Raw genomic sequence first — 57671 nt, 5'->3', positions numbered from 1 at the left:
TAGCATTCGAGCGATTCTGTTCAGCCATAGTGGCAATTTCTTGTTTTTGTACTTTATATCCCTGCCACCACCAAATACCTACCATAGCAATACAAATAATGATAATAAGCCAGGTAAATTTCATTAACCAGCCTTCCCGTTTTTTGCGGGTCTTTCCTAGGGAATAACTTTGCATAGGAGAAACTACTGCCGCTTTTGCTGGTGTATGTTTATCCAATAATTCAAGAATTTCTTTTTCTGGAATTTTCACTAATTTTGCATAAGAACGAATGTAGCCACGCAAGAAAGTAGGATCAACACTATGGGAGTTGCTGTCTTCCTCTATCTCACGTACGGTGCATACTTTTAAGCAAAGTCGTTCGGCAACGATTTCTCGGGAAAGACCTAGCGTTTCCCGTGCCTGCAATAAACGTTGGCCAACGGTGATTTCTGTTTTTTCTGTTTTAGGTTTGCTATTCATTCGCGGAACTATTGGTCTTTTCTGAGTTTTAACATCATGAAGGCTTTATAAAAACTTCATCTATCAAGTTAATCAAAAACCTTCATACCGATAATATTTCTTAGCTTATTTTGGAAATATTTTGACAATTAAGCCCTCTACGTTCTTCTTCTTTCCTCAGTTTAATCATCTCCTCAGATATATTTTTAGAGCATAAAAAGTCTAAATAATACGCTCGCATACTTGTATTATTGATTGCGGATGAACGAATTGCCACTTTAAAATATTTTAATGCTAAGCCTGATTGCTTTTGCTGACGCATAATGACCGCCATTCCTAAATTAGCAATCCCATTTTTTGGTTCTGCCAGCAGTATTTTGTCAAAATGATAAGATGCTGCTGGATAATTCCCTGCTGATAGATAAGCAATGCCTAGCTGTGTTCGTGTCACAATCGCAATATCAACGTCTTTATTAATACTAGTACATCCTATTAATAAACCCACTAACAATAGAATATTAATGATAGATATCCTTATCATATCACTCTCATTTATTTATATAGCTGGTAATAAAAGGAATTCTGCTATCTAATTTCCTTCATTTACATAATGAACATTCAGACTGCTTTTACTATAATTGGTTCACCACCCAGGCGTTTTTTCAATGTTCGTTTAGTTCGATCAATAACATCACCCGCTAATTGACCGCAGGCCGCATCAATATCATCACCACGCGTTTTACGCACAATAGTAGTAAAACCATATTTCATCAATACTTTGGCAAAACGATCAATACGGCTATTGGAACTGCGACTGTAAGGTGCTCCAGGAAATGGGTTCCAAGGAATTAAATTAATTTTGCTAGGTGTATGCTTAAGACATTCAGCTAGCTGATGCGCATGCTCAATACTATCATTCACACCATTTAGCATGACATACTCAACAGTAACACGTCCCTGATTAGCATTAGATTTAGTTAGATAGCGCCGAACACTCGCCAGAAAAGTTTCAATGTTGTATTTTTTATTAATAGGTACAATCTCGTCACGAATTTCGTCAGTCGGTGCATGCAAGGAAATGGCTAAAGCAACATCAATCATATCACCTAATTTATCCAGGGCAGGTACAACACCAGAAGTCGATAAAGTCACTCGCCGTTTTGACAAGCCAAAGCCAAAATCATCCATCATAATCTCCATTGCTGGAATAACATTGTTGAGATTTAATAGCGGCTCTCCCATTCCCATCATCACAACATTAGTAATTGGCCGCCGACCACTGGATTTCAAAGAACCAATAACTTTAGCAGCGCGCCACACTTGGCCTATGATTTCTGAAACGCGTAAGTTACGATTAAAACCTTGCTGCGCCGTTGAGCAAAATTTACATTCAAGCGCACAGCCAACTTGAGAAGATACACAAAGTGTCGCGCGATCATCTTCAGGAATATAGACTGTTTCGACTTGTTGCTCACCGACGGTTATTGCCCATTTGATGGTGCCGTCAGTAGAACGCTGCTCTTGCGCAATTTCAGGTGCCCGAATTTCAGCAGCTTGCTTTAATTTATTCCGCAGCACCTTATTGATATCTGTCATCAAATCAAAATCATCATAACAGTGGTGATAAATCCATTTCATTACCTGATCGGCGCGAAATGGTTTTTCCCCCGTATCACTAAAGAACTGCCGCATCTGTTTACGATCCATATCCAGCAAATTGACTTTTGTTGATTTACTGACAGGAGAAAAAGAAGGCACACACTGCGCTGCTGTTTTAGATTGAAACATTTTTATTGCCTCGTTATTACACTTTTCGGCGAAAGCTGTAGGTTTTATAACAATTAACTTTATTTATGGGACTAAATATTATTTTTAATAGCATTATATGCCATAACCTTGCCAATAAATCACTTAACAAGGTATGGCATTTTACAAACTTTATTAATATTTTGCTAATGATATCCTATTTCTGTTTGTTAACAGGGACATATTTCGTCGTCAGTAAAGAAAAAAGCAATTTCTCGTTCTGCGGACGCGACAGAATCAGAACCATGTACTGCATTTGCGGTAAAACTATCTGCATAATCAGCACGTAGTGTTCCTGCCAATGCCTTAGAGGGATCCGTTGCTCCCATTAAATCACGATAACGCTGTATAGCATCTTTGCCCGCTAAGACTTGCAACATAATGGGGCCTGAGATCATAAATTCGACTAATCCAGCAAAAAAAGGCTTATCTTTATGCTCAGCATAAAAACCTTCAGCCTGTTCACGATTTAAATGCACCATTTTAGCTGCAATAATTTCGAATCCAGCTTGCTCAAAACGGTTATAAATCGCACCAATTACATTTTTTTTAACCGCATTTGGCTTAATAATTGAAAACGTACGTTGCATCGTCATTAGAAATCCTCTTAGCTATTATTTTTCATCATGATATTTTTGCCTTGCATCCATACTGCCTGCCAAGAAAAAGATTTATCATCATTTTTATTAAGGCAAAATAGCTGGCTATTATAGATATTGGCAATTCAATTGCCCACTTGACGACAAATTTTGTTAATTTTTTTTATACAATTTTTTTATTTTTTTAGCTTAAATCACATTTTTCTAAAATTTAAAACGATAAATACGATTAAAAAGATAATCAGCCCAATTCTTTTTTTTATGTTGTAGGCTTAGATAAATTTAAATATAAAAATTAGCTAGGTATAAATAAGGGAATAATAATAGGTAGCCAAATTTAACAATTTTTAATAGCAATCATGTTATTACGCAACCAACCACCTATTTTACGTTGATAAAATGGTTGCGTATGATGAATAATAAAATGATCAATACCTGTGCCGTTAGGTTGCAAAAAATAAAAATCAACTGACTGATTATCTTCAAGATAATTAAGTACTAAGTTCCCTAACTGCGGAATTAATTGTTGCCCTTCCTTTTCATAGCCAAGACTAATTTCTAAAGCAATCAGCATAACCGGCACCCCTGCTGTTGTATCATCTTTCGCTTGGAGTAAAAAAGCACGGCGTATGATTTTATATTGTTGGAAAAAATGACACAGCCCACTAATTAATTTTGGCGGTAACGTTTCAAATATGCTCAATTTAATAGTACTATCGCCTGGCACTGTAATTGTTGTCATCAGTGCAGATTGATTAATTTTATCAGCCGCCATTTCAGCTTCCTTCATAATTAATACTCTCTTGCTAACTAATTATTTACCAAAAAAATAAATTTCTTGGTAAATAATCATAAAAAAAGCTATTTTGCCTTTTTCAGTAATAAACTAGCAATAGTTCTGACACCAATGCCGGTTGCGCCTTCCGCCCATAAACTCATGGCAGATTTACGATAAGTCGCTGAACAATCGATATGCAACCATCCCTTATGATAATTTTCAACAAAATGTGATAAGAAAGCCGCGGCGGTGCTGGCGCCAGCAGTATGAGAAGGTGATGCAATATTATTGAGATCGGCAAAAGCAGAAGGTAATTGGCGACGATGAAATTCCGCTAAAGGTAAACGCCAGAAGAGTTCATTTTCCATTTCTGCCGCAGACATCAATTCAGCCACCAATTTGTCATCAAAACTTAATACTGACTGATAATCGTTGCCTACTGCCATTTTGGCTGCACCGGTTAATGTTGCAGCGTCAATAATTAATGCTGGTTTTTCTTTACTTGCATCAATCAATCCATCAGCCAAAACCAGTCTTCCTTCCGCATCAGTATTCATAATTTCAACAGACTGGCCGTTACGGTAGCGAATAATATCACCTAATTTAAAGGCATTACCACTCACCATATTATCAGCAATACAGAGGAAAAGTTTTACTCGTTGTTTTAAACCTCGACTTATTGCTAAGGCTAACGCCCCAGTTAGCATAGCTGCTCCGCCCATATCTGCTTTCATTGAATTCATAGATGAAGAGGGTTTTATGCTATAACCACCAGAATCAAACGTAATACCTTTTCCAACCAAACAAGCAAATACCGGCGTTTTTAAATTGCCAGTTGGATTATAATCCAGCACGAGTAATGCAGGTGGGCGGCTTGAGCCACGACCTACGGTATAAATTCCACTATATTTCTGTTTTGCTAACTCGTCACCCTGAATGATACGGTAGTTAATATTATCCTTTATTGTTTCACATAATAAGTCGGCGCTGCGCTGCGCTAGCTGCGCTGGCGCTAATTCTTCAGCCGGTGTGTTAATAATATCGCGTACCCAATCAATAATTCGTATGCGGTACTGGAGCTCTTTTTTTTCATTTGCTGATAAATTTGGCCATTCAATAGAACGCGCTCCTTTAGGTGCTCTAAAACCTTGCCAAAATGCCCAGCTTTTTTCCAAGTCCCAGTCATTCCCTACTAACATGACGTGATGAATACCTTGGCTATCCAATCTACGACCGGCACTTTGGATCGCACACAATTTTGCTTGTGGCTTCAAATGAATGACTATCCCTTGCTCACTGGAACTAATTAATGCATTCTTTCCCCAACAAGGCGCCGCTGCTTGATAAGATAGCGAGACCTGCATGATCTGCTTTTCCATTCCCTCTTCCCACCTTAGTTTGTCATATGTGTTTATGGAATAATTGATGAATATAGGATATTAATAATAGAGGTTATCATGAGTTAATACATTGCACGATGAATGATAGTAATAAAAAAGCTGGCAATTCCAGCTTTGTAGATAATTGTTAGTTTAATCAGTCATTATTGATACTCATCAAGCCATACTAATAGAATAGCTTCCAGGATCTTTTCATTTGAAGCTTGCGGATTGTCATTAAATCCGTCTAGTTGGCAAATCCACTGATGCATATCGGTAAAACGAACCGTTTGCGGGTCAATATTAGGATATTTATCATAGAGTGCCTCTGCAATTGTACGGCTATCAGTCCACTTTAAACTCACCATCCCCTCCTGCAATTAAATGTAAGGATCAATGTTCTCTGGCATGATTAATCGTATATTTAGGAATTTCTATGACCAGATCTTCATTAGTCACGATGGCCTGACAACTTAACCGGCTCTCAGGCTCTAACCCCCATGCTTTGTCCAACATGTCATCCTCTAGTTCAGAACTTTCTTCCAGTGAATCAAAGCCTTCACGCACAATACAGTGGCAAGTTGTACAGGCACAAGATTTTTCACAAGCATGTTCAATATCAATGCCACTACGTAAAGCAGCATCAAGAATAGATTCACCTTTCTCTACTTCCACAACCGCCCCTTCCGGGCATAACTCTTTATGCGGTAAAAAAATTATCTTTGGCATTATCATATCTCGTCCACAGAATGACCCGATAATGCTTGACGAATAGAGATATCCATACGTCTAGCAGCGAAATCCTGTGTTTGCTTATCCAGTTGTTTAATTGCATTTTCAATTGCCACAGAGGAGCTTCCCTGTGTACAGTTAATTAATTCATTTACAGCCTTATCAATCGCTGCTTTTTCTTCTTTATTCAATAAATGAGCATCTTTTTTCAATGCGATCATTAAACTTTCTATTAGCCGGTTGGCTTCAACTTTCTGCTCGGCAAGACGACGCTCTAGCATATCATCTTGCGCATTAACGATTGAGTCAGTGATCATATTAGCAATTTCTTCGTCAGTTAAACCATATGAAGGTTTAACTTGAATCGAAGCACTGACACCCGTTGATTTTTCTACTGCGCTGACACTCAATAATCCATCGGCATCTATTTGAAAAACGACCCGAATATGCGTGCTTCCGGCAGGTAATGGCGGTATTCCACGTAGGGTAAAACGCGCTAAGGAACGGCAATCATTAACCATTTCACGTTCGCCTTGTACAACATGAAATGTCATGGCTGTTTGCCCATCTTTGAAGGTAGTAAATTCCTGCGCCTTAGCAATAGGCAGTGTCGTATTGCGTGGGATCACTTTTTCAACCAATCCTCCCATGGTTTCTAAGCCAAGTGACAAAGGGGTAACATCGAGTAACAATATTTCACTATCCGGTTTATTACCGACTAAAATATCAGCCTGAATAGCCGCACCAATAGCAACAACTTTATCCGGATCAATTGAAGTTAAGGGGGTGAGGCCAAAAAATTCCTCAACCATAGAAAGTACCAACGGTACCCGCGTCGAACCACCCACCATCACAATCTGCAAAATATCATCAATATCAATTGCGGCATCTTTCAATGCACGACGACTGGTTAATAAAGTGCGTTTGACCAATGGCTGAATTAATGTGTTCAACTGCTCTCTTGATAAGGTTCCTCGCCAACCATTGATTTCAATGTCAGTATAATTAACATCCGTTAATGCTATTTTAGCCTGACTAGCGATATTTAAAATTTGCCGCTGTAAGCAATGGTCTTGGCGATCTGTTATACCCGCTTGTTGATATATCCAATCCACCAGAAGATGATCAAAATCATCTCCGCCGAGCGCTGTGTCTCCGCCCGTTGCTAACACTTCAAATACGCCACGCTGCAACCTAAGAATGGAAATATCAAAAGTCCCACCACCCAAATCATAAACAGCAATTACGCCCTCTTGTTGTGAATCTAAACCATAGGCAATAGCCGCCGCAGTAGGTTCATTCAATAAACGTAAAATCTGTAATCCGGCCAAACGCGCTGCATCTTTAGTTCCTTGACGTTGCGCATCATCAAAATAAGCAGGCACGGTGATCACCACACCTTCTAATCTACCATTCAATGTTTCTTCTGCCCGCTGTACCAACGACTTTAGTATCTCAGAAGAAACTTGAATAGGATCAACTTGCCCTATGGCTGTGTGGATCAGCGGTAAGCCATTTTTACTTGCTGTCAATTGATAAGGTAAATTAGGATAACGTTGCTGGATCTCAGTCAATGAGCGCCCCAATAAGCGCTTAGCTGAAATAATGGTATTAGCCGGATCTTGTTCCACTTTTGCTTTCGCTTGCTTACCGACTGTAATCGCGGTTGGTTGGTAACTGACGATAGAGGGTAGCAATTCACATCCGGCTGAATCAGGTAGTGTTTCTGCTTTTTTGTTGCGAACCGTTGCAATCAAGGAATTTGTTGTACCTAAATCAATACCAGCCGCTAAACGGCGTTGATGCGGCATCGACGACATGCCCGGCTCTCTAATTTGTAATAATGCCATAAAATTTACTCTAAAAACGATTGAATAAACGCTCTTCCAATTGTTCAACTTGTTGCTGCAACTTATCGAGAAATCGAAGTTTGCGAACAGTATCTGCTGCCTTTACCCACTGTTCTTCATTTAGTTGTTTTTCCATTTCCTGTAAGTAACTTTTTATTGTTTTAGCTAAACCAGAGGAAAATAAGGCTAATGCCTCTTCTGCTTGCTCACTGGTTTCGATACACGCCAATTCTTCACGCAGCGCAAGCTGCTCCATTAAAAACGCCGTATCATGCATAGTATATTGCTCATTATTGATATCAATATCATATAAAGTCAGCATATATTCAGCACGTTTCAAAGGGTGTTTTAAGGCTTGATAAGCAGCATTAATTGTCGCAGCCTGTTGAAGTGCACCTAGTTTGTCACTCTCAGGTTGGTTAGCAAAGCGATCAGGATGATATTGACGCTGTAATTCCTGATAACGGTAAGTTAATTGTTCAAGGTCAATAGAATATGAAAATGCCAGACCGAAAAGGGTAAAATAATCCATAAATGCTCTAGATTGAAAATATCAAACAGACGGTAGGAAATTTATGTCACAGCCGTCGTCTATTCAGTTTTAGGCTTATCAAATAATAAACAAACTCTCATACGTTAAAGCTTTCACCGCAGCCACATTCATTTTTGCTATTCGGATTGTTAAACTTAAAACCTTCATTAAGACCTTCTTTAACAAAATCCAATTCTGTCCCATTGAGATAAATCATACTTTTACCATCAATGATAACTTTCACGCCTTTGTCTTCAAATACGGTATCATCTTCATTAATCACATCAACAAATTCAAGCACATAAGCCATACCTGAACAGCCAGAAGTCCTAACGCCCAAACGTAAACCTTCACCTTTTCCTCGGTTATGTAAGAAAGTCAGAATACGCTCTGCCGCATTTTCTGTCAGAGAAATTGACATACAACACCTCACAATCAAAACCAGTACAGGCGGATACGGTAAACAAAAGCAAACCGGTAGTATCACGCCTAAAAGGAATTTTTATATTAATTATTTGCTTTGCTGTTTATTTTTATAGTCCGCAATAGCCGCTTTAATCGCATCTTCTGCCAAAATAGAACAGTGAATTTTAACGGGTGGCAACTCTAATTCTTCTGCAATAGCCGTATTTTTGATAGTCTCTGCTTCATCCAGTGTCTTACCTTTCATCCATTCCGTTACTAATGAACTAGAGGCAATTGCTGAACCACAACCATAAGTTTTAAAACGCGCATCTTCAATAATACCTGCGTCATTAACTTTGATCTGAAGTTTCATGACATCACCACAAGCTGGTGCGCCTACCATCCCACTCCCGACCATTGGGTCATTATTATCAAACGAACCTACGTTACGTGGATTTTCATAATGATCAATCACTTTTTCACTATATGCCATATTGTCAACTCCTGAAACCGTCTATTCGTTTATTAATGATGAGCCCATTCAATGCTATTAAGATCGACACCCTGTTTATACATCTCCCATAGGGGAGAAAGATCACGCAGCCGACCTATCGCATTATGAATTAGCTGGATGGCATAATCGATTTCTTCTTCTGTCGTAAATCGACCAAAGGAGAAACGAATTGAACTGTGTGCTAACTCATCATTCATTCCTAAAGCTCTTAGTACATATGAAGGTTCAAGACTTGCCGATGTACATGCAGAACCTGATGAGACAGCCAAATCTTTAAGCGCCATCATCAATGATTCACCTTCCACATAGTTAAAACTAACATTGAGAATATGAGGAGCTCCGTTGGCCAGATCCCCATTAAGATAAACCTCTTCAATATTCTTAATACCGTTCCATAAGCGTTGGCGTAAGGCGCGTAATCGAAGAGATTCTACTGCCATTTCTGCTTTAGCAATCCGATAAGCTTCGCCCATTCCTACAATCTGGTGTACTGGTAATGTCCCTGAGCGCATCCCTCGTTCATGACCACCGCCATGTTGTTGGGCTTCAAGTCGAATACGGGGTTTACGACGTACATAAAGTGCGCCTATTCCCATCGGTCCATACAGTTTATGTGCTGAGAAAGACATTAAATCAATTTTTAGTTCATTTAAATCAATCGGTAATTTACCTACTGACTGGGTCGCATCAACATGAAAAACAATACCACGATTGCGGCAAAGCTCACCCATAGCGGCAATATCTTGAATAATACCGATCTCATTATTAACATGCATGATAGAAACCAGAATTGTGTCATCACGCATAGCGGCTTCAAGCTCTTGTAAATCAATAAGACCACTACTTTTTGGCGCAAGGTAAGTCACGGCAAAACCTTCACGCTCAAGTTGACGGCATGTATCCAAAACCGCTTTATGCTCGGTTTTGCTGGTAATGATATGTTTACCTTTTTTCTGATAGAAATTGGCAACCCCTTTCACAGCCAGGTTATCTGATTCAGTCGCTCCAGAAGTAAAAACAATCTCACGCGGATCCGCATTGATTAACTCAGCAATCTGATTACGTGCAATATCCACAGCTTCTTCAGCTTGCCAGCCAAAAATATGAGAGCGCGATGACGGATTACCAAAATTGCCATCCATAGTCATACACTGCATCATTTTTTCAGCGACACGAATATCAACCGGTGTGGTCGCCGAGTAGTCTAAATAAATCGGTAGTTTCATTAACTCACTAGCTCCATAAGACGAAAAACGTCTCAAAATTTTATTACTTTGCAATTACTCTATTTTGCAGAACCTTTTAATTTATGCTCGCATATTAATAATGGGTTCGGATTGAGGAGTCACTCTCACATGATGTTTATCGCTATCTTGACGATCAGCAACTTCTTGTACTTCTTGATTATTGACCAATTCTTCTAAGCTAATATTACTAAGAAAACTGGTAATACGGTCACTTAAATCACGCCACAGTGCATGGGTCAAACAACGCTCTCCACCTTGGCATCCTTCTCTTCTTCCGTGACAGCGAGTTGCATCAACAGACTCATCAACAGCCGAAATAACTTGAGCGATAAAAATAGTTTTCGCGTCGCGACCTAATAAATATCCGCCGCCAGGGCCACGGACACTGGCAACCAGTTCGTTTTTGCGAAGTCGAGAAAACAGTTGCTCAAGATAAGAAAGCGAAATTCCTTGGCGTTCCGATATATCAGCCAATGGCACCGGCCCAGTCTTTGAATGCAATGCCACATCCAGCATGGCTGTTACTGCATAGCGTCCTTTAGATGTGAGTCTCATAATATATCCCCATAGTTAAATGTGACAAAAATTGTGTCATTCCTGAGTATTTTAGTCAACTATTTAACCTAGTAATTTACTCAACTATTATTTATGCCATTTTTCAATTGATGTGAGAACACCACGTAAAATATGGAGTTCCTGCACTTCAGGATGCGCTCGAGTAAATAAACGCCGCAATTTATTCATGATTTGTCCAGGGTGACGCTTTCTGATAAATCCAGATGCATTGAGCACTGCTTCAAGGTGGATATAAAAACGTTCTATATCCTCAATTGGCGGATATTGTACCTTATCTTTATTATCTACCGCGGATTTTTTTTCATTTATTGCCAGGTATGCCATACGAATTTCATAACTGATCAATTGAACAGCCATTGCCAAATTGAGTGAACCATATTCAGGATTTGTTGGAATGTGAAGATGATATTGACATTTCTGTAGTTCTTCATTGGTTAAACCAACACGTTCGCGGCCAAAAATAATAGCCACCGGAGAATTTATTGCCTGATGGATGGTTTTTTCGCCACATTCTCGCGGCGTTACTTGTGGCCATGATAAAGTACGAGCACGCACACTGGTTCCAATTACCAAATTGCATCCAAGTAAAGCTTGCTCTAATGTCTCCACGATAGTCGCTTGACCAATAACATCACTGGCGCCAGCAGATAATGCAATGGCTTGTGAATCGGGCAAAATGAGTGGATTAACTAAGTATAAATTAGTCAGTCCCATCGTTTTCATCGCACGGGCAGTTGAACCCATATTTCCGGTATGCGAGGTTTCAACCAAAATAATGCGAATATTTTTTAACATGATTGTCTTTATTTGGCGTTGATCATTAGGCTATTCTACCACAATCATAGTCATGTTGACGAATCTCTGTTATACTGCCGGCTTCGCTTAATCCTTGTTCTTTAACATTCCAGTGGAAATAACCCATGCATCCAATGCTAACTATTGCTATACGAGCAGCTCGCCAAACAGGTAACTTTATTGCTAAAAGCTATGAAAAACCCGATTCTATCGAAATAATGGCAAAAGGCCAAAATGATTTTGTGACCAACATTGATAAAAAAGCAGAACAAATTATTATTGAAGTCATCCAGAAATCTTATCCTACTCATACCATTATTACGGAAGAAAGTGGTCAAATAGTTGGTGAGAAAAATGATATTCAGTGGGTTATTGATCCGTTGGATGGCACAACCAATTTTACTAAACGTTTACCCCATTTTTCCGTTTCTATCGCGGTACGTATTAACGGTCGTACAGAAGTCGCCGTCGTTTATAATCCTATGCTTAATGAGCTATTTACTGCAGTACGTGGGCAAGGAGCACAATTAAACGGTTACCGCCTGCGTCTTAAAAATAGCCATGAATTAGAAGGGGCAATCATTGCCACGGCTTTTCCTTTCAAAGCGAAACAACATTCAGCCGCATATATTAATATTATCGCTAAACTGTTTAAAAAATGCGCCGATTTTCGCCGTACTGGTTCAGCCGCTTTAGACTTAGCTTATGTTGCTGCTGGTCGCGTCGATGCCTTTTTTGAAATTGGCTTAAAACCTTGGGATTTTATGGCTGGAGAACTATTAGTACGTGAAGCAGGTGGGGTTATAACTGACTTTGTTGGCGGTCATAATTATCTATCATCGGGCAATTTGCTGGCAGGCAGTCCACGTATGGTGAAAAAAATGGTACTAGAAATGCAGAGTGAGTTAAGCGATTTATTAAAAAGCTAAAAAATAAGAATAGCTATAGCCAATATTTATATTTAATTAATAATGTCTGGATAGCGTGGTTATATCATTAACTCGTTTGTGGCAGTTCTCAAAATAGTAGGAATTTGCCACAACGTTACTGGTTAGAGAAACTGGCAAATATTTTCCAGATTGGCTGTTATTGTTGATGCCGCCTTACCCCTTGATTGTCTACTTAAACCCCCTATCCCTATTTAGGTATTAAGGGGTATTTAATAAATGTTTTTAGTTAATTTTAATGAGCTGAAAGTTCATCACATCGTTGAGTATGTATTTTCTGATTAGCATCACTAGACGCTTGTAAGTCCTTTCCTATTATCTTGATAGCTAATAGCTTAGCATTATCTTCATTAGCAGCAGTCACAGGCTGATCAAATAAATTCATTTCCTTGTTTGGATAACCGTGCCAGCCGTGACACATATATTGCTTATCTTTTTTATCATTGGCCGCCATTGCCATGGAAGGGAATAAAATTGAAATCATGTAACTAATTGATAATATTAACAATCCATATTTTACTGAATAATTCATTTCAATCTCCTAGGGGTTATTGTGACGCCTAATTAATAGATGATCTTATTCATTACGATTGAGTTTAATAATCTAAATCGCAATATTGCAAATGATAAAACAAATGATAATCATTTTCATAATTTTTTAATACATTTTTGCAATATATATATAAATAATATTAAATAACCTTTTTATTAAGCAACCAAAATCATTTTGAATAAAAAACACTTTTGTAATAGGTTATATCTTTCAATATTGCGCGAAAGATTTAATTAACAATTTCATCATTAAGGTTATAAGCAATGCAGGTAATGAGGGAATATTGTATTGCTGTTTGTTACAAAGACGGATTTTACTGATTGACCAACTTACTTATTTTAATATAAAAATATTTATTGGCATCCTTGGTTAATATTTATCTGTTATTCAAGTTAAATCAACAAGTTTAGCTTACTCGTTCGGCTATAACATCGAATTTAATGATGTGAATTTTCACGCGGTCGAATAAATAGCGCTGGAATGGCAATCAATGACATTAACCAAAATACCCAGTTATGGTGAAAAGGAAAATGTTCATAAACAAAACCTACAACGATTGTCACTATCGCTAACCCGGCTCCTAAGGCCAATGCCGAATAAAATGCCTGTAGACGAATAATTTCATCTTCGTTACGGGCGCTAATAAAACGCATCGCCGCAAGATGACAAACAGTAAAAGTACCACTATGTAAAAGTTGGCTCATTATCAGTATCGGTAAAGCGGTAAAACTGGCCATTAAGCTCCAACGAATCACCGCACAACTCGCTGCTAACAATAATAATCCACTCGCCTGCCAATGACGAAAAAGGACATAACTAAAGGTAAACACAATCACTTCAGCAACAATACTTAAAGACCATAATAGACCGATAATAGCATCGGAATAACCTACTTCTTTCCAATAAATTGAAGAAAAGCCATAATAAGCTGCATGAGAGCTCTGTAATAAGGTAATACAGAGTAAAAAGCGCCAGACTGAGCTATCAAGCAATAATTGTTTCAATGAGATTGTTGTATTGGCGATCTGGCGATAAGTGGCTTTAGGCAGAACAGTAGGTTGTAATAACATCGTCAACAGCATAATGACTATGCTGGCAAGTAATGCATAGATAATTATTTTATGCCCCCAGTTATTGGCTAAATAACCCATCGAAGAAGCGCTAATTATAAATGCAAGCGAACCCCAAGCCCTTACTTTACCATAATCAAATGTTATCTGTTTTTGCCAACTAGCGGCTAAAGCATCGGTTAAAGGTACCATTGGTGAAAAAAAAAGATTGAAAGCCAACATGATAAATAATAACCATAACCAGTTTGAACTGACGATAAATCCTATAGCAAAGATCAACGTTAAACCAGCAAATAGACGCAAAGTGGTAATTAGGTGACGAGATCCTTTTACTATCGGTGCGATCATCAAAGAACCAATAAAACGTGCGCTAAGGCCGGTTGCTAACAAAATACCGATTATATCAGCCTCAAGCCCTTCACCATTTAGCCACATTGCGATAAAAGGCAAAAAAATGCCATAAGCAAAAAAATAAGTGAAATAATCTAACGCAAGCCAACGTGTTGATGGAATAATCATTATTTATTCCCATTTGATTATCATGTAAAAAGCCCGATTCATTTAACAACTAAAACGGGCTAAAACAAATCACTAAATTTTACTTATTTATGCATAGAACAGGAAACTGCTGGCACATCAACAATACTTTTTGTTTTACATTTTGGATCACACTTTCATCATCAATCTTGTCCAAAATATCACATATCCAATTGGCCAATTCAGCTGATTCTTTTTCCTTAAACCCACGACGAGTAATGGCAGGTGACCCTATACGAATACCGGAAGTAACAAATGGGCCCTTAGGATCATTCGGTACACTATTTTTATTGACAGTAATATTAGCACGACCCAGTGCGGCATCTGCCTCTTTACCGGTGATCCCTTTATCCACTAAATCTAATAAAAATAAATGATTTTCAGTTCCACCAGAAACAACCTTGTAGCCACGCTTGATAAAAACTTCAACCATCGTTTTCGCATTTTTAGCCACTTGCTGTTGATAAGTTTTAAATTCAGGCTCCATCGCTTCTTTTAATGCAACCGCTTTACCCGCAATAACATGCATTAATGGACCGCCTTGAGCGCCAGGGAATACAGCAGAATTTAGCTTTTTGTAAAACGCTTCATCACCACCTTTAGCCAAAATCAAACCACCACGAGGGCCGGCCAAAGTCTTATGGGTAGTAGTCGTCACAACATGCGCATGAGGAACAGGATTAGGATAAACACCAGCAGCGATCAAACCCGCGACATGCGCCATATCAACAAATAAATAAGCACCTACACTATCTGCAATTTGACGCATCTTAGCCCAATCTACCACGCCGGAATAAGCAGAAAAACCGCCAATAATCATTTTAGGTTTATATTTTTGTGCCTGAGTAGCTATATCGTCGTAATCAATTTTTCCTTTTTCATCGATACCATAAGGAACGATATTATAAAGTTTACCGGAAAAATTGACGGGTGAGCCGTGGGTTAAATGTCCACCATGTGCCAAATTCATGCCTAACACAGTATCACCGGGTTGCAATAAGGCCATATAAACAGCAGTATTAGCTTGCGAACCTGAGTGTGGCTGAACATTAGCAAAATCCGCATCAAATAAAGTTTTCGCCCGATCAATAGCAAGTTGTTCAACAATATCAACATATTCACAACCACCATAATAGCGCTTACCTGGATAGCCTTCAGCGTATTTATTCGTAAGTTGGGAACCTTGAGCCTGCATGACTCTTGGACTGGTATAATTTTCTGAAGCGATTAACTCAATATGCTCTTCCTGACGCTTAACTTCATTTTCCATTGCTTGCCATAGTTCTTGGTCATAATCTGCAATACTCATTTCACGCTTTAACATTTACTTCTCCTGACTCAGCCACATTTTAAATCGCTATTCAATTAAATGAATAGCACACAGTGTAAACTCTTTTAGCTCACTGAGATAGCCCCAAAATAAAAAATTACGCAAACGATTGCTATGTATGTATTATCAAATATAGACATTTCTCAATAGCGATTTGATCGCCAATTAAAATACGCTAACTCAATCTCATTTTTACAATTAATTATTTACTTTTAACCTGAAACAATTTAAGTTGCATTTAAAATGCAACTTTAAGCCCTCAGTTAACTTTAGGAATTTTATATGATTGATTCTCAAACTATCGCCACCGTTAAATCAACTATTCCTCTTATTGTTTCCACTGGTCCTAAATTAACCGCTCATTTTTATCAACGGATGTTTCAACATAACCCTGAATTAAAAGATATTTTCAATATGAGTCATCAAATTAATGGTGATCAAAGAGAAGCTTTGTTTAATGCCATTTGCGCCTATGCTGCCAATATTGATAATGTTTCGGCCTTACTACCTGCGGTTGAAAAAATTGCCCACAAACATGCTAGCCTAAATATAAAACCTGAACATTATTCGATAGTTGGTCGACATCTATTACATACCATTGATGAGTTATTTCAGCCTGGAAAAGAAATTATTGATGCCTGGGCTAAAGCTTTTGATGTGCTGGCCGATATCTTTATTAACCGTGAAGAACAAATCTATAAAACAAATGAAGAAAATATCGGCGGTTGGCGTGGTTTGCGTCGCTTCAAAGTGGCTAAAAAGATCCCGCGTAGCGAAACGATCACCAGTTTTCAATTTATTCCAGCAGATGGTAATGAGATAGTCGATTTTCTTCCTGGACAATATTTAACCATTTATTTACAGGATCGTGAAAAACTAACCAATCAACAAATTCGGCAATACTCATTAACCAATGCACCTAATGGTGAAAGTTATTGTATCGCGGTAAAGCGTGAAGAAAATGGCAGTGTGTCAAACTATCTGCATAACAATATAAAAGAAGGTGATATCGTCAAATTGGCACCACCTTGCGGAGATTTTTTTTGGCAGTGAATACTGATACACCAGTAACGTTGATTTCAGCCGGTGTCGGCTTAACGCCAATGATAAGCATGTTGGAAAAGCTACATCAACAACAACATAAAGCGCCATTAAATTGGCTACATGCGACAGAGCATGGTGGACATCACGCTTTTGCTAATGAAGTAAAAAATAAATTAACCGATTTTATCCATGGCTTCAGTGCCGTTTGGTATAACAATCCACGTGAGCAAGACAGACAAGCTGAACAGTATCAATACCAAGGACTAATGAATCTGTCAGAAGTAAGACAACAACTTAATATTAACAATATGCATTACTATTTCTGTGGCCCTGTCAACTTTATGCAATTTATTGCCAAGCAGTTGCTCACCATGGGAGTAAATACCAGTCACATCCACTATGAGTGTTTTGGACCACATAAAGTTATTGAGGGAAATGAACAATAACCCTTGAAACTCTCACTAAAACCAAGATAAGTGGTAACAGGTGGAATAGGAGGTTACAGATTCCATATCAACTCCTTTGTAACTTTCAACCATCTGTTACCCTTTAAAATCAAATAGCTGCTTCATCCTGCTCGCCGGTGCGAATCCGGATCACATGAGCAATATCATAAACAAAGATTTTACCATCACCAATTTTTCCCGTCTGAGCCGTTTGCGTTATCGTCTCGACACAACTGTCAACAATATCGTCTGGAACAACAATTTCAATTTTTACTTTAGGCAAAAAATCAACCATATATTCTGCGCCGCGATAAAGCTCTGTATGACCTTTTTGGCGTCCAAACCCTTTTACTTCCGTGACTGTCATTCCGGTTATGCCGACATCTGCTAAAGCTTCTCTTACATCATCTAGCTTGAACGGTTTGATAATTGCATCAATTTTCTTCATCAAATTATCCTATTATCACCAGTTTTTACGACCAAAAGCCGAAGTAATTGGGTAACGCCTATCCTTATTGAAATTTCGAATAGTAATGCGTGGACCTATCGGTGCTTGACGTCGTTTATATTCATTAATATCAACTAGCTTAATCACCTTACGTACTGTTACTTCATCAAATCCAGCCGCAACTAATTCACTGACCGATTTATCCTGTTCAACATAACCTTCAAGGATCGCGTCCAGCACAGGATAAGGTGGTAAACTATCTTGATCGAGTTGCCCTGGTGCCAGCTCAGCAGTAGGCGGCCGCTCGATAACGCGCTGAGGGATGTTTGGTGAAATCGTATTACGATATTTTGCCAACTCAAATACTAACGTCTTTGGTACATCTTTAAGCACCGCAAAACCGCCGGCCATATCACCATAAAGACTAGTATAACCTACCGCCGATTCACTTTTGTTGCTGGTCGTTAATACTAAACGGCCACTCTTATTTGATATTGCCATCAAAATGATAGCCCGACAGCGAGCCTGCAAATTTTCTTCGGTTGTGTCGGGAGCCATGTCTGCAAATAAGGGCGACAAACCAGCCATAAATGCATCATACATAGCTTCAATAGATACTATCGCAAATTCAATACCTAACAATGTAGCCTGTTCTCTGGCATCATGGATGCTTATCTCAGCGGTATATTTAAAAGGCATCATGACTGCCTGAACGTTATCTTTTCCTAAAGCATCCACTGCAATAGCTAAGGTTAAAGCTGAATCAATTCCGCCTGATAATCCCAAAATAACACCTGAGAAGCCATTTTTATTAATATAGTCACGGGTTGCCATGACTAATGCTTCATAAACTTGTGCGGTAGAAGATAAAGTTTTAGCTAAATTAGCTACTGGTAGCGGTTCGCCATCATTAAATTTACACTGGATAACCTGCTCAGCAAACTGCGCTAAATAATGCGTTATCTCACCCTGGCCATTAAATACTTTTGACCCACCATCAAATATAAGTTCATCCTGCCCGCCCACCTGGTTTAAATAGACAATTGGCAAATGCGTTCTTTGACTATGAGATTTTAATAACCTTGTACGGATATGGAGTTTTTCGCGATTATAAGGTGAAGCATTAATGATAATCAGCACATCAGCGCCTAGTGCTTTAATTCTATCAACCGGTTCATCAAACCAAACATCTTCACAAATTAAAAAACCTAGCTTATAACCTTTAAAAGATAAGACACAGCTTTCGTGACCAGCATAAAAATAGCGCTTTTCATCAAAAACACCATAATTAGGCAATTGTTGCTTAAAATAACGCGCCACCATTTGCCCCTGCCAGAAAAATGACAATGCATTATAACATTTTTCATTTTGCTGCCATGGATGACCAACGACAATGGCTATATTTTGACTCGCTTCTTTAAGGCGATCTAGCTGTTTACTACAGCGTTGGTGAAAATCCGACCGAAAAAGTAAATCCTCCGGCGGATAGCCAGTTAAAGACAATTCCGAAAACAGAATAAGATCCGCACCCTGCAACTGTTGAGCCTTAGCTTCCTGCAACATGCGTTCACAGTTGCCTTCAATATCACCTACCAGCCAATTTAATTGTGCTAGTGCAATATTCAGCGTTCGGTTCATAAAATTTCACTCTCCAGACATAATAATAATTATTCTTTAAAATCATTAGCATCCAGTTTATGCCTGGCTAATAATTTATAAAATTCTGTTCGGTTTCGACCTGCCATACGCGCTGCGTGGGTAACATTGCCTTTTGTCATTTGTAACAATTTGCGCAAATAATTAAGCTCAAATTGGTTACGAGCCTCAACAAAAGTAGGTAATGCGGTATTCTCGCCTTGCAGTGCCTGAATGACTAGCGCTTCACTAATAACCGGCGCCGTTGTTAATGCAACACACTGCTCAATAACATTTACTAATTGCCTTACATTGCCCGGCCAACTGGCGGCCATTAAACATTTTATCGCATCCCTCGATAGGCTACGCACAAAAGGTTTATGACGCTTTATTAATTCCCTTAACAAGTGATTAGCTAACAAAGGAATATCTTCTGAACGTTCATTAAGGGCAGGAATTTTAATATTTACCACATTCAAACGGTAATAGAGATCTTCACGAAATTCATTCTTTTCCATCGCCTTTGGTAAATCACGATGAGTCGCTGAAATAATTCGAACATCAATATCTAGATCACGATTACTACCTAAAGGGCGAACTTTACGTTCTTGCAAAACCCGTAATAGTTTCACTTGAAGTGATAAAGGCATATCACCAATTTCATCAAGGAATAATGTTCCACCTTGCGCAGCAAGAAACAACCCCTCACGATGGGTAACCGCACCGGTAAAAGCGCCCTTGGCATGCCCAAACAACTCAGATTCTAAAAGCTGCTCAGGTAAAGCCCCACAGTTAATTGCAATAAATGGCTTTTTAGCTCTAGGGCTAGCACGATGAATTGCTCGAGCCAATACTTCTTTACCGGTACCACTTTGGCCATTGATTAATATACTAACATCAGATTGAGCCACCATACGTGCCTGTTCTAATAAACGAAGCATTATCGGGCTACGAGTGACAATTTCCTCACTCCAATTTTCATCAGAAACCGAAATTGACATGGCCAAAGCTTCACCGATCGCTTTATAAAGAGCATCACGATCAACCGGCTTAGTAAGAAAACTCGATACCCCTCTTTGGGTTGCAGCTACCGCATCAGGGATTGAACCATGCGCCGTTAAAATAATAACCGGCATGCCTGGCTGCTGTTTCTGTATCTCAGCAAAAAGTGCCATGCCATCCATTTCATCCATACGTAAATCACTGATAACCAGATCAATTTTATCTTTTGCTAGAATTTTCAAGGCATCCGCGCCATTTTCTGCGGTAACCACCTTAAATCCTTCGCTGGTCAAGCGCATACCCAATAATTTCAACAGACCGGGATCATCATCTACCAAAAGTAGGTTAGCTGATTTATGCACTGTCATTGCGCATTTTCTCCGCTGTTATCAGCCTGATGCGACTCTTTAGTTACATCGGTTGTTTTCGGCTCGGCACTATTTGATGCTGAATTGGCACTACTTTTATCCATTTTTCCGCTTGAAATAGCTTGTTCCTGTTTACGCGAAGAAAGTTGTCGTTCAATATCTTTCAAATTTTCCAACTTACGCGAGACAATATTTAATTCATAGGTTAGATGAGCATTTTGTTCAGCAAGCCTATCTAGTTTATTATCGCTTTCTTGTTGTAAACGTAAATATTTAGTATTGGCTTCTTCAAGATTAACAATCTGTATTTGCTTTTCACGCCATAATTCTAATAGTGGTCGAATAGATGAAGGGAACTGCAAACTATAAATATTAAAATTATCAATCATCTTACGCCGAACGATGACGGTTGGTTCGGCAACATCGAGTAAAATACTATGACGAAAAACATTCTGCCAATTAATTAACTGGATCGTTTTAGCCATCAAACGCGATTGCTCTTTATTCAACCTATTAGCGCAATCAACTATTCTCAACCAGTAAAGCGGATTATCTGAAGCACTCTCACTCTCTATACTCCATATTTTTTCACAATTTACATAGCGATAATCTGTTATACGTTCTTCTATTGGCATAGATTCATTTATCATATCCAGAGGTAATGGATGGTGAGATTTACTACATGCTGTTAATAAAAATGGTAAAAAAAGTGTGATTAAGTTTACTTTCCATTTAGTGGAAAAAAATCCCTCACAACTTAGCCTCGCTGATACAATATGCCATGTTTTCCGCATTATCCCTGCGGCTATTAGGATGTTGTAATTAGACCAATTTGGCATTATTCATACTCTGTGGTTAGTGGTAGTTCAATACGAAAACAGACATCAGCAAACTGACAGTCAATAAGCAATAATTGACCATTCATTCTCTTAATACAATCTTGGGCAATACTTAATCCTAACCCGCTACCCTTTACTGCCCCTTTACGCAATAAAGATCCCTGAAAAAAAGGCTCATAAATCATATTTTGTTCAGATTCTGGAATGGGAGTTCCTGTATTAGCGATATCTATCTGGAGTTTATCATCAGTTTCATTACTTAGTATCCAAATCTTACCCGATTCAGAACCGTAGTGCACTGCATTAGAATAGAGATTATCGATCACTCTGGCCAAAAAAGTAGGCTCTGCACGACAGTGAGTAATATTCAACTCAATTTCAGTTTGCATATTTTTAGCTCTAGCCGTTAGGTTATGTGAAGAAACGACATTTGCCACCAACTTGGTTAAATCAATTTGCTGAATTTGTGCTGGCCCATCGGCTAACTGACGATTATAGTCTAATAATTGCTCAATGAGTTGTTGCAAATGTTTACTACTATTATCCAAAATAGCGACCACTTCTCGTTGATCTAAAGTTAGAGGCCCTGCTACTTCATCAGCTAACAGTTCAGCCCCTTCACGCATGCTGGCTAAAGGTGTTTTTAATTCATGAGAAATATGACGTAAAAATTCATGACGTTGTGACTCCAGCCAACGAAGCCGCTCACTCAACCAAACAATGCGCTGAGCCAATGAACGTAACTCACTGGGGCCTTTAAAACGCTCAAGTCTGGTAAGAAGTGTTCCTCCAGCCCCAAGATGATTAATCATACGCTCAATAGCTTTAACTGGACCAATAATCATTCTAGTAAATAACACAACTAATAATACACTTAATAAAAAGACAATTAGTGTTTGCCAACCAAAATATTGCCCTTTTTCAGCAATAGCATTCTGCAATTGAGTACCACGTCCAAATACTACATCACGTGTTAATTGTACTAATTGGTTATTGGTAACCGAAAAACGTTCAAGCGCCGTTGCCATTTCCGGAATAGGCGAATTATTTTCGCATTTTAAATCGGAGAGCTCTTCCAGTAGGGTTTGAATAGTCGTGATTTGGTTTTTATCAGGCAAAATAGTTAGTTGACGAGCTAGCATCTCACTATATTCTTGCCGTTTTTTCTTATAAAGCGCAGCAAAAGTTTGATCGTTTAACACACAATATTGGCGATAACTACGCTCCATTTCAAGCGCAGTACTGGTCATAATTTCACTTCGCCTGGCATCAAGCAAGGTAGTGCGATTGATATCAGCTGCTTGATTACTCAACTCATCTAAACTTTGATAAGCCTGATATGCCAATATTAATAACGGCAAAAGAACCAATAAAAAAGCCATCACCACCAGTTGGCGTAGTGAGCGCGGAAAAGAATGCCACTTATTCAAAGAAATCATCTCATTACCTATTCATACTATTATGGTAACAGAACTTTTATGCGATAGTGAATTTGCCTAGCAATTTAATAAAATATCTAATCGATTGTTATGTTAAAAACAGCCTTTTAATCACGAAAATCAAGGGTGAAATGTTAAATAATTAATAAGGAAATAAAGCAAGGAAGGTAAATAATATTGCATCTAAGCAACAATAAATATTTTATCGAATAACCCACTGCCTGCACCCCGCCCATATCGGCGAGGAGAGCAGCGAATTTTTATAGATGGTGCCTCACTCCACGTGTCGCCCGATGTTTGATAAAGCAGATTAATTTAAGCTATATCATGCTGTTGGACGATAGGCACCTTACTTTTGGCATCATTCCTGGCTTATGTGGTATGCATCCATCGCTATAGGATCCGACATAAAAAGTTGAATGAGCAACTACCTAATATGATATGCATTTTATATGCTATCTTTTTCAAATTAATTATAATCAATTGAAATATAATAAAAAATAAATTTTATAAGGCTTTAAAATGGTTTTTGATTAAATTTAATGCCTTAATTTTAGTAAAAATGTCGCCTATTAGCGACATTTCATCAAGTAAATTAGATACTAATAAAAAATCATATAATTAAATGTCTCCATTTAGAGACAATTTATTTTACTTACTTTGCTAATTAGCGACAGTTATGTAATCTAATAGATAATTTTAATAATAATTAATATTAAATTTCAGCTAAATTTAGCTCATAATCAAATTCATTTTTTACTTGTTTTCAATCAAAAGATTAAAGCTACATTTTATCTGCTATTACTAACCAAGTTTTATCACTTTAATTAGCTATAGGAGAAAATATCTAATCAACCCAGCTGCCGACGAGCATTACGGAAAATACGCATCCAGGGGCTATCTTCGCCCCACTCTTGCGGATGCCAGGAATGACTAACCGTACGAAATACGCGCTCCGGATGCGGCATCATGATAGTCGCCCGCCCATCTAAGCTCGTTACCGCAGTAATACCGTTAATCGATCCATTTGGATTTGCTGGATACTGTTGAGTAACCTGACCATAATTATCAACAAAGCGTAGCGCGACTAAATGATTTTTTTCCAACAGGTCAAGATGAGCCATGTTTCGCATCTCGACTTGTCCCTCACCATGAGAAACCGCTATTGGTAGTTGGCAACCGGCCATATCTTGTAAAAATAGCGAAGGACTTTCCATCACTTTTACCAAGCTAAAACGCGCTTCAAAGCGTTCTGAACGATTACGAACAAATCGTGGCCAATGTTCAGCACCTGGAATTAATTGATTGAGATTAGACATCATTTGACAACCATTACATATGCCTAAAGATAAAGTATCTGCGCGAGTAAAAAAGCCAGCGAATTGGTCATGTACTCGTGAATTGAATAAAATTGATTTTGCCCAGCCTTCTCCCGCACCCAATACATCACCATAAGAAAAACCACCACAGGCAACTAATAGCTGAAAATTTGCGAGTGTTACTCTGTCTGCTAACAAATCACTCATATGCACATCGATGGCAGTAAAACCTGCACGGTGAAATGCAGCCGCCATTTCAACATGGGAATTGACCCCCTGTTCACGTAAAACAGCCACTTTCGGTGCGCGGTTTGTCATAATATAGGGCGCCGCAATGTCATCTGCTGGATCAAAGTTTAATTTTACATTTAAACCCGGATCTGTCAGATCTTGTTTAGCCTGATGTTCTTGATCAGCACACTCAGGATTATCACGTAAACGTTGCATTTGCCAGCTGGTCTCAGCCCACCATAAACGCAATTGGCTACGCTTTTCACGATAAATTTCTTTGCCGACACTGTTGATAGCAACAATATCGTCTTTAATTGCCATACCAATATAGTGTACACACTCAGACAAACCATGCTCAGCTAAACAAGCTTCCACCTTTTCCCTATCTGCTTGTTTGATTTGGATAACTGCACCTAATTCTTCACTGAATAAAGCCGCAAGAATATCTTTATCATAATGACCAATATCAATATTCAACCCACAGTGACCGGCAAATGCCATTTCGGTTAATGTCACAAATAGGCCACCATCAGAACGATCATGATAAGCTAATAATTTTTGTTCTTTAATAAGTGCCTGAATCCCATTAAAGAAACCGGTTAATAATTTAGCATCACGGACATCGGGTGGATAATCACCTAATTGCCGGTATACCTGCGCCAATGCTGAACCACCCAACGCATTATGACCCTGCCCGAGATCTATTAATAATAATGCATTATCTTGATCACTTTTCAGCTCAGGTGTAACCGTTAAACGAACATCTTCAACCCGTGAAAAAGCAGTAATCACAACAGAAAGTGGCGCGGTCATTTCACAAACCTGTTCGCCTTCATGCCAGGTGGTTTTCATTGACATAGAATCTTTACCAACCGGGATGGTTAGACCTAATGCTGGACATAGCTCCTCACCAATCGCCTTTACAGCTTGATACAAACCTGCATCTTCACCAGGATGTCCGGCGGCTACCATCCAATTAGCGGAAAGTTTCACCCGTTTTAGATCCTGAACATAAGCAGAAGCGATATTGGTCAATGCTTCTCCAACTGCCATCCGGCTGGATGCTGCATAATTCAATAGTGCTATTGGTGAGCGCTCACCGATAGACATAGCTTCGCCATAATAACTGTCTAAACTCGCTGTCGTGACCGCACAATCAGCAACCGGGATCTGCCAAGGACCAACCATTTGATCTCGCGCTACCATTCCGGTAACACTACGATCGCCAATAGTAATCAGAAAAGTTTTCTCTGCCACTGCGGGTAAATGTAATACCCGTTTAACCGCTTCTGTTAAGGTTATCGTCTTTCGATTAATCGGCTTACCAGCTGCATGTTGAGAACTAACATCACGTCGCATTTTGGGTGTTTTACCTAACAAAACATCCAGTGGCATGCAAATAGGCTGGTTAGTAAAATAACTATCATTAAGTAGCAAATCCCGATTTTCCGTTGCTTCACCAATAACGGCATAGGGTGCGCGTTCTCGACGACAAATAGACTCAAATAAAGGAAGTTGTTCAGGTAACACAGCCAATACATAACGCTCTTGAGATTCATTACACCAAATCTCACGTGGATCCATGCCTGGTTCATCATTCAATATTTGGCGTAGTTCAAATATCCCCCCTCGACCCGCATCATTTACTAGCTCAGGCATGGCATTAGAAAGCCCTCCCGCACCAACATCATGAATAAATAGAATCGGATTATCGTCACCTAACTGCCAACAGCGATCAATAACCTCTTGGCAACGACGCTCCATTTCAGGGTTGTCACGTTGCACTGAGGCGAAATCAAGATCAATATCAGATTGCCCTGAAGTCATCGATGAAACTGCGCCGCCTCCCAGCCCAATATTCATTGACGGGCCACCTAGTACAATTAATTTAGCGCCAACCGGAATATTGCCCTTTTGAATATGTTCTGCCCGAATATTACCTATACCACCTGCTAACATAATTGGTTTGTGATAGCCGCGTAATTCTGCGCCATTATGACTATTCACTTGTTCTTCATAAGTACGAAAATAACCTAACAAAGCGGGTCGGCCAAATTCATTATTAAAAGCCGCGCCTCCTAATGGCCCATCCAGCATAATATCAAGCGCACTAACAATACGCTGCGGTTTACCAAAATCTTGTTCCCAAGGTTGTTTAAAACCTGGAATGCGTAAGTTAGAAACAGCAAATCCGACTAAGCCTGCTTTAGGCTTTGCACCACGTCCTGTGGCGCCTTCATCGCGTATTTCTCCACCCGAGCCAGTTGCAGCGCCTGGCCAAGGAGAAATAGCTGTCGGGTGGTTATGGGTTTCTACTTTCATCAAAATATGGGTATTTTCATGATGATAATCATACTTACCGCTTACCGGATCAGGAAAAAAACGCCCAATATTCGATCCTTCCATCACGGCAGCGTTATCTTTATAAGCAGATAAAATATAATCTGGCGTTTGTTGATAAGTATTTTTTATCATACTAAACAAAGAATTAGGTTGTTTTTTACCATCAATAATCCAACTGGCATTAAATATTTTATGCCGACAATGTTCTGAATTAGCTTGCGCAAACATATAGAGCTCAACATCGGTTGGATTCCGCCCTAATGTTTGGAAGGCATGCATCAAATAATCAATTTCATCTGTGGCTAGCGCTAACCCTAATTCAGTATTTGCCAATTCAAGTGCGCGACGACCATTTTTTAATATTTCTATTGTTACCATCGGCGCTGGCTTATGATGCACAAAGAGTGATTCTACCTGCTCAAAAGAAGTCCAAACCGCTTCAACCATTCGATCATGCAAAATGACAGATAAATCATCCAATTGTGATATATCCAGTGGTGCAGAATAAATAATATAATAAGCAATCCCACGCTCAAGCCGGATCACCTGCTGTAATCCACAGTTATGAGCAATATCCGTTGCCTTTGAAGACCAAGGTGAAATAGTGCCTGGCCGTGGAGTAACCAAGAGTAACTGGCCTGTAGGCTGTTGCTCAGTTAATGAAGGGCCATAATGAAGCAACTTACTCAGTTTTTGTCGGTCATCCTGATTTAATGGCGCACCAAGTTCAGCAAAGTGTACATATTCAGCATAAATGTCAATAACCGGCAGTTGTTGCTGTTGGCATAAAGATAGAAGCTTAGTAATGCGAAATGTCGATAAAGCGGGTGAGCCACGCAGGATTTCCATAGTAATAGTTTCTCTTAACTTATAAAGCTGGCCTGAAGCATAGGTATCAGGAAAACTGGCCGACTATTATAAAGCATCATGAGCCATTACGAAACCGTTTGCGTGAACATTTATCACTCACTAGGGAATGTTAAAGATATGTAAAATAGATTAAATTACGTTGCAAATCATTTTTTTGTTAAGCAAAATATCGGGCTCTTAAAAAATTGGCCATAATTTGGTCATTTTAATTAAGATAATCTGTTTAACTAACGAGATATAACCATTTGATTAATATTAGAATTAATTATCTTGTTATCGTTATTGTCTCTATAATTTCTGTTGGTGTCATTGCACTTAATATTGAGTGGCCCAACCAGCAGCAAGACCAGGTAAAGAGAATTATTTCTCGTGGTGAACTACGTGTAAGTACCATTAATTCACCACTTATGTCCTTTAACGATAAGCAAGAAGCAAGCGGATTTGATTACGAACTGACCAAACGCTTTGCCGATTACCTTGGCGTAAAGCTACGTATCAATGTACGTTCAAATATCAATCAGCTTTTTAATGATCTAGAAAACGGTAATAGTGACTTCATTACTGCAGGACTTCTCTACAATGAGAAGCGCCTCGATAGAGCACAGCCGGGACCTGCCTACTATACCGTTTCACAACAACTGATTTATCGCAAAGGGATAAATCGTCCACGCTCTTTGAATGATATAAAAGGGAAGTTTGTCGTTGCCACAGATTCAGTACACGCTAGTACACTGCAACGGTTGAAGCAAAAATACCCTAATCTCCAGTGGGAAGAAACCAGTCATTATAATGCGACTGAGTTATTACAACTGCTAGCTGAAGGAAAAATTGATTATACCTTAGAAAACTCTATTGTCGTCGCCATGCAGCAACGCATTCATCCAAACATTGCAGTTGCTTTTAATGTTAGCGACGATCATAGCCTTAATTGGTATATGAAACGCTCAAAAGATAATAGTCTAAATGCAGCAATGTTAGACTTCTTCAATAAAAGCAAAGAAGAAGAACTTTTAACCCGCTTAGATGAAAAATATTTTGGCCATGTTGCTAGCTTTGATTATTTTGATACGCTTTCATTTATTACTGCGATTAATAAAACTTTGCCAACCTATAAACATCTGTTCAAAAAATATGCAGAAGATATGGATTGGCGGCTACTCGCAGCAATTTCCTGGCAAGAATCCCACTGGGATCCACTTGCCACATCACCAACGGGTGTTCGTGGTTTAATGATGCTTACCGTACCTACCGCACAAACTATGGGTGTGTCAGATAGGCTGGATCCAGAGGAAAGTATTAAAGGTGGCGCTGCTTATTTACAATATCTGATGTCACGCTTACCAACCACTATTGCGCCTGATGATCGTATTTGGTTTGCATTATCAGCTTATAATATGGGATTGGGTCATATGCTTGATGCCAGGAAACTGACACTCCTACAAGGTGGTGATCCAGACAGTTGGTTAGATGTAAAAGCTAGACTTCCCTTACTCAGTAAGAAAAAATATTTTGCTAAATTAACCTACGGTTATGCACGTGGCTATGAAGCCTATCGTTATGTGGAAAATATTCGCCGTTATCACCAAAGCTTGGTGGGTTACCTACAGAATAAGGAAATGAATCAAAATATGCAGCTTGCCGCCAGGGATCCGCTTTTATTCTCTAGAGCCAGCAGTAAAAAAGAAAGTAGTGATTAATTTTGCCAATCATTACTAAAATAGTATTAGCCTTTACTTCTGCCTAAGTAGCCTCACTAAGCTGCTTAGGCAGATTTAATTTAACAGCGCGGCACTTTGTTGCCCAATTTTTTTTCTGCTCGCCGCTGTTTAAAAAAACGACTTAACATCGCCGAACATTCATCAGACAAAATCCCTCCCAATACCAGAATACGATGATTCATATCAGGATGATTAAAAACATCAATTATTGAGCCCGCAGCACCGGTTTTTTGATCACAGGCACCATAAACTAAGCGACTGATGCGCGCATGGATCATGGCCCCAGCACACATAATACATGGTTCTAAGGTCACATAAAGAGTAGTGTTAAGTAAGCGATAATTTTGTAAATATTGGCCACCTGCCCGCAAAGCTATAATTTCTGCATGAGCACATGGATCATGATCCGAAATAGGCTGATTCCAACCTTCTGCAATCAATTTATCTTCATGAACCAATACCGCACCTACCGGAATTTCACCTTTTGCTTGCGCCTTTTCTGCGAGTAAAATAGCTTTTCGCATCCAATAAACATCTTTTTTGGCTTGTTCCACGAATAAAAAACCTCAAAAAATTAACTTATAGGGTAAAAGTTGTTATAACATAATATCAATCTATGGTTTAATAACACTGGAACAGATAATAGATTACCTTGCTAAATCATCTGTAACATAAGCTATGCTATTACATAAATTTAGTCTATTCGACCCTGCTCATCTTTCATTAAAGATAGTAACCTAATTAACACGTGTATATTAAATGATAAAAAAATTAATAAATAACAATCAGTATTTTTTGCTAAAAATATTGCTACTTACTATATTATTTAGCTTAATTCATTACGCTTTAGGTTATCCACCAAGGCTAAACTATACAGCGGGTATCGTTGCATTACTCATCGTTATCAGTCCATTACGGATAATATATTGTGGATTTATTATCATATTTACAATTATTGCAGCGCTATATTTTCCGGCCAGGTTTCTATATGGTGCGCCCTCACTCACCATAGCAACATCAGTTACTTACACCAATTTACATGAAGCAATAGAATTTATTACTAATATTCCATATTATCTTTATATTGGATCATTATTTATTTTACTGTTCGGTTTTTTCTGTGCAAAATTCAAGCTTAATAGCGCAAAAAAAATAAAGGTTTGGGCTTTTATTACTTTTCTGCTGTTTCTTTTCTATGGCCCAATAAAAGATTATAAAGAAATAGGTGAATTTGATATTTTAAATAGTGGTTATCCAGAAATTAAATTTATCAAAGATACCTATGAGGCGAAAGGCGAGACGGAAAAGCTTTTTAGCTTAATTGCACAAAAAGATGATTTCCAGCCAAACAATGCTGCCACACCCTATGATACCTATGTTATGGTGATTGGTGAAAGCGCTAGACGCGACTTTATGCATGTTTATGGCTTTCCAATTAATGATACCCCATTTATGGATGCTGCTAATGGTATTATATTCAATCATTATATTTCAGCCGCCTCAACAACCGTACCATCATTAACTCATTCGCTAACTCAGCCTCCTAAATTAGCTAATAGCGTTATTGCGCTCACTAAAAAGTGGGGATTTACTACTTATTGGCTGTCAAATCAGGGAGCGGTTGGTATCTATGACACACCGATTGCCTCGCTGGGGAAAAAAGCCGACCAGCCATTTTTCCTTAAAAGAGGAAGTTATAATAATAGCAAAGAGAGCAATGATGATGAATTACTACCGCAAATTGCAGCAGCAATCAAAGCCCCTCAGGCCAAAAAATTGATTATTGTTCATTTAATGGGTAGTCATCCTCGCGCCTGCGCCAGAACTGATAATCATTATGATATTTTTTATAAAAGTAAAGAGATCTCATGTTATATCCAGAGCATAAAAAATACGGATCAGCTACTGGCAACTATTCATCAATATTTAACTGACAGCCACTCAAAATGGAGCATGATATACTTTTCTGATCATGGTTTGGGTTTCGTCAATAAAAACAATCCGAGTGACCTTAAACTCACCCATAATGACCAATATCGTCAAGATTATGAAGTACCACTATTTATTAGCTCTCATAATTCTATCAACCGGCAGTACATCAACGCTGGCAGAAGTGGAATTAACTTTTTAAGTCTATTTTCTGAATGGTCAGGTATTGACGATCCCAGTATTGACCACTCCTGTCATATGATTTCAAACGATATTTGTTCACAACAAAATAGTGTCATTGACTTTAGTAATAAACGCATTGACTATAGAAAATTACCGGCCGATATGGCGCCATAACAGAATGCAAAATACCAAAACAACTAATAGGGTATAATATTATTGTTTTAGTCTGATAATTTATTGTGTACAATATAAAATAAGTTGTGTTTATTTTCGCTACAAAGCTAAAAATAAATGCAGCTTTTTACTAATTTGATGATCTAACTAATATTTTAAATAAAACTTTAAATGTCACTATTAATTACTCCAAATATATTATAGAGTGTGATAAAGAATAAAATAATAAACTTATAGTCTTATATTATCTTTTAGTTTTTGAATTAGCATTAATTGTTAGTAATCTCATTTGATCTTAGTAATACAAAAATACTAAGCATGCATGGAGGCACTAACCTGCTATTGAAGCACATTAAAATATTTTCTACGTAATTAACAGAAAAAATTCTTTTTTTGTTACATAGTTAGCTTAACCATATGAAAAAATACATTAACTATATAATCTTATTATTATTATTTATATTTTCGCTTTTATTAAATATTTTTATTTTTAAAGTTGATGCAAGGTTACCGCATATATCTACTTTTACTATTCTCTTAATAACTCTCTTTTTAATACTGAGTAATAATAATTTACGAAAATTAATAGGGTTAACTTTTCTATTTCTTATCAACATAAAAGTTATATATTCGTTAAATTTTAACGGAAATATAACAATTTCCGTTCTTCATTCCATTCTTGAAACAAACATAAATGAAGCGCTATTTATGTTAGGCAGTTTATTTTTAAAATTAATTTTACCTTCATTGATATTTACTGCTTTTTTATTTTATCTGATAACCATAATTAAGAAAAATTTAGCGAATACGTCTCTATTATTGTACTCAGTACTATCGTTTACAACACTTTCTATTATCTTAGTTATTATAGATATAAAAGATGAAAACAGATTAATTTCTGATATCAAAGAAGATAAAAAACAACTTGGGATTTTTTTTCATGATAAAGTCCCTTTAATATTTGGTGATGCGGTTTATTTATTAATTTCATCATATGATAATAATAAATATGCAAATATAGCAGAGATTGAAAAATTTAATCATGCAATAGTGGCAAAAAAAGACAATGATAACAAAAACATTATATTAATCATGGGTGAAGCTTCACTATACTCACGTTATAGTGCTTATGGTTATCATTTTGATACCACACCCCATATGACAAAACTATTTTCTACCTCAAATAGTTGCATCGTGAATAATGCCCATTCTAGTTCACCGATAACCCGTGATTCCTTGTCAATGACACTAGCTTTCCATACGCCTGAAAATGAAGATAACCTGTTCAACAATAAATCTATTATTGAAATGGCAAAAGCCAATGGATATAAAACATATTGGTTAGGTTCGCAAGAAATACAAGGGCTGCATGGTTCTAAATATGGTTTTATCGCTCAAAAAAGCAATGATTTAAAATTAACCGATTATAATGATAATAAATTAGCTAACCTGTTAGTAAAAGTGTTGTCTGATAATGCCCAAAAGCGATTTATTATTATTCATCTTTATGGTAATCATTTACCCTATAACAACTATGATGAAATAGATAAAAAAGCATTACCAAACGCAGAAAATTATGATCTTACCATTCATCATACTGACCGAATCATTAATGATATTTTTAAAGTCATTAATGAAAAGAAAATAGATTTTAATTTAATTTATACCGCCGATCATGGTGAGATTGTTAATGTGGGTCATGGATTAGAAAAGGGAAGAGAACAATATTTGATCCCCTTTATGTATAAATCAACCAATAATCGTTTCAATTGTGATTTTATTGAATCTTTTCGTAATAAAGACGGATATTTGAGTGGTTTGATGAATAAATATATCTTATCAGAACTTCTTGGCTATGAAATTGATAAAAATATTCTTAGAAACGAAAGGGAATATGATAGAATATTAACAGCCAATGAAAATATTTTACCATTCTCATTAATGGAATAACAATTACCCAGTAAATATATTGCTGGATTTCAATTTGAAATCCAGCCTTAGATTATATTTTTTGCTATTTAGATCGACACGATTTAGCTAAATGTTTAAAATAGGCTTAGCTGCTGCAATAATAGATTTCATGTATGAGTTTATGTAAAGGATTTACACGAAACTTTCAGCGCTCTAAAACATCTCAATATTCATCAGAATCAGTTTTTTGTCTTTGTATTATTCTGACTAGCATTGAATTTGTTTTTAGCACAAAAACAATAAATTTAATGCTCATATCCCTTTACATAGTTAAGATAGTAAAAGCGATATGTTTGGCTACTATTGTATTACTGAATTGTTTTTTTCAAAATAGACTGTACGAAATTATCAATTATAGATAAAATTAACTAATGTTTTTCATACATAACTTACTGATATTTATCCAAATTACTTATAATATATTGATATGTCCTTATTAATAACAAAACGCTGTATCAACTGTGATATGTGTGAACCAGAATGTCCTAATGAAGCAATTTCAATGGGAGAAGCGTTTTACCAGATCAATCCCAATCTTTGTACTGAATGTATTGGCCACTATGATAAGCCAACTTGCCAATCCGTTTGTCCGATCAGCAATACCATTGTCAAAGATCCTGATAATCCTGAAACAGAAGAACAATTATGGGATAAATTTGTCTTATTACATCATGCCGATAAAATTTAACTTTCCATAATCACCGTGGCACAAGCATAATTTTGTTCATCAGATAATGATACATGAATATGTTGCACGCCTAATGAACCAGCCAATATTTTTGCTTGCCCTAACAAATTCAGCCCAGGCTTTCCTAACTCATCATTAAAAACTTCAAATTGATTAAGTGCTAAACCATTTCGGATCCCCGTTCCTAAAGCTTTTGCGGCTGCTTCTTTAACAGCAAAGCGCTTAGCCAAAAAACGGACTGGCTGAGAGTGATTTTGATATTGCCACCATTCTTGAGCGGACAATATACGCTTTGCCAGACGCTCCTCTAGACGCTCAATAATTTGCTCAATCCGTACAATTTCAACCAGGTCTGTACCCAATCCAATAATCGCCATTAACTACGTGCCTCACGAAGAATTTTCTTCATATCACTCACTGCCGCCGCCATGCCACTAAAAAGGGCTCGCCCAATAATTGCATGACCAATATTAAGTTCATAGATATCTGGCAACTGGGCAATAGGTTGAACATTATGGTAAGTTAGCCCATGACCCGCATTGACCTTAAGGTTTTTCGCAGTGGCATGGCTTACGGCTTGCTTAATACGTTTAAACTCTTCTTCCTGCTTTAACTGGCTCTTAGCGTTGGCATAGGCACCGGTATGAATTTCAATAAAGGGCGCTCCAATTTCCACTGCTGCATCAATTTGTTTATCGTTAGGATCAATGAACAACGAAACCGTGATACCTGCTTTAGCTAGTTGTTTTACCGCCGTTGCGACTAACGCTTGTTGCCCAAAAACGTCAAGCCCACCTTCCGTCGTAACTTCTTCACGTCGCTCTGGTACCAGGCAGCAAAATTGAGGTTTTATCAGACAGGCAAAATTGACCATCTCATCCGTTATTGCCATCTCCAGATTCATTCGGGTTTGTAAAGTCTGGCGAAGTAACTGAACATCACGATCAGTAATATGGCGGCGATCTTCGCGCAAATGAACCGTGATCCCATCTGCACCAGCTTGTTCAGCAAGAAATGCAGCATGTACCGGATCCGGATATTGGGTTCCCCGTGCATTGCGCACTGTGGCAACATGATCAATATTAACGCCTAATAATAACTCTGCCATATTAAACTCCTGTTATCCATCTCATAGTTTGAATTTCATTTATCCATGCAATCATAATATCTTCAAATAGGTTTATGTCCCAGCTTCAACGCGTTTTAGGCAATATGAGCTGGTAAAAAAGCTCGCGGCTTTTTAATGGAGTTCCCCCCAAATAAGGTTTCAGCGCAATACGCGTAAAACGCTTGGCTGCTTTTAGTGTATCAACATCAGGAAACTCACGACAGGCAAATGCCTTAAGTTGCTTGCCGGTAAAACTCAAATGATCAATAACCAAACTGGCAATAAAACCTTTCTCTTCCCGATAACGGTAAGTCATGCCATTTATTACCGGTTCACCACTACCGGAACAATGTAAAAAATCAACACCATAACCTAAATGCGATAACAATGATAATTCAAAACGGCGTAATGCATGTTCCGGCGTAGATTCACTGCCAGCTAATATTTGCAAACAGGTAAGGTATTCAAAAAATAGGCTTTGATAGGGAATATTTTGGGCTAAAACTCGTGCAAGCAATTCATTAACATATAGACCGCTGTACAGCACAGTACCGGTAAATGGAAGCGCTAAAGAAATCGGTTCTGCACTACGCAACGTTTTCATTTCTCCCTTGCCTCCCCAACGGATCAGCAAGGGCGTAAAAGGTTGTAAACAGCCTTTTAAATTAGAACGACGGCTACGAGCACCTTTAGCCAATAGTCGAATTCGCCCCTCATTTTCGGTGAAAAAATCTAATAATAAACTCGTTTCACTATAAGGGCGAGTATGAAGTACAAATGCACGTTGCCAACCGTCCACGGAAATCCACCTTAATGAAGATCATCCATGTAGCCTAAACTACGCAGTGCACGTTCATCATCGGCCCATCCAGCTTTAACTTTCACCCAAAGTTCAAGATGAACTTTAGTCGAAAAAAGTTTTTCCATATCCATCCGAGCTTCGATGCCAATTTTCTTAATTTTGCTACCTTTATTGCCAATAACCATTTTTTTCTGGCCATCTCTTTTAACCAAAATCAGGCCATGAATATTATAGCCACCACGTTCATTTACCACGAATTGCTCAATTTCAACTGTGACTGAATAGGGTAGTTCATCGCCAAGAAAACGCATTAACTTTTCACGAATAATTTCAGAAGCCATAAAGCGTTGTGAACGATCGGTAATATAGTCTGCTGGAAAATGATGTGCTGCTTCTGGCATATGTTGACGGACAATTTTAGTAATAATATCGATACCGGTACCTTTTTCCGCACTAATCGGCACAATATCCAGAAAATTCATTTGCTTGCTAAGAAATTCAATATGAGGTAGTAAGTGAGTTTTATTCACCACATTATCAATTTTATTGATCACTAATAATACCGGACAAGGCAAATGACGCAGTTTATTTATCACCATTTCATCATCAGTTGTCCAATGTGTACCTTCAACAACAAAAATAATGAGTTCCACATCACCAATTGAACTACTTGCTGCCCGATTCATTAAACGATTTATTGCGCGCTTTTCTTCTACATGCAATCCGGGTGTATCGACATAAATCGTTTGATAATTATTTTCTGTCTCAATTCCCATGATGCGATGACGGGTTGTCTGTGGTTTACGAGAAGTAATAGAAACCTTTTGCCCGAGTAATTGGTTCAGTAATGTTGATTTACCCACATTTGGACGCCCTACAATAGCGACAAATCCACAATAAGTTTTTGGTTTGCTCATTCAAGCTCCAATATTTTTAATGCCTGCTCAGCGGCTGCTTGTTCAGCCTTACGACGACTTGAACCCACGCCTTCAACAGGTTCCTTTATACCACTAACCTGACAATGAATAGTAAATTCCTGATCGTGCGCTTCACCGCGAACTCGAACTACCAAATAACTAGGTAAAGGTAGATGGCGTCCCTGTAAATACTCTTGTAAACGTGTTTTAGGATCTTTTTGCTTATCACCGGGGCTAATTTCTATTAATCGAGTGTCATACCAAGCCAAAACAATTCGTTCAGTGGTTTGAATATCACTATCTAAAAAAATACTGCCAATTAAAGCTTCGATAGTATCTGCCAATATTGATTCTCGACGAAAACCACCACTTTTTAATTCACCTGGCCCTAAACGCAAACATTCGCCCAAATCAAATTCTCGTGCAAGCTCAGCCAGGGTATTACCTCTGACCAATGTTGCTCGCATACGACTCATATCGCCTTCATCAACTTTAGGAAAACGATGGTAAAGATCATTAGCAATCACAAAACTAAGGATTGAATCGCCTAAAAACTCCAATCTCTCATTGTGACCACTGCTAGCACTACGATGAGTTAATGCTTGCTTCAATAATTCAATTTGTTTAAAAGCATAGCCAAGCTTACGCTGTAGCTGTTTAATTTCTTGCCGCTCTGACCACTCAATTAAAGAAGAATTCATGTGCTACCAATTATTTTATTATCAAATTACAAAAAGCATACGCAACAGATCTGTAAAATTAATTTTTACAAAGCTGTTGCGTTGGCAGGTTTCCTGATATCGTTCAAGAAACCATCATTTTTGGTTATCTCGCTATATTCTATATCGATTGCTATATAAATCAATTTAGCATCAATGATTAGTTTATCTTATTATTTTCTTAATTAATTGCACCAATACGACTTAAACGTACCCCTGTTGGCCATTCACCCTCGTGTTTATCAAGGCTAAACCAGATAATAACGGCACGACCAACTAAATTTTCTTCTGGGACAAAACCCCACATACGGCTATCTGCACTATTATCCCGATTATCTCCCATCATAAAATAGTGTTTAGGCGGAACTATCCATTCATTGTCTGGTAAACCAGGCTGTTGATAACGTGACTGGGTATACACTTGTGGGATCACTAAGATTTCATGGCTAGTTTCATCTAATTTTTCGATTCTTTCCGCTTGACGTAATGCATTAGTTGGAACTGGTTCACCCAACGGAATTTGATAACTCCCTTTTTGGCTTTCTACCATAGAATCAATATTAAAAAATAGCGCCCATTCACTCTCTTTTAATGAAGAATAGATAATTGGTAACGCTCGCGCACAGTTTGAAATTGAACAATTCGGGTATATACGTAACTCTTTTTGTTCTGGATCATAAACAATTTTATCACCAGGTAGACCAATAACACGCTTAACAAAATCTACACTAGGATCTTTAGGATATTTAAATACCGCAATATCACCACGTTTAGGTTTTCCTGTTTCCAATAATGTTGTTTGTGTAACAGGATCTTTTAATCCATAAGCAAACTTTTCTACTAGTATAAAATCACCGACCAACAAAGTAGGCATCATTGAACCTGATGGGATTTGAAACGGCTCATAAATAAATGAGCGTATTACTAATACAATCGCTAATATCGGAAAAATAGATGAACAAGTATCAACCCATGATGGTTTATGTATGCTTTCTGCTAAATGCGACTGCTCTATGCTTCCCTCAATAACCTTTTGCTGCTGCGCCATTTTTTTCTTACGAGCAGGTGCTAATTTAAAACGATCAATAAGCCAGATAATCCCTGTGATTAAAGTCGCCAGCGTTAAAATCAAAGAAAAAGTGTTAGCCATTATGACTCCTTATAACGGTTAGTTATCCTTACCTACATGAAGGATTGCAAGAAATGCTTCCTGCGGTAGTTCAACATTACCAACCTGCTTCATTCGTTTCTTACCTTCTTTCTGTTTCTGTAGTAATTTTTTCTTACGGCTAACATCACCACCATAACATTTAGCTAATACATTTTTACGTAATTGTTTCACCGTTGAACGCGCTATAATATGGGTACCAATAGCAGCCTGAATTGCTATATCAAACTGCTGGCGCGGGATCAGATCTTTCATTTTATCTACCAACTCACGACCACGGTATGGCGCATTCGCACGGTGCGTAATCAATGCTAAGGCATCCACTCTTTCGCCATTAATTAACACATCTACACGCACCATATCTGCCGCTTGGAAACGGACAAAACCATAATCCAATGAAGCATATCCCCGTGAAGTCGATTTCAAACGATCAAAGAAATCTAACACGACCTCAGCCATAGGAATTTCATAGGTTAATGCGACCTGATTACCATGATAGACCATATTCGTCTGCACGCCGCGTTTTTCTACGCATAACGTAATGACATTACCAAGATATTCCTTAGGCATTAACATGTTACATTCTGCAATCGGTTCGCGTAATTCATTTATGTTATTAAGCGCTGGTAACTTAGAAGGACTATCGACATAGATGACATCACCATTTGTTAACTCAACTTCATAAATAACGGTAGGTGCAGTTGTTATAAGATCCAGATCATATTCACGTTCCAAACGCTCCTGAATAATCTCCATATGAAGTAAACCAAGAAAACCACAACGAAATCCAAAACCTAATGCAGTCGAACTCTCTGGTTCATAAAATAACGAAGCATCATTCAAACTTAATTTAGCTAAAGCGTCACGAAATGCTTCATAATCATCAGAACTAATGGGGAATAAACCAGCGTAAACCTGTGGTTTTACTTTTTTAAAGCCAGGCAACGCCTGTTCAGCCGGATGACGAGCACCGGTCAATGTATCGCCAACCGGCGCGCCGTGAATATCTTTTATAGCACAAACCAACCATCCTACTTCGCCACAATTTAGCTGCTGGCGATCAATTCGTTTGGGTGTGAAAATACCTAAGCGATCAACATTGTAGAGCTGACCAGAGCTCATCACTTTAATTTTATCGCCTTTGCTAAGCGTACCATTTTTAATCCGTACCAGCGAAACAACACCTAAGTAATTATCAAACCACGAATCGATAATCAATGCCTGCAAAGGGGCGGCCGGATCACCCTCTGGCGGAGGGATCTCTTTAACCAGACGTTCAATTACTTCCTGTACTCCTAACCCAGTTTTTGCCGAACAACGAACCGCGTCATGGGCATCTATGCCAACAATATCTTCAATTTCTTCAGCTACCCGATCAGGCTCAGCCGCAGGTAAATCGATTTTATTTAGCACAGGAACAACTTCTAAATCCATCTCAATCGCAGTATAACAATTAGCAAGGGTTTGCGCTTCGACACCTTGCCCGGCATCAACAACGAGTAATGCACCTTCGCAAGCAGCTAATGAACGGGATACTTCATAAGAGAAGTCTACATGGCCAGGTGTATCAATAAAATTAAGCTGATAAGTTTCGCCGTCACTGGCTTTATAATCAAGGGTAACACTCTGCGCTTTTATCGTGATCCCTCGTTCCCGCTCCAAATCCATCGAGTCTAATACCTGGGCGGCCATTTCACGATCAGAAAGGCCGCCGCAAATCTGAATAATACGATCTGACAGCGTTGATTTACCATGATCAATATGAGCGATGATGGAAAAATTTCTTATATGTTTGATTTTCAAGGTTATATCTTCTTCTAAATGGCCTTATAAAATCAGTTTTAGCGATAGTTTAGCCTACAAAGCTAAAACTAATAAAAGCTGTTATAACAATCTTGGGAATGCATTTTACATATAAGCGACAAACAACTCAAAGAATCATTAATAATGAAAAGTCGTTTTTATAAATAAGACGTTCATGCGCATAGATTAGTGACAATTTGTTATTACTAACGATAGGCATTCAGACTTACTATGTCATTCAAACTTGCTCTTTTAATTCATCAGGCGGTAAACCGATTTGCAAAATGGTAGGTTGATATAGAGTCTCTTTTTCCCAATAACGCGCAATTTTTTTTGCTAGGAAAAAACCAACACTTGCGCCAATAACAGCACCTAAAAAAATAATAAATTGATTTAAAAAGAGAAATTGCATAACCCCACTGCCGATAAAAAGGCCAACTAGTGGGGTAAGGTAAACAAGCATCGCGGAACGTAATAGACTACCTTCTGGGATCCCTACTTCAACTTTCTGACCAACAACCAGAGGCTGACTGACCTCAAGTTCTAATTGATACTCAGTTTTCGGTCCTATTTTATTGAGAATATAAGATCCGCAGGTTGAACGAGCAGCGCAACTACCACAACCGGAATTAGAACCATAGCGCAAAACAGCACGACCATTATGCCAACGCACTACCGTTGCCCACTCTTTAACCATTAGTTTGCCTCTTTAAAACTAACATTAGCTGCAATCTGGCTAGCAGTTAGCAATGGTAATTGACCAATAACTGTAATTTCGTATTGTCCCTTTATTAGCGTGTAAATGGTTAAACCACCTTTACGAAAGGGCTGTTCAAGAAGTTTATGATCGCCTGCCTTAGTGACATTAATAGAAAAACTAAATAACCCGTCACTAAATATCATGGTCTCTAAAGATTCATTCGTGGCTATCTCTTTACAGCGACGAGATATTTCTTCAAATCCCAACGGAAGTTGGTTTACTTGCCAGTTAAATTGCTTAGTAATTGATTGGGGAATAAGTAATAAAGGAGGCATATTCAACGATGCAATCACATGCATCGATTTCAGCAACGCTTGACTATTAAAAACCACAGAAATAACTCTAAATTGTTCCAATATTTCATTTTTACTATCTAATAGATCAATGCGCATTGGTAACTTGGTTTTTTCATCAATTAATAAGATATAACTAAAGCGTGAACTATCTTTTGGTATAACCCGAATAACTTGACAGCTTATATCACCAATATGCGTTCTGCCGAGCTTAATAAAATTGTAATAGGATAGCAGTTTAGTAAAATTAGCAAAAACGACTGATGGCAAATAATCAACGATATAAGTGCCCTCTAAGCTAAAAGAATCAAAGCCGGGTTCAAAATAGCTAATTTGATTACCTTTTTGAATAATTTCACGACGAGAACTATCCATCTGCATTATTTGAGCGATGGGCTTATTGTTAATAATGACATGACGATATCTAATCGGCGTTATGCCTTGAGGATTGACAATAATAAATGACAATTCGTAAGGTAAAGATTTTACCGCATTACCCATATCAGTTAATAAAATTTCAGCCGATAATCCTTTGGCATAGGAATGTAAAGGCAACAATAAACCGCCCAACAAAAAAATGAGGGCGGATAACCAATGCTTCATTACTGCTATTTTGCTCCTGAGTGAGGTTTTTCTACGATTGCTGAAGACGATGTTACACTTTGATTCAGCGTTGAACGACGCTCAAGCTCATATTGCTGTAACATCAAACCAAGTCGGCGATTACGTTGTTCTAACTGCTCGGTTTGCGGTTGAGCAAACAATTGATCATTAGAAACATTTAAACTCACAGGCGACGCAGCACCCATGATAGGTACTGTATTAAATATGGGTGAGTCAGATTTGCCATCCGTTTCTATATTAGACGTATTATAATTCTGAACACCAGCAATAACAGCTACGGCAACGCTAGCTGCTACACCAACTTGTGTTATCTGATTAGCCCAAGGGCGAAGCTTACGCCAAAAAGGCATTAAACGCCAGGTAGCTGGCTCAGGTTGTGACTCCGGTATTGCATCAGGCGCAATTTGGATAGGCTCACTTGCCAGCGCCTGCTCTACTTTACCTGTAATATCAAGATGGATAACTTCGTTGATATCACCTCTCAGACTGTCGCGGATAAGATGGTAGCTCTCCCATCGTTTCTGTAACGAAACATCTTGTAAAATGGTATGGATCAATTCTGAATCAAAGATCTCTCCATCCATTAAAGCGGAAAGTCTCTCTCTATGCATGCCAAAGTACCCTTCAGTAAAATGTGAACCACCTTTAATTTCGTATTAGTGGTTGCACTTTATTATCAATAGCTTCCCTTGCCCGAAAAATGCGCGAACGAACTGTACCAACAGGGCAATCCATAATAAGCGCTATCTCCTCATAACTCAGTCCATCTAACTCCCTCAGCGTAATTGCCAGGCGTAAATCTTCAGGAAGTGACTCAATGGTCCGGAAAACTACTTTTTTCAATTCTTCTGACAACATTAAATTCTCAGGGTTCGAAATTTCTTTTAATGCATTAGAAGCTTCAAAATTCTCTGCATTAACTACATCTAGATCATTCGATGGCGGTCGACGTCCTTGGGATATAAGATAATTTTTAGCTGTATTTACTGAGATTCGGTAAAGCCAAGTATAAAATGCGCTTTCTCCACGAAATGAACCGATAGCGCGATAAGCTTTAATAAAGGACTCTTGGGCTACATCCGGTACATCTCCCTGCGGTACATAACGAGAAACAAGGCTCACAACTTTATTCTGGTATCGAATAACCAGTAAATTAAAAGCTTTTTTATCCCCTTTTTGTACCCGTTCAACCAGCACCTGGTCTGTCAACTGCTCGCTCATCCGAGATCACTTCTCCCGAAAATAAGCCTCATATTTTCCTTTTTTGAACCCGCCATGTTTTCTCTCATTTGTAAGCAAGCATTTTTTTGAGTGACAAAAACTTGCAAAGTTCCAGTCAATTTAAATTATTTTATATTTAATTTAAGCTAAACCATAAGAAAAGTTCTTTCGAGGTCACCATATTTACTCTAAATAAAAGAATAGGCTAACATGGTAATTTACTCTATTCCCAAACCTTAGTAATAAAATATTATGCCATCAACACAACATTATACGGATATTTTAATCATTGGTAGTGGCATCGCCGGTCTATCGTTAGCGCTTCGATTAGCGGCACAATACCAAATAACCATACTTAGTAAAAACATTTCAACTGAAGGCGCATCTTACTATGCCCAAGGTGGAATTGCAGCGGTTTTTGATCAAACTGATAGTATAGAAGCCCATATTAAAGATACTTTAATTGCCGGTGCCGGGCTATGTGATAAAAAAATCGCTGAATTTGTCACCTGCAATGCTCACCACTGTATCCAGTGGCTGATTGAGCAAGGTGTTTTATTTGATAAAGAGATTAATCAAGCAGGTAATGAACAATATCATCTGACAAAAGAAGGTGGCCATAGCCATCGGCGTATTCTTCATTATGCCGACGCAACAGGTAAACAGGTAGAAACAACCTTGGTTGAAAAAGCCATCCAGCATCCAAATATCACAATTAAGGAGCAACATAATGCTATCGATTTGATCCGTTCAGATAAAGATCCAGCGACAATTATTGGTGCTTACATTTGGGATCTCGACCACCAACAGATTGTTATTTGTCAGGCAAAAGTGACTGTTTTAGCAACCGGGGGAGCCGCAAAAGTATATCAATATACCACTAATCCCGATATTTCATCAGGTGATGGAATTGCAATGGCCTGGCGAGCCGGTTGTCGGGTGGCTAATCTTGAATTTAATCAATTTCATCCGACTTGTCTTTATCATCCACAAGCACGCAATTTTCTACTAACTGAAGCTTTACGAGGTGAAGGTGCCTATCTTAAACGACCTGATGGAAGCCGTTTTATGCCTGATTTTGATAAAAGAGCAGAACTCGCCCCTCGTGATATCGTTGCCCGTGCCATTGATCATGAAATGAAACGCTTAGGTGCAGATTGTATGTTTCTTGATATTAGCCATCAGCCCGAAAGCGCGATAAAACAACATTTCCCAACTATCTATCAGAAATTAGCCACATTAGGTATTGACATGACTAATGAGCCAATTCCAATTGTACCGGCTGCCCATTATACTTGCGGTGGTGTTATGGTGGATCAGTATGGTCAAACCGATCTTCGACATCTCTATGCTATTGGTGAAGTTAGTTATACTGGGTTACATGGCGCCAACCGACTAGCATCAAATTCATTATTAGAGTGTCTCGTCTATGGATGGTCTGCGGCAAAACAGATTAAACAACAAATCGAACAAATTGATAAGCCATCAATATCCACAAAATGGGATGAAAATCAATGTCATAATTTAGATGAACAAGTTGTTATCCAACATAACTGGCATGAATTAAGATTGTTTATGTGGGATTATATGGGCATTGTTAGAACAACTAAACGACTGAAACGCGCATTACGCCGCATCCATTTACTCCAACAAGAAATAGCTGAATACTATTCAAATTTCTGTATATCAAGTAATTTATTGGAACTGCGTAATCTCGTTCAAGTGGCTGAATTGATGATTCTTTGTGCACTTAAGCGTAAAGAGAGTCGTGGTTTGCATTACACATTAGATTATCCGCAACAACAACCGGATGCTAAACCGACTATTTTAACCCCTTTCAATTAAATGACTAAAGAGGGGAATATGATTACCCCTCTTTTATATATACTGGACAAAGCTGCTACCCGATTTGTCATTGATTGTTAATAATTATTTATATCATCACTCAATAAACCATTTTAATAGATGAACAATTTGGGCGTTCTGTTTATAATCCATTGCCTAACCAGAGGTATACAATGACTGCAACCACATTTTCTGAACTTGAGTTAGATCAAAGTCTGCTCAATGCACTGGATGATAAAGGCTATGAGCGCCCGACAGCCATTCAGCTTGCAACTATCCCTGCTGCTATGGAAGGACGCGATATTCTAGGTTCATCGCCTACAGGAACAGGAAAAACCGCCGCTTATTTACTACCGGTGATCCAACATTTACTTGATTTTCCGCGTAAACGTTCTGGACCACCCCGTATTCTAATTCTAACGCCAACCCGTGAACTGGCAATGCAAGTGGCAGAACAGGCAAAAGCGTTAGCCAAATACACTCATCTTGATATCGCAACCATTACCGGCGGAGTGTCCTATGTTAACCACGCTGAAATTTTTAGTGAAAACCAAGATATTGTCGTCGCCACCACAGGGCGCTTATTGCAGTATATTAAAGAAGAAAATTTTGATTGCCGGGCAATCGAAACCTTAATTCTAGATGAAGCCGATCGAATGCTTGATATGGGATTTGCCAACGACATTGAAACCATTGCCGGTGAAACACGCTGGCGCAAACAGACCATGTTATTTTCAGCAACACTCGCAGGTGAAGCCATTCACGATTTTGCTGAGCGGTTACTGAATAATCCTCATGAAATTGATGCTGATCCTTCAAGACGTGAACGAAAAAAGATCCAACAATACTATTATCGCGCGGATAACCTCGAACATAAAACCGCACTACTTTGCCATCTATTAAAACAACCCGATGCCAGCAAATCGATTATCTTTGTCCGTAAACGTGAAAGAGCGCATGAGTTGGTTCAATGGTTACAACAGGCCAATATAAAAACCTGGTTACTTGAAGGGGAAATGGTTCAAGCAAAGCGGACTGAAGCGGTTAAACGTCTAAATAGCGGACAAATTAATGTCTTAGTGGCAACCGATGTAGCCTCACGTGGCCTAGATATTGACGATATTAGTCATGTGTTCAATTTCGACTTACCGCGTACTGCTGATGTCTATTTGCACCGTATTGGTAGAACCGCACGCGCAGGGCGAAAAGGAATCGCAATTAGCTTAGTAGAAGCCCATGATCAGCCACTATTAGGTAAAATCAATCGTTATCTTAATGAACCATTAAAAATACGCGTCATCGATAGCCTACGGCCAACTACAAAAGCACCGTCTGAAAGTTCGCTACGTAAAACCAAACCGTCGAAAAAAATTCGGCTAAAACGACAAGAAAAGAAAAAAATTGACCAGCAACAAAAGAAAAAAACCAAACAGCGCCATCGCGACAGTAAAAATATTGGCAAACGTCGTAAACCCTCAGTAAAGCAAAGTGATAACAGCTAATGACGCTACTCACTACTCTATAATTTTTCTGCTTAACTAACAAAAAATTAACAGCCTGGTACCTTTATCAAGCTGTTAATTATTATTTATCAATTAATTAAGTACTATTTGATTATAAACTTTGCGTAAAAGTACGCGTAATAACATCGCGTTGCTGTTCAGGGGTTAAGGAATTAAAACGCACCGCATAACCTGAAACCCGAATGGTTAATTGTGGATATTTTTCCGGATTTTCAATCGCATCTTCTAAAGTTTCACGAGACAGAACATTAACATTAAGATGTTGTCCTCCTTCTACCGCTATTTGTGGTTTAACTTCAAGGGGGATTTCACGATATTCAAATGAACCTAACATCTCCTTGGCAACAATTTGTCCTTCATTAAAATCAGTTTTAGCGCAAATACAGCGAGCTTCATTTTTTTCGTCATCCAATAACCAAAAAGAATTTAATAATGCTGCATTATCTGCCTGAGTAATCTGAATACCAATAACCATGTCGACCTCCAAATTCGAACAAGATTGAAATAACAATTTGAAATTATTTTCAAATTAGCTATTTGCTATAACCATTATTTCTATAAACTATATAACAATTAAATATCGGTAATTCATTGATATAAATCAATAATTTCGCCGTGTAATTAATAATCAGATCGACAACTTTCTGTTTTAAATCAATTTTTTGTTTAAAAAAAATTTATATTTTTTAGAAAAAATTTTTAATCCGAAAATTATAATGAAAAACAAGCGATTTCCGTTTTAAAATTTACCTCACATAACGTAAATGTTAAGTTAAACCTTATATTAATCAAAATCTAAAGGAATGGTTATGTCCGCTTTGCCCACCTGGCACGATGTCATCGGTTCAGAAAAAGAACAAGATTACTTCTGTCACACTCTGGCTTATGTAGCTAAAGCTCGCCAACAAGGTATAACAATTTACCCTCCGCAAAAAGATGTCTTCAATGCTTTCCGCTATACCGAACTGAGTGAAGTAAAAGTCGTGATACTGGGACAAGATCCTTACCATGGTCCTAATCAAGCACACGGTCTCTCTTTTTCCGTGCGACCAGGGGTTCCCGCACCGCCTTCACTGGTCAATATGTATAAAGAACTTGCAAAAGATATTCCGGATTTTCAATATCCCAATCACGGTTATCTCGTCAGTTGGGCACAGCAAGGAGTATTATTATTAAACACGGTTTTAACAGTTGAACAAGGTAAAGCGCATTCTCACGCGCATCTTGGTTGGGAAACCTTTACCGATAAGGTGATTGCGGCAATTAATCAACATCGTACTGGTGTCGTTTTTTTACTGTGGGGAGCCCATGCGCAGAAAAAAGGCCAATTTATTGATAATCAAAAACATTTTGTCCTTAAAGCGCCTCATCCATCTCCCCTTTCTGCCCATAGAGGTTTTTTCGGTTGCCAACATTTTTCTAAAACGAATGAAATACTCATAAGACAGGGATTAAGCCCCATTGACTGGACGCCGATCATTCCTGAATAATAAACTGAATGCCACCCCATTATATGGGTGGCATTATTTCAGCTTATTTTGCTTTTGATACAATCACCATCGCCGGACGCAATAAACGACCATTTAAGGTATAGCCTTTCTGCATAACATCAATAACTTGGTTAGGTTCATGCTCTTTGGAATCGATCATGGTCATCGCTTGATGCAGTTCTGGATTGAAAGGAACATTCTTCTCCGCTACCACTTTAATACCATATTTGCCAACGGTAGCTAAAAAAGATTTTAACGTTAATTCAAGTCCTTCTAGCATTGGTATCAATTCTGCTTGTTCCTTATCAACAAGTTCGATGGCTCTTTCCAGATTATCAATCACAGGTAGCAATTCATTAGCAAACCGCTCTAGAGCAAACTTATGCGCTTTTTCAACATCTTGCTCAGTACGGCGACGAATATTTTCCACTTCAGCTTTGGCGCGCAACAAAGCTTCACGCTCACGTTTTTGCGCTTCAAGCAACTGCTGCTCTAATTCAGTAATCCGTGGATCAATTAATACTTCTTCCGTAGAACTCACTGGTTGCTCGGTCTCAATTGCTGGCTCTTTTGCCTCACTTTTTAGTGATTTTTTTGATTCTTTTTGTTTAGAGGCTTGCTCATCATGCACTTTATGATCTTTACTACTCATGAGTATCTCCACATTCTTTTTAGCATTAATCCAGATTATTAGCTTATTATGGGGATAAAAGTTTGGGATTCAAGAGAGCACGCCAACTTGTAAGAGGAAATAAACCATGCTGACCGGAAAAGCAGCAAAAAAGGCATTATTTAAATATATTGGCATTGTCGGTCACCCTAGACATCCAGAGGCCTTGGCAACTCATGAACAACTTTATAACTGGCTACGAGCGCAAAAATATAAAGTTATTGTTGAACAACAAATTGCCCAACAGCTTAAGTTAAAAAATGCCACCATCGGTAGATTAACAGACATTGGTAAAACTGCTGATTTAATTATCGTTGTTGGTGGTGACGGTAACATGTTAGGCGCTGCTCGCGTCCTATCCCGCTATGAAAATAAAGTTATTGGCATCAATCGCGGTAATCTTGGTTTTTTAACCGATCTTGGGCCAGATAACGCGCTACAACAGTTAACAGAAGTATTAGCTGGCCATTACTATGAAGAGCAACGCTTCTTATTGGAAACCCAGATCAGCAAAAAAAATCACAAACCACGCATGAGTACGGCAATTAATGAAGTCATTTTACACCCAGGAAAAGTAGCTCATATGATCGAATTTGAAGTTTATATCGATGACCGCTTTGCCTTTTCTCAACGTTCCGATGGACTGATTATTACTACACCGACTGGCTCAACCGCTTATTCACTGTCAGCCGGTGGCCCAATACTCACCCCTGACCTTGAAGCTATCGCGTTAGTTCCAATGTTTCCGCATACCCTTTCATCGCGCCCACTCGTCATCAGCAGTGACAGTAGTATTAAATTAAAATTTAGACAAAAAAACATCAATTATGAAATCAGCTGTGACAGCCAAATTATTTTACCTATCCAAGATGATGATGAAGTTTTAATCAAACGAAGTAATAAAAAACTCAATCTCATCCACCCAAAAGATTATAATTATTTCAATACATTAAGTTCAAAATTAGGCTGGTCAAAGAAAACCTTTTGATTTTTTTTAATTACTACTTTACTGTATAAAAAACCAGTTTATACTGTATTTATTAACAGTTGTGTTTTTACATACAGGAGAAGCACATGCTTATTCAATTAACCATCAATAATTTTGCCATTGTCCGCAAACTGGAAATTGATTTTTATCCCGGTATGACTACCATTACCGGCGAAACAGGCGCTGGCAAATCAATCGCAATCGATGCATTGGGTTTATGTTTAGGCAACCGAGCTGATACCAATATCGTTCGTCCTGGTGCTTCTCGTACCGATATTTGTGCCCATTTTTCCCTTACTGACACTCCCTCAGCGCAAGACTGGCTAAAAAATTACCAATTAGATAACCATAATGAATGTTTGTTGCGCAGAACTATCACGGCTGATGGACGATCACGCGGTTTTATTAACGGCACCGCAGTTCCCTTATCCCAATTACGTGAACTGGGGACGTTACTTATTCAAATACATGGCCAACACGCTCACCAATTACTATTAGATAATCAGCATCAAAAATATCTGTTGGATACTTACGCCAACCAAACGGCTACCTTAGCTGAAATGAAACTGGCCTGGAAAAATTGGCATCAAAGCTGTCAAGAATTAACAAAATTTCAACAGCAAGCCACTGAACGCCTATCACGCCAACAACTTATTGAATATCATCTTAAAGAATTAGATGAACTGAAACCGCAAGCGGATGAATATCAAAAACTCGAACAAGAATATAAGCAATTGGCCAATCGTGAACAATTTCTTTCCTTAAGTCAAAATGCATTACAAATTCTCAATGACAACGAAGAACAAAATATTATCAGTATGCTAAATCATGTAAAGCAAGAGATTAATGAACTTACTTCGGTAAGTAATCAATTCAGTCATTTACTTGATATGCTTGAAGAAGCATCGATCCAAATTCATGAAGTGAGTAATGAATTACGTCATTATGGTGACCGGACTGAGCTAGATCCTAGCCAACTATTTGAATTAGAACAACGCATCGCAAAATATGTCAATTTAGCCCGCAAACATCGTGTTGCCCCTGAATTACTGTTTGAATTACATCAACAACTGCTGACAGAACAAGAAAAACTTAATCAGCAACAAGATGATTGTGACCACTTAACGACTCAGGTCGAAGCTCAACATCAATACGCATTAGAAATAGCCGGCAAACTCCATCAAATACGGCAACAATATGCCAGTGAATTAAGTCAATTAATCACCAACAGTATGCATCAACTTTCAATGCCGCATGGCTATTTTACGGTTGATGTCAATTTTAATCCTGAACATTTACAAATTGATGGTGCAAGCCAAGTAGAGTTCAACGTTACAACCAATCCGGGACAACCTCATCAAGCATTAATAAAAGTTGCCTCAGGTGGTGAACTTTCACGTATCGCACTGGCCATACAAGTGATAACAGCCAAAAAAATGGATACGCCTGCCCTTATTTTCGATGAAGTTGATGTGGGTATTAGTGGCCCCACCGCAGCGGTGGTTGGAAAACTCTTACGTGAATTAGGCAATTCAACTCAGGTTATGTGCGTTACCCATTTACCTCAAGTTGCAGCGTGTGGTCATCACCATTTTTATGTGAGCAAACAAACTAATGGTTGTGAAACAGAAACGCAAATGCAATTATTAGATAAAAAAAACCGCTTACAAGAAATTGCCCGTTTACTGGGTGGTAGTGAAGTCACTAAAAACATCCTAGCTAGCGCAAAAGATCTACTTGCTGCTTAAAAACATCCTCAACTTTATTGTATATTATGGCTCATAGAAAAATGAGGAAAGGTTTTCAATTTCATCAATGTCGATTATTATCGATATTCTGACTCTCAAAGGAATATATGACCATGCGTTGTAAACTGTTAATTGCTGCTGCGTTGTCTGTTGTTTTAACAGCGGGTTGTTCTATGGCAGAACGGCTTGTTTACCGTCCTGACATTAATCAAGGCAACTATCTTTCTACCAGTGATGTTGCAAAAATCCAGAAAGGAATGACTCAACAGCAAGTCGCCTATACATTAGGCACACCCATGCTAAAGGATCCGTTTGGCCAGCAAGTTTGGTATTATATTTTCCGTCAACAACCAGGGCATGAAGAGGTTAAACAGCAAACATTAACCCTCACTTTTGATCAAAATGGTATTTTAGTCGATATCAAAAATAACGATAGCTTAGCAGCCCAAAAAGCATCAACGCTCATGTAGCATCTACCCAACGCTATTGATATTTATTTAAAAACTATCAATAGACCGCCAATGAGGCAACAACTCAATTGGCGGTCACTCTAGTTGATTACAAATACGTTATTAAGATTTTTGTTTGGCTTTTTCTGCCCGCTTACGGCGTATCTCTTTCGGATCAGCCAGTAACGGACGATAAATTTCAACCCGATCACCATCAGATAAAATATCGGATAATTTAGCGGGTCGACTATAAATACCCACTTTATTTTTACTTAAATCAATGTCATCACGAAGCGACAAAATACCTGATTGCACAATCGCCTCTTCAACAGTTGCGCCTTCCGCTAGCTTGACGTGCAACAGAAACTGCCTATCTGGCAATGCAAAAACCACTTCAATATTTATATCAGCCACGATAAACCTCGTGCGCACGTTGAGTAAAAGCTTGCACCATATTTCCAGCCAGCTCTTTAAAAATGCGACCAAAAGCCAATTCGATCAGTTTATTAGTAAATTCAAAATCAAGGTATAACTCAACCTTACAGGCATTTTCATTTAATGGTGTAAATAACCAATTACCCATTAACTTACGAAATGGCCCTTTTACCAACTGTATTTTTATACTCTTATTATCTTTTAATATATTATGCGTAACAAAAGTTTTACTAATACCTGCTTTAGCAACCTCAACTGACGCGGTCATTTCATTATTAGCATAATTCAACACCCGACTCCCCACACAACCCGGCAAAAATTGCGGATATGAATCTACATCATTGACTAAATTGTACATTTTCTCCGCACTATATGGCACTAATGCAGAACGACTAATTTGCGGCATAACCATTCTCACCAAATAAATCAAAAACAATAATAACATCGAAATACACTTAAATAAAAATTATGGCCGACAACTTAGCCTAATAAATGCTCACTTAACACCAAATAATGGATCCTTACCGTGCCATTTATTGATACATACAGTATAATCGCCAATTATGACAAAGAAAAAAGCACATAAGCCTGGTTCGGCAACGATTACGCTAAATACAAGAGCGCGCCATGAATACTTCATCAATGAAGAAATCGAGGCGGGCTTAGCTTTGCAAGGTTGGGAAGTTAAAGCACTACGTGCAGGCAAAGCCAATATTAGTGACAGTTATGTTTTACTGAAAGAGGGTGAGGCATATCTTTTTGGCGCAACAATTACCCCACTAAATGTAGCTTCTTCCCATGTGGTGTGTGATCCAATGCGTACCCGAAAGTTATTGTTAAATCAGCGTGAACTTGATTCCCTGTTTGGTAAAATCAATCGCGAAGGACACACAGCGGTAGCATTATCCCTTTACTGGAAAAATGCCTGGTGTAAAGTCAAAATTGGTGTCGCCAAGGGTAAAAAAGAGCATGACAAGCGTTCAGACATTAAAGAGCGCGAATGGAAGTTAGACAAAGCAAGAATTATGAAAAATGCTGGCCGTTAATGAGCTAAGTGCTAGCATTATTAAGTTTTTTTCTGATATAATTGATTAATCAACTTGGGGCTGATTCTGGATTCGACGGGATTTGCGAAACCCAAGGTGCATGCCGAGGGGCGGTTGGCCTCGTAAAAAGCCGCAAAAAAATAGTCGCAAACGACGATAACTACGCTCTAGCAGCTTAATAACCTGCGCAGAGCCCTCTCTCCCTAGCCTCCGCTCTTAGGACGGGGATCAAGAGAGGTCAAACCTAAAAGAGATCGCGTGGATGCCTAGCTTGGGGTTGAAGCGTTAAACTTAATCAGGCTAGTCTGTTAGTAGTGTGTCTGTCCACAGCTAGCTGGCGAATGTAAAGACTAGACTAAGCATGTAGTACCGAGGATGTAGAAATTTCGGACGCGGGTTCAACTCCCGCCAGCTCCACCAAATTTACATGGTCAGCAGTAGGACAATAGTTTTAAAAACAGGAAGTTATAAAAATTAAGTTGACATCGATATGACAACAATTGGACTTGAAAGTGCACTTTAAATGCACGTGAAAGTTAGTTACTAAAAATTAAAGAGTATAGCGATACCTATCTCGATAAATCGCTCTACAGTAACAAGCAGGTTGAAACATTTCGATACAATGATAAAACGATTAGAAAATTTGAGGAAATTCTTGTTGCCGAAATGGAAGCAGCAACAAGCTAACTAGTGTGAATAACAACTAGTGGTGGGCTATGCAGGGCTCGAACCTGCGACCGATGGATTAAGAGTCCACTGCTCTACCAACTGAGCTAATAAGCCATTACCACGCAATTATAACCACAAAATACCCATTGACGAAAGAAGAAATCATGCGCTATAGTTTACTTGCACCTGATAAATCAGGTGTCGGGATTCGCATCCTGCCGTGATTACCGCGACATGTACACGCTGCGAGCGTGTTTTTTAATGTCGTAATCTAGCTACACCTTTCAACGGTGGACTGGATGGTGCAGCTGAAAAGCTGGCCGGATGGTAATCCCGGTAATGCGAACTCCGTTCCGTCCACCACCCATGAGGTTCGCGTCTCTAAGTGGTGAATAATTTCAGATTACCATTGGAGGTCGATCATTATGACGACTCTTATTTTCCGTAGCACCAAGCTTGAAACTATAACTTATAAAGGGCACATTTGGTTTACATCGTCACAATTGGCCAAAGCCTTGGAATATGCCAATCCTAAAGCTGTTACGATGATTTATAACAAGCATTATGATGAATTTACAGAAGCTATGTCATTGGTACTCAAAACGAGTACCAACGGAATAAACAATAGTTTGCGCGAACTCAATACCCGCATGTTCTCCCTACGTGGTGCTCACCTTGTTGCCATGTTTGCGCGTACTCCAGTAGCAAAAGAATTCAGGAAATGGGTGCTGGATATATTAGACAAGGAAGCTGGTAATCCTCAGCCCACACCCGAAGCTCATGAAAAGTTCAGCAATAAAGATAACCAAAATCTCGCTCGTATCATTGCATTAATGACGCAAAACTTTCGTTTCAGAGATGCATGGAATAATGCTATCTGGTATGCATTGAGAGAAGTCACCGGCATTCCCTCACCTTATCCTATGGAAGTCCGGCTAGTCCCTTCTATCGCTTCTGAATGTGAGCGTATCTGGCATGTCACGGAAGCGCTTCAAGATGTAATAGCCGATGCTGAAAAAACAGCGATTAAGCGCATTATTCGCAAACGTGAGAATGCAGATAGAGTTATCGCTGAGATTGAAACTTTGTTATCTCAGACTACACAGGATAACCAGCTAATGTTAAATGGTGCGCTATCAAACTGGCATAAAGCGGAATTGACCCACTTCCTCCAACGCTGCTAATATGATGCCCCTGTGATAGGGCTGTTTGTTTACGGGTCAATAATGGTTACAGAAAATTGAAGCAACAAAAACGGCGAAGTCTGGATGGCAAGACTCGTAAATGGAACAGGGGACGCGTGGCGATTCCCAGACGGTGAAATCGTCCACGGATTTTTCGAGGCTGAGAAAAAATCGAAAGAGATAGGCGAGGTGCTGTAAAAACGTAGCAAATACCGATTTAGTCTGAGTCATTAAGCATAGTGAAAAAAATGATTAACAGAAACAACAAATTTATTGAATTACTGGTTAAGTATTTTTCTGTTGGAGTGATAAACACTTTAATCCATTGGCTTGTTTTTGTTTTTCTGATTCACTTTTTGAACTTTCAGCAGGCATCCTGCAATTTTTTTGCTTTCAGTTTTGCTGTCACGTTCTCTTTCTTCGCTAATGCAAGATTTACTTTCCGCAAAAAAGCGACGAGAAAAAGATATATTTCTTTTGTCATATTTATGGGAATTATAAGTTATTTTATCGGTTTTATTGCTGACAGATTTAATTGTGAACCAATTTTTACATTAGTTATTTTTTCGGCTATTAGTTTTGTTTTAGGGTTTTTATATTCAAAATTTGTTGTATTCAAGGACATTGAATGTTGAAAATTTCACTAATTGTTCCGGTATTTAATGAAGAGGAAGCTGTACCTATTTTTTATAAAGCGGTTCGTGAATTCAACGAATTAAAACAGCATGAAGTTGAGATAGTTTTCATCAACGATGGAAGCAAGGACGCAACAGAATCAATTATCAACGCGCTTGCTGTTTCCGACCCTCTCGTCATACCATTGTCATTTACTCGTAATTTTGGAAAAGAGCCCGCCCTTTTTGCTGGTATCGATTACGCGACAGGCGATGCAGTAATCCCCATCGATGTGGACTTACAAGACCCAATAGAAGTTATCCCCTTGTTAATAGAAAAATGGCAAAACGGCGCTGATGTAGTGCTTGCAAAAAGAATAGATCGCTCTACTGACGGCGTGTTAAAGCGCAAAACTGCCCAATGGTTTTATAAATTACACAACAAAATCAGCACGCCAAAGATTGAAGAAAACGTGGGCGACTTTCGTTTGATGTCTCGTGCTAGCGTCGAAAATATTAAACTTTTACCCGAGCGAAATTTATTTATGAAAGGTTTGCTTTCTTGGGTTGGTGGCAATGTAGATATAGTAGAATATACCCGTTCTGAACGTGTTGCTGGAAAATCAAAATTTAATGGCTGGAAATTGTGGAATCTTGCACTTGAAGGTATAACCAGCTTCTCTACCTTCCCACTCCGTATGTGGACATATATCGGCTTATTTGTTGCCACGCTTTCATTTGTGTACGGTGGGTGGATGATCATTGATAAGCTGATATGGGATAATCCCGTGCCAGGCTATCCGTCACTATTAGTATCAATACTATTTCTTGGTGGTGTTCAGCTTATAGGAATTGGCGT

Annotated in this window: 55 protein-coding genes, 1 tRNA gene, 1 other RNA gene and 1 pseudogene (1 of these 58 running past the window's edge); 17 read left to right on the top strand and 41 right to left on the bottom strand. The window is 38.5% G+C overall.

The features are described from left to right. From rodZ to trmJ, 15 genes are all read right to left on the bottom strand, one after another. Window positions 1-460 carry the beginning of a cytoskeleton protein RodZ gene (gene rodZ, locus G468_RS0102265; RefSeq protein ID WP_026821723.1) on the bottom strand. Its footprint begins 569 nt before the window's first position, so 460 of the gene's 1029 nt are visible here — the first part of the coding sequence; its start codon is at window positions 458-460; the stop codon falls past the left edge of the window. A 100-nt stretch (window positions 461-560) separates the two neighbouring features. Further along, a complete protein-coding gene (locus G468_RS19485; protein ID WP_071846842.1) occupies window positions 561-980 on the bottom strand; it encodes a hypothetical protein in 420 nt (139 codons plus the stop codon). A gap of 77 nt (window positions 981-1057) precedes the next feature. Next, window positions 1058-2227, bottom strand: coding sequence for a dual-specificity RNA methyltransferase RlmN (gene rlmN, locus G468_RS0102255; protein ID WP_026821722.1), 1170 nt, complete (start codon window positions 2225-2227; stop codon window positions 1058-1060). A 188-nt stretch (window positions 2228-2415) separates the two neighbouring features. Next, the gene (gene ndk, locus G468_RS0102250; protein ID WP_026821721.1) at window positions 2416-2841 is read right to left on the bottom strand and encodes a nucleoside-diphosphate kinase; all 426 of its coding nucleotides are present in this window, start codon (window positions 2839-2841) and stop codon (window positions 2416-2418) included. 340 nt (window positions 2842-3181) lie between these two features. Next, window positions 3182-3634 carry an enhanced serine sensitivity protein SseB C-terminal domain-containing protein gene (locus tag G468_RS0102245; RefSeq protein WP_081700606.1) on the bottom strand — a complete coding sequence of 151 codons (453 nt, stop codon included), beginning with the start codon at window positions 3632-3634 and terminating at the stop codon, window positions 3182-3184. Between the two features lie 71 nt (window positions 3635-3705). Continuing rightward, window positions 3706-5001: an aminopeptidase PepB gene (gene pepB / locus G468_RS0102240; protein WP_026821719.1), complete on the bottom strand. Its 1296-nt coding sequence runs from the start codon at window positions 4999-5001 to the stop codon at window positions 3706-3708. 164 nt (window positions 5002-5165) lie between these two features. Further along, window positions 5166-5366, bottom strand: a complete 201-nt coding sequence (iscX, locus tag G468_RS0102235) for a Fe-S cluster assembly protein IscX (RefSeq protein ID WP_026821718.1) — start codon at window positions 5364-5366, stop codon at window positions 5166-5168. Window positions 5367-5394: 28 nt separating this feature from the next. Then, window positions 5395-5730, bottom strand: a complete 336-nt coding sequence (fdx, locus tag G468_RS0102230; RefSeq protein WP_026821717.1) for an ISC system 2Fe-2S type ferredoxin — start codon at window positions 5728-5730, stop codon at window positions 5395-5397. Between the two features lie 2 nt (window positions 5731-5732). Further along, window positions 5733-7583 (bottom strand): Fe-S protein assembly chaperone HscA, encoded by a 1851-nt coding sequence (gene hscA, locus G468_RS0102225; protein WP_026821716.1) that lies wholly within the window; start codon window positions 7581-7583, stop codon window positions 5733-5735. Window positions 7584-7593: 10 nt separating this feature from the next. Beyond that, window positions 7594-8115 (bottom strand): co-chaperone HscB, encoded by a 522-nt coding sequence (gene hscB / locus G468_RS0102220; RefSeq protein ID WP_026821715.1) that lies wholly within the window; start codon window positions 8113-8115, stop codon window positions 7594-7596. A gap of 97 nt (window positions 8116-8212) precedes the next feature. Further along, window positions 8213-8536 (bottom strand): iron-sulfur cluster assembly protein IscA, encoded by a 324-nt coding sequence (gene iscA, locus G468_RS0102215; protein ID WP_026821714.1) that lies wholly within the window; start codon window positions 8534-8536, stop codon window positions 8213-8215. A 90-nt stretch (window positions 8537-8626) separates the two neighbouring features. Then, complete coding sequence (gene iscU, locus G468_RS0102210; protein ID WP_026821713.1) at window positions 8627-9013, bottom strand: Fe-S cluster assembly scaffold IscU; 387 nt, start codon at window positions 9011-9013, stop codon at window positions 8627-8629. A 32-nt stretch (window positions 9014-9045) separates the two neighbouring features. After that, window positions 9046-10260 carry an IscS subfamily cysteine desulfurase gene (locus G468_RS0102205; protein WP_026821712.1) on the bottom strand — a complete coding sequence of 405 codons (1215 nt, stop codon included), beginning with the start codon at window positions 10258-10260 and terminating at the stop codon, window positions 9046-9048. Window positions 10261-10341: 81 nt separating this feature from the next. Further along, window positions 10342-10836: a Fe-S cluster assembly transcriptional regulator IscR gene (iscR, locus tag G468_RS0102200; protein WP_026821711.1), complete on the bottom strand. Its 495-nt coding sequence runs from the start codon at window positions 10834-10836 to the stop codon at window positions 10342-10344. A gap of 87 nt (window positions 10837-10923) precedes the next feature. Further along, window positions 10924-11652: a tRNA (cytosine(32)/uridine(32)-2'-O)-methyltransferase TrmJ gene (trmJ, locus tag G468_RS0102195; RefSeq protein WP_026821710.1), complete on the bottom strand. Its 729-nt coding sequence runs from the start codon at window positions 11650-11652 to the stop codon at window positions 10924-10926. A 125-nt stretch (window positions 11653-11777) separates the two neighbouring features. Here trmJ and suhB point away from each other — a divergent pair, with 125 nt between their 5' ends. Then, window positions 11778-12581, top strand: a complete 804-nt coding sequence (suhB, locus tag G468_RS0102190) for an inositol-1-monophosphatase (protein WP_026821709.1) — start codon at window positions 11778-11780, stop codon at window positions 12579-12581. 253 nt (window positions 12582-12834) lie between these two features. Here the strand turns inward: suhB and G468_RS0102185 are convergent, their stop codons facing one another. The 3 genes from G468_RS0102185 to glyA form a co-directional block, all read right to left on the bottom strand. Continuing rightward, window positions 12835-13131 carry a hypothetical protein gene (locus tag G468_RS0102185; RefSeq protein WP_026821708.1) on the bottom strand — a complete coding sequence of 99 codons (297 nt, stop codon included), beginning with the start codon at window positions 13129-13131 and terminating at the stop codon, window positions 12835-12837. A gap of 458 nt (window positions 13132-13589) precedes the next feature. Beyond that, a complete protein-coding gene (locus G468_RS0102180) occupies window positions 13590-14741 on the bottom strand; it encodes a 3-phenylpropionate MFS transporter (RefSeq protein ID WP_026821707.1) in 1152 nt (383 codons plus the stop codon). A gap of 79 nt (window positions 14742-14820) precedes the next feature. Beyond that, window positions 14821-16083: a serine hydroxymethyltransferase gene (gene glyA / locus G468_RS0102175; protein ID WP_026821706.1), complete on the bottom strand. Its 1263-nt coding sequence runs from the start codon at window positions 16081-16083 to the stop codon at window positions 14821-14823. Window positions 16084-16371: 288 nt separating this feature from the next. Between glyA and hmpA the strand changes: the two are divergent. Next, window positions 16372-17579, top strand: a pseudogene (gene hmpA / locus G468_RS19480) (NO-inducible flavohemoprotein). Between the two features lie 109 nt (window positions 17580-17688). Here hmpA and glnB read toward each other — a convergent pair. From glnB to purL, 6 genes are all read right to left on the bottom strand, one after another. Next, on the bottom strand, window positions 17689-18027 hold the full coding sequence (gene glnB / locus G468_RS0102165) for a nitrogen regulatory protein P-II (protein ID WP_026821705.1): 339 nt from the start codon (window positions 18025-18027) through the stop codon (window positions 17689-17691). Window positions 18028-18042: 15 nt separating this feature from the next. After that, entirely contained in the window at window positions 18043-19665 is a 1623-nt protein-coding gene (locus tag G468_RS0102160; RefSeq protein ID WP_026821704.1) for an NAD+ synthase, read from the bottom strand. Between the two features lie 29 nt (window positions 19666-19694). Next, complete coding sequence (gene glrR, locus G468_RS0102155) at window positions 19695-21032, bottom strand: two-component system response regulator GlrR (protein WP_026821703.1); 1338 nt, start codon at window positions 21030-21032, stop codon at window positions 19695-19697. Beyond that, on the bottom strand, window positions 21029-21826 hold the full coding sequence (gene qseG / locus G468_RS19475; protein WP_162143403.1) for a two-component system QseEF-associated lipoprotein QseG: 798 nt from the start codon (window positions 21824-21826) through the stop codon (window positions 21029-21031). The genes glrR and qseG overlap by 4 nt, the downstream gene beginning before the upstream one ends. 44 nt (window positions 21827-21870) lie before the next feature. Further along, complete coding sequence (locus tag G468_RS0102145) at window positions 21871-23310, bottom strand: sensor histidine kinase (RefSeq protein WP_026821702.1); 1440 nt, start codon at window positions 23308-23310, stop codon at window positions 21871-21873. A gap of 851 nt (window positions 23311-24161) precedes the next feature. Next, entirely contained in the window at window positions 24162-28052 is a 3891-nt protein-coding gene (gene purL / locus G468_RS0102140; protein ID WP_026821701.1) for a phosphoribosylformylglycinamidine synthase, read from the bottom strand. Between the two features lie 266 nt (window positions 28053-28318). Between purL and mltF the strand changes: the two genes are divergently transcribed. Continuing rightward, on the top strand, window positions 28319-29770 hold the full coding sequence (gene mltF / locus G468_RS19470) for a membrane-bound lytic murein transglycosylase MltF (RefSeq protein ID WP_051296914.1): 1452 nt from the start codon (window positions 28319-28321) through the stop codon (window positions 29768-29770). A gap of 80 nt (window positions 29771-29850) precedes the next feature. Here mltF and tadA read toward each other — a convergent pair whose 3' ends face one another. Next, entirely contained in the window at window positions 29851-30345 is a 495-nt protein-coding gene (gene tadA, locus G468_RS0102130) for a tRNA adenosine(34) deaminase TadA (RefSeq protein WP_026821700.1), read from the bottom strand. A 205-nt stretch (window positions 30346-30550) separates the two neighbouring features. Here tadA and G468_RS19465 point away from each other — a divergent pair, with 205 nt between their 5' ends. From G468_RS19465 to G468_RS19460, 3 genes are all read left to right on the top strand, one after another. After that, window positions 30551-32077: a phosphoethanolamine transferase gene (locus G468_RS19465; RefSeq protein WP_034249193.1), complete on the top strand. Its 1527-nt coding sequence runs from the start codon at window positions 30551-30553 to the stop codon at window positions 32075-32077. 417 nt (window positions 32078-32494) lie between these two features. Beyond that, complete coding sequence (locus tag G468_RS0102120) at window positions 32495-34027, top strand: phosphoethanolamine transferase (protein WP_026821699.1); 1533 nt, start codon at window positions 32495-32497, stop codon at window positions 34025-34027. 448 nt (window positions 34028-34475) lie between these two features. Beyond that, entirely contained in the window at window positions 34476-34736 is a 261-nt protein-coding gene (locus G468_RS19460) for a YfhL family 4Fe-4S dicluster ferredoxin (protein ID WP_034249191.1), read from the top strand. Here G468_RS19460 and acpS read toward each other — a convergent pair. From acpS to rpoE, 11 genes are all read right to left on the bottom strand, one after another. Further along, window positions 34733-35113, bottom strand: coding sequence for a holo-ACP synthase (gene acpS, locus G468_RS0102110; protein ID WP_026821697.1), 381 nt, complete (start codon window positions 35111-35113; stop codon window positions 34733-34735). The two genes, G468_RS19460 and acpS, sit on opposite strands and share 4 nt — an antisense overlap. Beyond that, complete coding sequence (gene pdxJ / locus G468_RS0102105; RefSeq protein ID WP_026821696.1) at window positions 35113-35844, bottom strand: pyridoxine 5'-phosphate synthase; 732 nt, start codon at window positions 35842-35844, stop codon at window positions 35113-35115. The genes acpS and pdxJ overlap by 1 nt, the downstream gene beginning before the upstream one ends. An 85-nt stretch (window positions 35845-35929) precedes the next feature. Next, window positions 35930-36643 carry a DNA repair protein RecO gene (gene recO, locus G468_RS0102100; protein WP_026821695.1) on the bottom strand — a complete coding sequence of 238 codons (714 nt, stop codon included), beginning with the start codon at window positions 36641-36643 and terminating at the stop codon, window positions 35930-35932. Between the two features lie 11 nt (window positions 36644-36654). Further along, the gene (era, locus tag G468_RS0102095) at window positions 36655-37563 is read right to left on the bottom strand and encodes a GTPase Era (RefSeq protein ID WP_026821694.1); all 909 of its coding nucleotides are present in this window, start codon (window positions 37561-37563) and stop codon (window positions 36655-36657) included. Then, entirely contained in the window at window positions 37560-38264 is a 705-nt protein-coding gene (rnc, locus tag G468_RS0102090) for a ribonuclease III (RefSeq protein WP_051296913.1), read from the bottom strand. The genes era and rnc overlap by 4 nt, the downstream gene beginning before the upstream one ends. 199 nt (window positions 38265-38463) lie before the next feature. Continuing rightward, window positions 38464-39432: a signal peptidase I gene (gene lepB / locus G468_RS0102085; RefSeq protein WP_026821692.1), complete on the bottom strand. Its 969-nt coding sequence runs from the start codon at window positions 39430-39432 to the stop codon at window positions 38464-38466. Between the two features lie 18 nt (window positions 39433-39450). Then, entirely contained in the window at window positions 39451-41247 is a 1797-nt protein-coding gene (lepA, locus tag G468_RS0102080; RefSeq protein WP_026821691.1) for a translation elongation factor 4, read from the bottom strand. Window positions 41248-41491: 244 nt separating this feature from the next. Beyond that, complete coding sequence (rseC, locus tag G468_RS0102075; protein ID WP_026821690.1) at window positions 41492-41950, bottom strand: SoxR-reducing system protein RseC; 459 nt, start codon at window positions 41948-41950, stop codon at window positions 41492-41494. After that, on the bottom strand, window positions 41950-42909 hold the full coding sequence (gene rseB, locus G468_RS0102070) for a sigma-E factor regulatory protein RseB (RefSeq protein WP_026821689.1): 960 nt from the start codon (window positions 42907-42909) through the stop codon (window positions 41950-41952). Before rseB ends, rseC begins: the two co-directional genes overlap by 1 nt. Before the next feature lie 5 nt (window positions 42910-42914). After that, window positions 42915-43541: an anti-sigma-E factor RseA gene (rseA, locus tag G468_RS0102065; protein ID WP_026821688.1), complete on the bottom strand. Its 627-nt coding sequence runs from the start codon at window positions 43539-43541 to the stop codon at window positions 42915-42917. A 34-nt stretch (window positions 43542-43575) separates the two neighbouring features. Further along, window positions 43576-44151: an RNA polymerase sigma factor RpoE gene (gene rpoE / locus G468_RS0102060; protein WP_026821687.1), complete on the bottom strand. Its 576-nt coding sequence runs from the start codon at window positions 44149-44151 to the stop codon at window positions 43576-43578. Window positions 44152-44403: 252 nt separating this feature from the next. On the opposite strand from rpoE, the gene nadB reads away from it, so the two are divergent. Both nadB and srmB read left to right on the top strand, forming a co-directional pair. Further along, window positions 44404-45996 (top strand): L-aspartate oxidase, encoded by a 1593-nt coding sequence (gene nadB / locus G468_RS0102055; protein WP_026821686.1) that lies wholly within the window; start codon window positions 44404-44406, stop codon window positions 45994-45996. A gap of 173 nt (window positions 45997-46169) precedes the next feature. Then, window positions 46170-47498 (top strand): ATP-dependent RNA helicase SrmB, encoded by a 1329-nt coding sequence (srmB, locus tag G468_RS0102050; protein ID WP_026821685.1) that lies wholly within the window; start codon window positions 46170-46172, stop codon window positions 47496-47498. A gap of 112 nt (window positions 47499-47610) precedes the next feature. Here srmB and grcA read toward each other — a convergent pair whose 3' ends face one another. Beyond that, window positions 47611-47994, bottom strand: a complete 384-nt coding sequence (gene grcA, locus G468_RS0102045) for an autonomous glycyl radical cofactor GrcA (RefSeq protein ID WP_026821684.1) — start codon at window positions 47992-47994, stop codon at window positions 47611-47613. Window positions 47995-48328: 334 nt separating this feature from the next. On the opposite strand from grcA, the gene ung reads away from it, so the two are divergent. After that, window positions 48329-49009: a uracil-DNA glycosylase gene (gene ung, locus G468_RS0102040; RefSeq protein WP_026821683.1), complete on the top strand. Its 681-nt coding sequence runs from the start codon at window positions 48329-48331 to the stop codon at window positions 49007-49009. A 43-nt stretch (window positions 49010-49052) separates the two neighbouring features. Here the strand turns inward: ung and grpE are convergent, their stop codons facing one another. After that, window positions 49053-49661: a nucleotide exchange factor GrpE gene (gene grpE, locus G468_RS0102035; protein WP_026821682.1), complete on the bottom strand. Its 609-nt coding sequence runs from the start codon at window positions 49659-49661 to the stop codon at window positions 49053-49055. Window positions 49662-49767: 106 nt separating this feature from the next. Between grpE and nadK the strand changes: the two genes are divergently transcribed. The 3 genes from nadK (at window position 49768) to bamE (ending at window position 52885) form a co-directional block, all read left to right on the top strand. Then, window positions 49768-50667 (top strand): NAD(+) kinase, encoded by a 900-nt coding sequence (gene nadK / locus G468_RS0102030; RefSeq protein WP_026821681.1) that lies wholly within the window; start codon window positions 49768-49770, stop codon window positions 50665-50667. An 86-nt stretch (window positions 50668-50753) separates the two neighbouring features. Then, window positions 50754-52415: a DNA repair protein RecN gene (gene recN, locus G468_RS0102025; protein ID WP_026821680.1), complete on the top strand. Its 1662-nt coding sequence runs from the start codon at window positions 50754-50756 to the stop codon at window positions 52413-52415. A 113-nt stretch (window positions 52416-52528) separates the two neighbouring features. Beyond that, window positions 52529-52885, top strand: a complete 357-nt coding sequence (gene bamE, locus G468_RS0102020) for an outer membrane protein assembly factor BamE (protein WP_026821679.1) — start codon at window positions 52529-52531, stop codon at window positions 52883-52885. Between the two features lie 102 nt (window positions 52886-52987). Here the strand turns inward: bamE and G468_RS0102015 are convergent, their stop codons facing one another. Further along, window positions 52988-53278, bottom strand: coding sequence for an RnfH family protein (locus G468_RS0102015; protein ID WP_026821678.1), 291 nt, complete (start codon window positions 53276-53278; stop codon window positions 52988-52990). Next, complete coding sequence (locus G468_RS0102010; protein ID WP_026821677.1) at window positions 53271-53705, bottom strand: type II toxin-antitoxin system RatA family toxin; 435 nt, start codon at window positions 53703-53705, stop codon at window positions 53271-53273. The genes G468_RS0102015 and G468_RS0102010 overlap by 8 nt, the downstream gene beginning before the upstream one ends. A gap of 157 nt (window positions 53706-53862) precedes the next feature. Between G468_RS0102010 and smpB the strand changes: the two genes are divergently transcribed. Next, window positions 53863-54345: an SsrA-binding protein SmpB gene (gene smpB, locus G468_RS0102005; RefSeq protein ID WP_026821676.1), complete on the top strand. Its 483-nt coding sequence runs from the start codon at window positions 53863-53865 to the stop codon at window positions 54343-54345. A gap of 56 nt (window positions 54346-54401) precedes the next feature. Next, window positions 54402-54765: a transfer-messenger RNA gene (gene ssrA / locus G468_RS22780) on the top strand. 287 nt (window positions 54766-55052) lie between these two features. On the opposite strand, the gene G468_RS0102000 is transcribed toward ssrA, so the two are convergent. Beyond that, window positions 55053-55128: transfer RNA gene (locus tag G468_RS0102000), tRNA-Lys, on the bottom strand. A 311-nt stretch (window positions 55129-55439) separates the two neighbouring features. On the opposite strand from G468_RS0102000, the gene G468_RS22225 reads away from it, so the two are divergent. From G468_RS22225 to G468_RS0101975, 3 genes are all read left to right on the top strand, one after another. Continuing rightward, entirely contained in the window at window positions 55440-56198 is a 759-nt protein-coding gene (locus G468_RS22225; RefSeq protein WP_051296912.1) for a BRO-N domain-containing protein, read from the top strand. 248 nt (window positions 56199-56446) lie between these two features. Then, complete coding sequence (locus G468_RS0101980) at window positions 56447-56833, top strand: GtrA family protein (protein WP_051296911.1); 387 nt, start codon at window positions 56447-56449, stop codon at window positions 56831-56833. Beyond that, on the top strand, window positions 56830-57671 hold an 842-nt coding region (locus tag G468_RS0101975; RefSeq protein WP_026821674.1), incomplete at its 3' end, for a glycosyltransferase family 2 protein. The genes G468_RS0101980 and G468_RS0101975, both read left to right, overlap by 4 nt.

Origin of the sequence: Arsenophonus nasoniae DSM 15247, from assembly GCF_000429565.1 — a bacterium.
In the GTDB taxonomy this organism is placed as follows: domain Bacteria; phylum Pseudomonadota; class Gammaproteobacteria; order Enterobacterales; family Enterobacteriaceae; genus Arsenophonus; species Arsenophonus nasoniae.
Note: the sequence above shows the minus strand (reverse complement) of the source record. Positions and strands in the feature narration are given on the sequence as shown.

What these genes read in the sequence shown, in the direction of transcription:
- nadK (WP_026821681.1), top strand. Translation starts at nt 49,768, where the DNA reads ATGCTGACCGGAAAAGCAGCAAAAAAGGCATTATTTAAATATATTGGC.
- glrR (WP_026821703.1), bottom strand. Translation starts at nt 21,032, where the DNA reads ATGACAGTGCATAAATCAGCTAACCTACTTTTGGTAGATGATGATCCC.
- G468_RS0102010 (WP_026821677.1), bottom strand. Translation starts at nt 53,705, where the DNA reads ATGCCGCAAATTAGTCGTTCTGCATTAGTGCCATATAGTGCGGAGAAA.
- rseB (WP_026821689.1), bottom strand. Translation starts at nt 42,909, where the DNA reads ATGAAGCATTGGTTATCCGCCCTCATTTTTTTGTTGGGCGGTTTATTG.
- grcA (WP_026821684.1), bottom strand. Translation starts at nt 47,994, where the DNA reads ATGGTTATTGGTATTCAGATTACTCAGGCAGATAATGCAGCATTATTA.
- G468_RS0102180 (WP_026821707.1), bottom strand. Translation starts at nt 14,741, where the DNA reads ATGATTATTCCATCAACACGTTGGCTTGCGTTAGATTATTTCACTTAT.
- hscB (WP_026821715.1), bottom strand. Translation starts at nt 8,115, where the DNA reads ATGGATTATTTTACCCTTTTCGGTCTGGCATTTTCATATTCTATTGAC.
- glnB (WP_026821705.1), bottom strand. Translation starts at nt 18,027, where the DNA reads ATGAAGAAAATTGATGCAATTATCAAACCGTTCAAGCTAGATGATGTA.
- rpoE (WP_026821687.1), bottom strand. Translation starts at nt 44,151, where the DNA reads ATGAGCGAGCAGTTGACAGACCAGGTGCTGGTTGAACGGGTACAAAAA.
- grpE (WP_026821682.1), bottom strand. Translation starts at nt 49,661, where the DNA reads ATGAGTAGTAAAGATCATAAAGTGCATGATGAGCAAGCCTCTAAACAA.
- G468_RS22225 (WP_051296912.1), top strand. Translation starts at nt 55,440, where the DNA reads ATGACGACTCTTATTTTCCGTAGCACCAAGCTTGAAACTATAACTTAT.
- G468_RS19485 (WP_071846842.1), bottom strand. Translation starts at nt 980, where the DNA reads ATGATAAGGATATCTATCATTAATATTCTATTGTTAGTGGGTTTATTA.
- G468_RS0102185 (WP_026821708.1), bottom strand. Translation starts at nt 13,131, where the DNA reads ATGAATTATTCAGTAAAATATGGATTGTTAATATTATCAATTAGTTAC.
- qseG (WP_162143403.1), bottom strand. Translation starts at nt 21,826, where the DNA reads ATGCGGAAAACATGGCATATTGTATCAGCGAGGCTAAGTTGTGAGGGA.
- G468_RS0101980 (WP_051296911.1), top strand. Translation starts at nt 56,447, where the DNA reads ATGATTAACAGAAACAACAAATTTATTGAATTACTGGTTAAGTATTTT.
- lepB (WP_026821692.1), bottom strand. Translation starts at nt 39,432, where the DNA reads ATGGCTAACACTTTTTCTTTGATTTTAACGCTGGCGACTTTAATCACA.
- pepB (WP_026821719.1), bottom strand. Translation starts at nt 5,001, where the DNA reads ATGGAAAAGCAGATCATGCAGGTCTCGCTATCTTATCAAGCAGCGGCG.
- hscA (WP_026821716.1), bottom strand. Translation starts at nt 7,583, where the DNA reads ATGGCATTATTACAAATTAGAGAGCCGGGCATGTCGTCGATGCCGCAT.
- smpB (WP_026821676.1), top strand. Translation starts at nt 53,863, where the DNA reads ATGACAAAGAAAAAAGCACATAAGCCTGGTTCGGCAACGATTACGCTA.
- bamE (WP_026821679.1), top strand. Translation starts at nt 52,529, where the DNA reads ATGCGTTGTAAACTGTTAATTGCTGCTGCGTTGTCTGTTGTTTTAACA.
- rlmN (WP_026821722.1), bottom strand. Translation starts at nt 2,227, where the DNA reads ATGTTTCAATCTAAAACAGCAGCGCAGTGTGTGCCTTCTTTTTCTCCT.
- iscU (WP_026821713.1), bottom strand. Translation starts at nt 9,013, where the DNA reads ATGGCATATAGTGAAAAAGTGATTGATCATTATGAAAATCCACGTAAC.
- G468_RS0102205 (WP_026821712.1), bottom strand. Translation starts at nt 10,260, where the DNA reads ATGAAACTACCGATTTATTTAGACTACTCGGCGACCACACCGGTTGAT.
- G468_RS0102160 (WP_026821704.1), bottom strand. Translation starts at nt 19,665, where the DNA reads ATGAACCGAACGCTGAATATTGCACTAGCACAATTAAATTGGCTGGTA.
- iscA (WP_026821714.1), bottom strand. Translation starts at nt 8,536, where the DNA reads ATGTCAATTTCTCTGACAGAAAATGCGGCAGAGCGTATTCTGACTTTC.
- fdx (WP_026821717.1), bottom strand. Translation starts at nt 5,730, where the DNA reads ATGCCAAAGATAATTTTTTTACCGCATAAAGAGTTATGCCCGGAAGGG.
- rseC (WP_026821690.1), bottom strand. Translation starts at nt 41,950, where the DNA reads ATGGTTAAAGAGTGGGCAACGGTAGTGCGTTGGCATAATGGTCGTGCT.
- G468_RS19465 (WP_034249193.1), top strand. Translation starts at nt 30,551, where the DNA reads ATGATAAAAAAATTAATAAATAACAATCAGTATTTTTTGCTAAAAATA.
- iscR (WP_026821711.1), bottom strand. Translation starts at nt 10,836, where the DNA reads ATGAGACTCACATCTAAAGGACGCTATGCAGTAACAGCCATGCTGGAT.
- ung (WP_026821683.1), top strand. Translation starts at nt 48,329, where the DNA reads ATGTCCGCTTTGCCCACCTGGCACGATGTCATCGGTTCAGAAAAAGAA.
- era (WP_026821694.1), bottom strand. Translation starts at nt 37,563, where the DNA reads ATGAGCAAACCAAAAACTTATTGTGGATTTGTCGCTATTGTAGGGCGT.
- glyA (WP_026821706.1), bottom strand. Translation starts at nt 16,083, where the DNA reads ATGTTAAAGCGTGAAATGAGTATTGCAGATTATGACCAAGAACTATGG.
- trmJ (WP_026821710.1), bottom strand. Translation starts at nt 11,652, where the DNA reads ATGTTAAAAAATATTCGCATTATTTTGGTTGAAACCTCGCATACCGGA.
- pdxJ (WP_026821696.1), bottom strand. Translation starts at nt 35,844, where the DNA reads ATGGCAGAGTTATTATTAGGCGTTAATATTGATCATGTTGCCACAGTG.
- G468_RS0102245 (WP_081700606.1), bottom strand. Translation starts at nt 3,634, where the DNA reads ATGAAGGAAGCTGAAATGGCGGCTGATAAAATTAATCAATCTGCACTG.
- purL (WP_026821701.1), bottom strand. Translation starts at nt 28,052, where the DNA reads ATGGAAATCCTGCGTGGCTCACCCGCTTTATCGACATTTCGCATTACT.
- acpS (WP_026821697.1), bottom strand. Translation starts at nt 35,113, where the DNA reads ATGGCGATTATTGGATTGGGTACAGACCTGGTTGAAATTGTACGGATT.
- G468_RS0102145 (WP_026821702.1), bottom strand. Translation starts at nt 23,310, where the DNA reads ATGATTTCTTTGAATAAGTGGCATTCTTTTCCGCGCTCACTACGCCAA.
- nadB (WP_026821686.1), top strand. Translation starts at nt 44,404, where the DNA reads ATGCCATCAACACAACATTATACGGATATTTTAATCATTGGTAGTGGC.
- rseA (WP_026821688.1), bottom strand. Translation starts at nt 43,541, where the DNA reads ATGCATAGAGAGAGACTTTCCGCTTTAATGGATGGAGAGATCTTTGAT.
- ndk (WP_026821721.1), bottom strand. Translation starts at nt 2,841, where the DNA reads ATGACGATGCAACGTACGTTTTCAATTATTAAGCCAAATGCGGTTAAA.
- recN (WP_026821680.1), top strand. Translation starts at nt 50,754, where the DNA reads ATGCTTATTCAATTAACCATCAATAATTTTGCCATTGTCCGCAAACTG.
- suhB (WP_026821709.1), top strand. Translation starts at nt 11,778, where the DNA reads ATGCATCCAATGCTAACTATTGCTATACGAGCAGCTCGCCAAACAGGT.
- G468_RS0102120 (WP_026821699.1), top strand. Translation starts at nt 32,495, where the DNA reads ATGAAAAAATACATTAACTATATAATCTTATTATTATTATTTATATTT.
- rnc (WP_051296913.1), bottom strand. Translation starts at nt 38,264, where the DNA reads ATGAATTCTTCTTTAATTGAGTGGTCAGAGCGGCAAGAAATTAAACAG.
- srmB (WP_026821685.1), top strand. Translation starts at nt 46,170, where the DNA reads ATGACTGCAACCACATTTTCTGAACTTGAGTTAGATCAAAGTCTGCTC.
- G468_RS19460 (WP_034249191.1), top strand. Translation starts at nt 34,476, where the DNA reads ATGTCCTTATTAATAACAAAACGCTGTATCAACTGTGATATGTGTGAA.